Annotated in this window: 51 protein-coding genes, 1 other RNA gene, 4 pseudogenes and 1 riboswitch; of the genes and pseudogenes, 13 read left to right on the forward strand and 43 right to left on the reverse strand. The window is 39.5% G+C overall.

Annotated features, from left to right (window positions below; all coding sequences use genetic code 11):
* From tnpA to BM213_RS07245, 3 genes are all read right to left on the reverse strand, one after another.
* Nucleotides 1-226, reverse strand: a 226-nt coding sequence (gene tnpA / locus BM213_RS07235) for an IS200/IS605 family transposase (RefSeq protein ID WP_143091181.1), incomplete at its 3' end; no start/stop codon positions are given.
* A 66-nt stretch (nucleotides 227-292) separates the two neighbouring features.
* On the reverse strand, nucleotides 293-628 hold the full coding sequence (locus tag BM213_RS07240; RefSeq protein ID WP_244149209.1) for an EamA family transporter: 336 nt from the start codon (nucleotides 626-628) through the stop codon (nucleotides 293-295).
* Between the two features lie 21 nt (nucleotides 629-649).
* Nucleotides 650-1,513: a cation diffusion facilitator family transporter gene (locus BM213_RS07245; protein ID WP_091702474.1), complete on the reverse strand. Its 864-nt coding sequence runs from the start codon at nucleotides 1,511-1,513 to the stop codon at nucleotides 650-652.
* Between the two features lie 228 nt (nucleotides 1,514-1,741).
* Between BM213_RS07245 and BM213_RS07250 the strand changes: the two genes are divergently transcribed.
* A complete protein-coding gene (locus BM213_RS07250; protein WP_091702477.1) occupies nucleotides 1,742-3,052 on the forward strand; it encodes a Na+/H+ antiporter family protein in 1,311 nt (436 codons plus the stop codon).
* Nucleotides 3,053-3,195: 143 nt separating this feature from the next.
* Nucleotides 3,196-3,465: a hypothetical protein gene (locus BM213_RS07255; RefSeq protein WP_208601885.1), complete on the forward strand. Its 270-nt coding sequence runs from the start codon at nucleotides 3,196-3,198 to the stop codon at nucleotides 3,463-3,465.
* A 2-nt stretch (nucleotides 3,466-3,467) separates the two neighbouring features.
* On the opposite strand, the gene BM213_RS07260 is transcribed toward BM213_RS07255, so the two are convergent.
* From BM213_RS07260 to BM213_RS07270, 3 genes are all read right to left on the reverse strand, one after another.
* A complete protein-coding gene (locus BM213_RS07260; protein ID WP_091702482.1) occupies nucleotides 3,468-4,274 on the reverse strand; it encodes a M15 family metallopeptidase in 807 nt (268 codons plus the stop codon).
* 69 nt (nucleotides 4,275-4,343) lie between these two features.
* A complete protein-coding gene (gene deoD / locus BM213_RS07265; protein WP_003398678.1) occupies nucleotides 4,344-5,048 on the reverse strand; it encodes a purine-nucleoside phosphorylase in 705 nt (234 codons plus the stop codon).
* A gap of 105 nt (nucleotides 5,049-5,153) precedes the next feature.
* Nucleotides 5,154-5,516 carry a hypothetical protein gene (locus BM213_RS07270; RefSeq protein WP_091702485.1) on the reverse strand — a complete coding sequence of 121 codons (363 nt, stop codon included), beginning with the start codon at nucleotides 5,514-5,516 and terminating at the stop codon, nucleotides 5,154-5,156.
* Nucleotides 5,517-5,595: 79 nt separating this feature from the next.
* Between BM213_RS07270 and BM213_RS15155 the strand changes: the two genes are divergently transcribed.
* Nucleotides 5,596-5,721 carry a hypothetical protein gene (locus tag BM213_RS15155; RefSeq protein WP_091702488.1) on the forward strand — a complete coding sequence of 42 codons (126 nt, stop codon included), beginning with the start codon at nucleotides 5,596-5,598 and terminating at the stop codon, nucleotides 5,719-5,721.
* A gap of 101 nt (nucleotides 5,722-5,822) precedes the next feature.
* Here the strand turns inward: BM213_RS15155 and BM213_RS07280 are convergent, their stop codons facing one another.
* The 8 genes from BM213_RS07280 to BM213_RS15160 all read right to left on the reverse strand — a co-directional run bounded on the left by BM213_RS07280 (nucleotide 5,823) and on the right by BM213_RS15160 (nucleotide 11,615).
* Nucleotides 5,823-6,131, reverse strand: coding sequence for a hypothetical protein (locus BM213_RS07280; protein ID WP_077428926.1), 309 nt, complete (start codon nucleotides 6,129-6,131; stop codon nucleotides 5,823-5,825).
* A gap of 152 nt (nucleotides 6,132-6,283) precedes the next feature.
* A complete protein-coding gene (locus BM213_RS07285; protein ID WP_091702491.1) occupies nucleotides 6,284-7,054 on the reverse strand; it encodes a sporulation protein in 771 nt (256 codons plus the stop codon).
* 81 nt (nucleotides 7,055-7,135) lie between these two features.
* On the reverse strand, nucleotides 7,136-7,309 hold the full coding sequence (locus BM213_RS07290) for a YozD family protein (protein WP_003396099.1): 174 nt from the start codon (nucleotides 7,307-7,309) through the stop codon (nucleotides 7,136-7,138).
* 234 nt (nucleotides 7,310-7,543) lie between these two features.
* Nucleotides 7,544-7,738, reverse strand: a complete 195-nt coding sequence (locus BM213_RS07295; RefSeq protein WP_091702494.1) for a hypothetical protein — start codon at nucleotides 7,736-7,738, stop codon at nucleotides 7,544-7,546.
* Nucleotides 7,739-7,821: 83 nt separating this feature from the next.
* The gene (gene bioB, locus BM213_RS07300; RefSeq protein WP_091702497.1) at nucleotides 7,822-8,811 is read right to left on the reverse strand and encodes a biotin synthase BioB; all 990 of its coding nucleotides are present in this window, start codon (nucleotides 8,809-8,811) and stop codon (nucleotides 7,822-7,824) included.
* Between the two features lie 125 nt (nucleotides 8,812-8,936).
* On the reverse strand, nucleotides 8,937-10,373 hold the full coding sequence (locus BM213_RS07305) for an NAD(P)/FAD-dependent oxidoreductase (protein WP_091702499.1): 1,437 nt from the start codon (nucleotides 10,371-10,373) through the stop codon (nucleotides 8,937-8,939).
* Nucleotides 10,374-10,520: 147 nt separating this feature from the next.
* Entirely contained in the window at nucleotides 10,521-11,459 is a 939-nt protein-coding gene (locus BM213_RS07310; RefSeq protein WP_091702502.1) for a magnesium transporter CorA family protein, read from the reverse strand.
* A 21-nt stretch (nucleotides 11,460-11,480) separates the two neighbouring features.
* Nucleotides 11,481-11,615, reverse strand: coding sequence for a hypothetical protein (locus BM213_RS15160; RefSeq protein WP_279625319.1), 135 nt, complete (start codon nucleotides 11,613-11,615; stop codon nucleotides 11,481-11,483).
* A gap of 164 nt (nucleotides 11,616-11,779) precedes the next feature.
* Here BM213_RS15160 and BM213_RS07320 point away from each other — a divergent pair, with 164 nt between their 5' ends.
* Nucleotides 11,780-12,067, forward strand: coding sequence for a HesB/YadR/YfhF family protein (locus tag BM213_RS07320; protein ID WP_244149210.1), 288 nt, complete (start codon nucleotides 11,780-11,782; stop codon nucleotides 12,065-12,067).
* Between the two features lie 25 nt (nucleotides 12,068-12,092).
* On the opposite strand, the gene BM213_RS07325 is transcribed toward BM213_RS07320, so the two are convergent.
* The 9 genes and pseudogenes from BM213_RS07325 to BM213_RS14665 form a co-directional block, all read right to left on the reverse strand.
* Entirely contained in the window at nucleotides 12,093-12,512 is a 420-nt protein-coding gene (locus tag BM213_RS07325; protein WP_003396085.1) for an acyl-CoA thioesterase, read from the reverse strand.
* Nucleotides 12,513-12,703: 191 nt separating this feature from the next.
* Nucleotides 12,704-12,847, reverse strand: coding sequence for an acid-soluble spore protein N (locus BM213_RS07330; RefSeq protein ID WP_003396082.1), 144 nt, complete (start codon nucleotides 12,845-12,847; stop codon nucleotides 12,704-12,706).
* Between the two features lie 34 nt (nucleotides 12,848-12,881).
* Nucleotides 12,882-13,013 carry an FbpB family small basic protein gene (locus tag BM213_RS07335; RefSeq protein WP_003396080.1) on the reverse strand — a complete coding sequence of 44 codons (132 nt, stop codon included), beginning with the start codon at nucleotides 13,011-13,013 and terminating at the stop codon, nucleotides 12,882-12,884.
* A gap of 80 nt (nucleotides 13,014-13,093) precedes the next feature.
* Nucleotides 13,094-13,615 (reverse strand): TlpA family protein disulfide reductase, encoded by a 522-nt coding sequence (locus BM213_RS07340; RefSeq protein WP_091702511.1) that lies wholly within the window; start codon nucleotides 13,613-13,615, stop codon nucleotides 13,094-13,096.
* A gap of 45 nt (nucleotides 13,616-13,660) precedes the next feature.
* Nucleotides 13,661-13,801: a hypothetical protein gene (locus BM213_RS14660; RefSeq protein WP_003396076.1), complete on the reverse strand. Its 141-nt coding sequence runs from the start codon at nucleotides 13,799-13,801 to the stop codon at nucleotides 13,661-13,663.
* 53 nt (nucleotides 13,802-13,854) lie between these two features.
* Nucleotides 13,855-14,127, reverse strand: coding sequence for a YpbS family protein (locus tag BM213_RS07350; protein WP_091702514.1), 273 nt, complete (start codon nucleotides 14,125-14,127; stop codon nucleotides 13,855-13,857).
* Nucleotides 14,120-17,746, reverse strand: coding sequence for a dynamin family protein (locus BM213_RS07355; protein WP_091702516.1), 3,627 nt, complete (start codon nucleotides 17,744-17,746; stop codon nucleotides 14,120-14,122). The genes BM213_RS07350 and BM213_RS07355 overlap by 8 nt, the downstream gene beginning before the upstream one ends.
* A 47-nt stretch (nucleotides 17,747-17,793) precedes the next feature.
* Nucleotides 17,794-18,153: an isoprenylcysteine carboxylmethyltransferase family protein gene (locus tag BM213_RS07360; protein WP_167357384.1), complete on the reverse strand. Its 360-nt coding sequence runs from the start codon at nucleotides 18,151-18,153 to the stop codon at nucleotides 17,794-17,796.
* A 57-nt stretch (nucleotides 18,154-18,210) separates the two neighbouring features.
* Nucleotides 18,211-18,319, reverse strand: a pseudogene (locus BM213_RS14665) (IS982 family transposase); the annotation flags it as partial.
* A 182-nt stretch (nucleotides 18,320-18,501) separates the two neighbouring features.
* Between BM213_RS14665 and BM213_RS07365 the strand changes: the two are divergent.
* From BM213_RS07365 to BM213_RS07380, 4 genes are all read left to right on the forward strand, one after another.
* Nucleotides 18,502-18,684 carry a hypothetical protein gene (locus BM213_RS07365; RefSeq protein ID WP_244149211.1) on the forward strand — a complete coding sequence of 61 codons (183 nt, stop codon included), beginning with the start codon at nucleotides 18,502-18,504 and terminating at the stop codon, nucleotides 18,682-18,684.
* Between the two features lie 267 nt (nucleotides 18,685-18,951).
* Nucleotides 18,952-19,101 carry a cytochrome c oxidase subunit 2A gene (locus BM213_RS07370; protein ID WP_091702520.1) on the forward strand — a complete coding sequence of 50 codons (150 nt, stop codon included), beginning with the start codon at nucleotides 18,952-18,954 and terminating at the stop codon, nucleotides 19,099-19,101.
* 21 nt (nucleotides 19,102-19,122) lie between these two features.
* A complete protein-coding gene (locus tag BM213_RS07375) occupies nucleotides 19,123-19,596 on the forward strand; it encodes a cytochrome c oxidase subunit II (RefSeq protein WP_091702524.1) in 474 nt (157 codons plus the stop codon).
* Nucleotides 19,593-21,242 (forward strand): b(o/a)3-type cytochrome-c oxidase subunit 1, encoded by a 1,650-nt coding sequence (locus BM213_RS07380; RefSeq protein ID WP_091702527.1) that lies wholly within the window; start codon nucleotides 19,593-19,595, stop codon nucleotides 21,240-21,242. The genes BM213_RS07375 and BM213_RS07380 overlap by 4 nt, the downstream gene beginning before the upstream one ends.
* A 136-nt stretch (nucleotides 21,243-21,378) precedes the next feature.
* Here the strand turns inward: BM213_RS07380 and BM213_RS14480 are convergent.
* The 8 genes and pseudogenes from BM213_RS14480 to BM213_RS07420 form a co-directional block, all read right to left on the reverse strand.
* Nucleotides 21,379-21,648: pseudogene (locus BM213_RS14480) on the reverse strand (transposase); the annotation flags it as partial.
* Nucleotides 21,649-21,777: 129 nt separating this feature from the next.
* The gene (locus BM213_RS07390; RefSeq protein WP_091702529.1) at nucleotides 21,778-23,292 is read right to left on the reverse strand and encodes a carboxypeptidase M32; all 1,515 of its coding nucleotides are present in this window, start codon (nucleotides 23,290-23,292) and stop codon (nucleotides 21,778-21,780) included.
* A gap of 54 nt (nucleotides 23,293-23,346) precedes the next feature.
* Nucleotides 23,347-25,275, reverse strand: a complete 1,929-nt coding sequence (locus tag BM213_RS07395; RefSeq protein ID WP_091702532.1) for an ATP-dependent DNA helicase — start codon at nucleotides 25,273-25,275, stop codon at nucleotides 23,347-23,349.
* 97 nt (nucleotides 25,276-25,372) lie between these two features.
* The gene (locus BM213_RS07400; RefSeq protein ID WP_091702534.1) at nucleotides 25,373-26,524 is read right to left on the reverse strand and encodes a THUMP domain-containing class I SAM-dependent RNA methyltransferase; all 1,152 of its coding nucleotides are present in this window, start codon (nucleotides 26,522-26,524) and stop codon (nucleotides 25,373-25,375) included.
* Nucleotides 26,525-26,537: 13 nt separating this feature from the next.
* Nucleotides 26,538-28,265 carry a putative bifunctional diguanylate cyclase/phosphodiesterase gene (locus BM213_RS07405; protein ID WP_091702570.1) on the reverse strand — a complete coding sequence of 576 codons (1,728 nt, stop codon included), beginning with the start codon at nucleotides 28,263-28,265 and terminating at the stop codon, nucleotides 26,538-26,540.
* Nucleotides 28,266-28,322: 57 nt separating this feature from the next.
* Nucleotides 28,323-28,713, reverse strand: an RNA gene (gene rnpB / locus BM213_RS07410) — RNase P RNA component class B.
* 67 nt (nucleotides 28,714-28,780) lie between these two features.
* Entirely contained in the window at nucleotides 28,781-29,077 is a 297-nt protein-coding gene (gene gpsB / locus BM213_RS07415; protein WP_003396051.1) for a cell division regulator GpsB, read from the reverse strand.
* 124 nt (nucleotides 29,078-29,201) lie between these two features.
* Entirely contained in the window at nucleotides 29,202-29,435 is a 234-nt protein-coding gene (locus BM213_RS07420) for a CotD family spore coat protein (RefSeq protein ID WP_003396049.1), read from the reverse strand.
* Nucleotides 29,436-29,807: 372 nt separating this feature from the next.
* Here BM213_RS07420 and BM213_RS07425 point away from each other — a divergent pair, with 372 nt between their 5' ends.
* The 4 genes from BM213_RS07425 to BM213_RS07440 are packed head-to-tail and all read left to right on the forward strand — an operon-like array spanning nucleotide 29,808 to nucleotide 32,187.
* Nucleotides 29,808-31,175, forward strand: a complete 1,368-nt coding sequence (locus tag BM213_RS07425; protein WP_091702573.1) for a globin-coupled sensor protein — start codon at nucleotides 29,808-29,810, stop codon at nucleotides 31,173-31,175.
* 23 nt (nucleotides 31,176-31,198) lie between these two features.
* Nucleotides 31,199-31,528 carry a hypothetical protein gene (locus tag BM213_RS07430; RefSeq protein ID WP_091702537.1) on the forward strand — a complete coding sequence of 110 codons (330 nt, stop codon included), beginning with the start codon at nucleotides 31,199-31,201 and terminating at the stop codon, nucleotides 31,526-31,528.
* Nucleotides 31,506-31,901 carry an ATP-binding protein gene (locus tag BM213_RS07435; protein ID WP_091702540.1) on the forward strand — a complete coding sequence of 132 codons (396 nt, stop codon included), beginning with the start codon at nucleotides 31,506-31,508 and terminating at the stop codon, nucleotides 31,899-31,901. The genes BM213_RS07430 and BM213_RS07435 overlap by 23 nt, the downstream gene beginning before the upstream one ends.
* Nucleotides 31,894-32,187, forward strand: coding sequence for an STAS domain-containing protein (locus tag BM213_RS07440; protein ID WP_091702542.1), 294 nt, complete (start codon nucleotides 31,894-31,896; stop codon nucleotides 32,185-32,187). The genes BM213_RS07435 and BM213_RS07440 overlap by 8 nt, the downstream gene beginning before the upstream one ends.
* Before the next feature lie 20 nt (nucleotides 32,188-32,207).
* Here the strand turns inward: BM213_RS07440 and BM213_RS07445 are convergent, their stop codons facing one another.
* The 4 genes from BM213_RS07445 to thiM all read right to left on the reverse strand — a co-directional run bounded on the left by BM213_RS07445 (nucleotide 32,208) and on the right by thiM (nucleotide 35,766).
* Nucleotides 32,208-33,344: a fused response regulator/phosphatase gene (locus BM213_RS07445; protein WP_091702544.1), complete on the reverse strand. Its 1,137-nt coding sequence runs from the start codon at nucleotides 33,342-33,344 to the stop codon at nucleotides 32,208-32,210.
* A gap of 97 nt (nucleotides 33,345-33,441) precedes the next feature.
* On the reverse strand, nucleotides 33,442-34,212 hold the full coding sequence (locus BM213_RS07450) for an enoyl-CoA hydratase (protein ID WP_244149213.1): 771 nt from the start codon (nucleotides 34,210-34,212) through the stop codon (nucleotides 33,442-33,444).
* Nucleotides 34,213-34,320: 108 nt separating this feature from the next.
* Complete coding sequence (gene thiE, locus BM213_RS07455; RefSeq protein ID WP_091702546.1) at nucleotides 34,321-34,974, reverse strand: thiamine phosphate synthase; 654 nt, start codon at nucleotides 34,972-34,974, stop codon at nucleotides 34,321-34,323.
* A complete protein-coding gene (gene thiM / locus BM213_RS07460) occupies nucleotides 34,975-35,766 on the reverse strand; it encodes a hydroxyethylthiazole kinase (RefSeq protein WP_091702548.1) in 792 nt (263 codons plus the stop codon). It abuts the gene before it with no gap.
* Between the two features lie 60 nt (nucleotides 35,767-35,826).
* Nucleotides 35,827-35,942, reverse strand: a riboswitch (TPP riboswitch).
* A gap of 163 nt (nucleotides 35,943-36,105) precedes the next feature.
* Between thiM and hcp the strand changes: the two genes are divergently transcribed.
* Nucleotides 36,106-37,395 carry a hydroxylamine reductase gene (gene hcp / locus BM213_RS07465; protein WP_091702550.1) on the forward strand — a complete coding sequence of 430 codons (1,290 nt, stop codon included), beginning with the start codon at nucleotides 36,106-36,108 and terminating at the stop codon, nucleotides 37,393-37,395.
* A gap of 32 nt (nucleotides 37,396-37,427) precedes the next feature.
* Here hcp and BM213_RS07470 read toward each other — a convergent pair whose 3' ends face one another.
* The 8 genes and pseudogenes from BM213_RS07470 to BM213_RS07505 all read right to left on the reverse strand — a co-directional run.
* On the reverse strand, nucleotides 37,428-37,955 hold the full coding sequence (locus tag BM213_RS07470; RefSeq protein ID WP_091702553.1) for a thermonuclease family protein: 528 nt from the start codon (nucleotides 37,953-37,955) through the stop codon (nucleotides 37,428-37,430).
* Complete coding sequence (locus BM213_RS07475; RefSeq protein WP_091702555.1) at nucleotides 37,952-38,578, reverse strand: histidine phosphatase family protein; 627 nt, start codon at nucleotides 38,576-38,578, stop codon at nucleotides 37,952-37,954. Before BM213_RS07475 ends, BM213_RS07470 begins: the two co-directional genes overlap by 4 nt.
* A gap of 56 nt (nucleotides 38,579-38,634) precedes the next feature.
* The gene (locus tag BM213_RS07480; protein WP_091702558.1) at nucleotides 38,635-39,333 is read right to left on the reverse strand and encodes an ABC transporter ATP-binding protein; all 699 of its coding nucleotides are present in this window, start codon (nucleotides 39,331-39,333) and stop codon (nucleotides 38,635-38,637) included.
* Nucleotides 39,326-40,135 carry an ABC transporter permease gene (locus BM213_RS07485; protein ID WP_091702560.1) on the reverse strand — a complete coding sequence of 270 codons (810 nt, stop codon included), beginning with the start codon at nucleotides 40,133-40,135 and terminating at the stop codon, nucleotides 39,326-39,328. The genes BM213_RS07480 and BM213_RS07485 overlap by 8 nt, the downstream gene beginning before the upstream one ends.
* Nucleotides 40,132-40,581, reverse strand: coding sequence for a nitrous oxide reductase accessory protein NosL (locus BM213_RS07490; protein WP_091702563.1), 450 nt, complete (start codon nucleotides 40,579-40,581; stop codon nucleotides 40,132-40,134). Before BM213_RS07490 ends, BM213_RS07485 begins: the two co-directional genes overlap by 4 nt.
* Nucleotides 40,578-41,819: a right-handed parallel beta-helix repeat-containing protein gene (locus BM213_RS07495; protein WP_244149214.1), complete on the reverse strand. Its 1,242-nt coding sequence runs from the start codon at nucleotides 41,817-41,819 to the stop codon at nucleotides 40,578-40,580. Before BM213_RS07495 ends, BM213_RS07490 begins: the two co-directional genes overlap by 4 nt.
* A gap of 176 nt (nucleotides 41,820-41,995) precedes the next feature.
* Nucleotides 41,996-42,280, reverse strand: a pseudogene (locus BM213_RS07500) (EAL domain-containing protein); the annotation flags it as partial.
* A 149-nt stretch (nucleotides 42,281-42,429) separates the two neighbouring features.
* A pseudogene (locus BM213_RS07505) lies at nucleotides 42,430-43,095 on the reverse strand (RNA-guided endonuclease InsQ/TnpB family protein); the annotation flags it as partial.
* Nucleotides 43,096-43,429: the final 334 nt, after the last annotated feature.

The following is a 43,429-nucleotide window of genomic DNA, read 5'->3' on the forward strand; positions in this document are numbered from 1 at the left end:
AATGTTGACGAGGGTCAAAAGAAATGAACAAATGAACATGATCAGGCATAATTTCCATTGCTTTGATTTGTACATCATGTTCTTTGGCAACTTCTTCAAAAATTTTTTTTAAATCTCGTTCAATATCTCCAACTAACACTTTTCTACGGTATTTTGGACAAAACACAATATGATATTGATTGAGATAAACAATCCCTTTTTTATGGGTGTATTTTTCGTTTTCCAAAAACAATCACCTCTATACTAAATATACCATAAACAATAGATAAAATAAACACATCTAATAAATTTATCAAAAAAATACGCAATTCATCCCCTTGTCTAAAGGCAGGGGCTTTCTTGCGCTTCCCCCGTAAATAAACCAATTAACGCTAATGAGTAGCGATGCAACGATTAAAGCGATGGCACGCTTTTTTTCTCGCCATAACAATCGACATGTATGCAAAAATGTAGACCAATTTTTTTGAACGATCAACAACGCAATCATAAAAAAAAATGAAGCAACAATACGATAAGATAAAATTTCCTTCGCCTCGATATGTTCGAGTAATTTCCAATACAAAGGCAATATTCCCCACAATACATAAGCGAGCAGGGCATAGATCGTGCCGAGTTTTTTATTTTCCATTTTGCAGCTCCTTCCTTCATCTCAATCCTCATGCTCATACGGCTCGATATGCACATGAGCATAAACAACGCCATATTTTTGTTCAAGCAAACGCTCAACTTGATCCGCAATGTCGTGACTTGTTACAACATTTAAATGCGGGGCGACACAAATAATAACGTCTATAACAACATCATTGCCATACATTCTCCCCTTAATATCTACCACCTGATCCACGCCGTTAATATGCTCAATGTCCTGTTTATACTTTTGTAGCGTTTTGTCATCAAACCCATCCGTCAACATATGAGACGCCTCTTTAAAAATGCCCCATGCGGTCTTGCAAATGATAAATCCAATAACAAAAGCGGTGACAGGGTCAAGCCAACGCATGTGTAACTGGGCACCTATCACACCAACAATGGTTCCTACACTAACAAGTACATCGGACAAATGATCTTTGGCAGCAGCGGCAAGCGCTTGGCTATTTGTGACGATAGCTAAACGCTTATTGAACATATATACAGCAAACATAAATACGGCTGAAGCGCCAGCCGTCCATACTGCTACTAAATCCGGCTTTACATACTCCCCTTCCTTCAACGTTTGCACCGCATTTACTAATACGTCTAATCCGATAGACATCATAATAAACGCTGCGATTAAAGAAGAAATATGTTCTGCACGCGAATGGCCATACGGATGGTTATCATCACGAGGTTTTTTTGCGATGAGTAATCCAATTAAAATGGCGGTAGAAGCAAGAATATCAGTAAAATTATTCCATCCATCTGCTTTTAATGCTTCAGAACTTGACATATATCCGACGTACAACTTAGTTAAAGATAAAACAATATAAGCACCAATGCTTACCCATGCCCCTATCTCAGGCTTCATTTGTGTCATATGCTCCACCAAACTTCTCAATCATTTTTGCGTTAACATTGTACCAAGCGTACATCGTGTGGGTCTATAGCAACAAAATTGGTTCATTGAAGAACAATAGCAAATATGCAATAACATTGCCCTTGACCAATTTTATTATTGACGGCCGATCCGTATATATGATAGATTGTTTAGTGTTTCATCACTCTACCAATTTATCAAACTAAAGTATTTATGGGGGTCACGATTATGAACGCTGTTATCGCCTCAGTACTCGTCATGCTTATTCTTAGCTTAATGCGAATGAACGTTGTGCTTTCTTTATTAATTGCATCGTTAGTAGGAGGATGGCTCGGCAAGCTCGGCCTTTCTAAAACGGTGGAAGTGTTTTCAGAAGGATTAGGAAATAGCGCCGAAGTAGCGTTAAGTTATGCGTTGTTAGGCGGCTTTGCCGTCGCTATTTCGAAAACTGGCTTACCGAACGCTATAGTTCATATCATTATAAAAACGGTTGGAAGACAAGGGGAAGGAAAAAGAAAACAATATTCCAAAGCGCTTGTTCTTCTCGTTATTTTACTCATGTCCTGTTTTTCACAAAACTTAATTCCAATTCATATTGCGTTTATTCCTATTTTGATTCCGTCACTTTTGCACGTCTTAAATGAACTACATGTGGATCGTCGGTTAGTCGCATCAATCATTACATTTGGTTTAATTACCCCATATATGTGGTTACCTACTGGATTTGGGGCGATCTTTCATGATATTGTGCAAACAAATATGGCTCAAGGTGGCCTAGTCGTTACAAAATCAGATATTCCAAAGGCGATGTTTTTACCTTCACTCGGAATGATTACTGGTTTACTTATCGCTTTGTTCACGTATCGAAAACCGCGTGTATATAAACAAGTAAACCTAGAAAGTGAAGACACGCAATCGTTTCAACAACGTGAGGTGTGGTTTGCGATCGTCGCTGTCATGGTCGCCTTAACTGTTCAACTTCTGCTCGATTCCATGATTTTTGGCGCATTCGCAGGAATCGTCGTCATCTACTTCAGTGGATGTATTCGTTTAGCAGAAAGCGATCGTTTATTAACAGACGGAATGCGCATGATGGCATTTATTGGATTTGTTATGTTAAGCGCCTCAGGTTTTGCTAACGTATTAAAACAAACCGGGCATATTGAGAAACTTGTTGAACAAGCAGCTTCTCTTATTGGGCATAACATGGCGCTTGGTGCATTACTTATGTTAATTGTCGGGCTGCTCATTACGATGGGAATCGGGTCTTCATTTTCTACCGTCCCAATTATCGCAACCATTTTTGTTCCGCTTTGTATGAAGCTTGGACTTAGCCCAATGGCAACCATTGCGATTATTGGCGCGGCTGGCGCGCTTGGTGATGCAGGGTCACCTGCCTCAGATAGCACACTCGGTCCAACATCCGGTTTAAATGTTGATGGTCAACATCACCATATTTGGGATACATGCGTTCCAACATTTATTCACTACAATATTCCCGTTATTATTTTCGCATGGATCGCAGCCATCGTACTATAAATATAAAGGAGCTACTTTCACGGTAGCTCCTTTTTTGTCGAAACATTTTCGCGCATTCCGACATTTTTTTCAAAAGAAATATGTTAACGTATTGTAAAGTATATTTCAATTTCGTAAATATGCACAGAGGAGGGATTGAAACGATGATTTCACAATTTATCGGTCAAACAGAGGCAGCGATGCTCCACTTTTCCAGCTCACTATTGGCAGAGATCGAATTAAAAATTAAGAAAAAACAAATTATTTCACAACATCAAGCAATAAAATATGCGAAACGCCAAATTGAATTATTTGTAAAGCAACTACATTTGCGTAAAGGGCTAACTGCTGTATATCAATCTGAATTATATATTTACGTATCCAAAAAACTGGCTCACCTATTTAAACGATATCGTATTCTCCACTGTTTATAGTCTCATATTTTCTTTACGATTTGAAAGTATTCCTCTAGCGTAATTTGTTTCTCATAAATTACTTTGGCAGCTTTTTCACCGACATAACGCAAATGCCAAGGCTCATACTGGTATTTTGTTATATGTTCTTTTCCTTTTGGGTAGCGAATAATGAAACCAAATTCATGCGCGTGCTCAGCTACCCATTTTCCTTCTAATGTGTCACCAAATGCAGGTGTTATCGCATATTGAACGCTTGGACTTGTAATATCGATCGCTAATCCTGTTTGATGTTCACTTCTTCCAGGCATCGCAACAGCAACGACGGCCTTTTCTTCTCCTAATCGTTGAACTTCAGAGGAGAACAATTGTTGTTGCCGTTCATACGAACGATAACCCGACACTGCATACAACATGATTTGCTGTTTTTTTGCTGCTGTAAACATTGCTTCTAACGCCTTGGCCGCTTCTGCGCGCATATAACGTTTTTCGACATTTGTCTCTTTAAACGTAAACGGAACATTCGGAATGACTAAGTCAGCTGGTTTATAGTCGGATGGCAATTGTTGCTCCTTATTTACTAGGACTAATATGTTGTCCGGATTAGTAATGACTTTTATCCCATTTTGCACTTCAATCTGGTTCCAAAACCGTTCTTCAAGTACGAGCTCCTCTTGTTCCTCCGCTTCAGAAGACGGCGCTGGCGTTTCAGACGATCGTGCCGGCTGTTCGACTTGTATAGGGGGACTAGGTTTTTGTTCTTGCTCATACAATCCAGACGATTGACAGCCACTAACGACCATAACAAAACAATATAACCATTTTTTCATCTCTTTCTCCCTCACGAATGGAAGAAAGCTCCGCGGAAAGTAATCCACAGGAGCTTTCTAATTATTTACTTATTGACGGATAGCCGTTTCAAGCGCAACCTCAATCATTTCATTGAACGTCGTTTGTCGTTCTTCAGCCGTTGTCTCTTCTCCTGTTAAAATGTGATCACTTACCGTTAATACTGACAACGCTTTGCGACCGAATTTAGCAGCTAGAGTGTAAAGCGCTGTCGTTTCCATTTCTACCGCTAACACGCCGTAACGGGCTAGCTTTTCAAATTGCGCATTTTCATTATAAAACATGTCGGCTGTAAAGACACTTCCAACTTTTAGTTGCAATCCTTTTTCTTTTCCAATTTCATATGCTGTTTTCAGCAAGTCAAAGTTAGCTGTTGGGGCATAATCAATGCCTCCGAATGTCATACGATTCATTTGAGAATCGGTTGAAGATGCCATCGCTAAAATGACATCACGAACTTTGACATCTTTCTGGATCGCCCCACATGTTCCAACGCGAATTAATGTTTGAACGTTGTAGCTTTGCATCAGTTCAGTAATATAGATAGAGATGGACGGAACCCCCATCCCTGTTCCTTGAACGGAAATACGATGCCCTTTATATGTACCGGTAAATCCGAGCATTCCGCGAACTTGGTTATAGCAAGTCGCCCCTTCTAAAAACGTTTCAGCAATATATTTTGCGCGAAGCGGATCCCCTGGAAGCAAAATTTTATCCGCGATGTCATGTTCTTTTGCACCAATATGAACACTCATTTTTTTATCCTCCTTCTTCTGTCCATTCTTGCATATATACTATACCACAATCCTATGTTTCTCTAAAGTGTTGTTTTTCATGTACAAAAAAAGAGGGGAGCCCCCTCAAGACATTTTCCGGAAATACTTCGGCTTCACGTATAAAACTTTTTTATCTTCACTGACAACATATTTTTTCTTTGCTTGCTCATAATGTTCATACATGAGGTAGCAAACAACGTAAATTGGCAACATCGCTTCTAAAGAAGCTAAATAAATGAGGTAAAATGGGTGCTCGCTTGTTTCAAACATTCCACTAAACACATAGTAAGCGCTTGCAATAACAACGTTAGTTATACTAATATTAGCGAAATGAAGAAGGAAAATTTTTCTTCTCCGTCCAACGAGCCGCTCTAGCTCAAATTTAATAAACAATGAACAGAAAATCGCAATAACCCCGATGACCGCAGAAACAGTGAATGCAAACATTGCTCATCCCACCTCATATGTATATTTTTTGCCATCTTGTCGATGTTAATAAGTAACTTGATGTAAAGGAGGGTTCCAATTGGGAAAAAAACACCGCAATCGTATTAATAGCCCGAAGAAGAACAATCATGTTCCAAAAGAAATACTGACCGCCGAAGCTGAAGCACACGATAAAGAGTATAGTGCAGAAGAGCGAAAAAAATAATCCCCTTGTTTGCACAAGGGGAATTTTTTATCATACTCTAACCTTGTGCTAATTGTCTATATACAATATAGCACAATTTTGTGAACATTTAAAGACATTTTTTATCGTACATGCATACGGTGAATACGCTCCCATCCATCTGGGCTTAAGCGATAAAAAAATTGTCCATATCTTCCTTCGTCAATGAGCAAGATGTCGCCTGTCCCTACATAGCGTGCATCATAATCTTTCGGCACTAGATCAGGAACGTTAAATATTCGATAAACTTCTGCTAATACGTCATCGTGATCTTCTCCGTTTACTGTTAAGCGATATACTTGCCGATACCCTTTTATTTGACCAAATTGTGGAGTTTGAAAAAGCGTTACATCGTAACATTGCGTTGATTTTAATATTTTCTCCATAAACATCCGAATCACCAATATCCACTCCCTTTTTTCTTTTTGTAACTATTAGCGATTCGTTTTGTCGATTCCTTTTTCATTTTTTTACTATTTTTGTCGAATATATATAAAATTCCGACATAATTATACATAAAAAAGACCGGGGGCTCCCAGTCTTTTTAAGCGTATCGTCGAATGAGTGAAGCAAGATCTGTTTGTAATGTTTGGATGTGCTGTTCATTAATCGTCACGCGAATGAACGTCTCATCTAAATCGAGTGCTTCCGCAAACAATCCAGCCAGCCCTCGCGCACGTCGATCCACTTGAATAAGCAATTCAAACACATTTGCCCCTTGGGCAAAAAAAATGATTTCCACTTCATCAAGCTTCCCATGAAATTCTCCTCGAACTGGTACAAACTCAAACTCTTGAACAAAAGGAAGTCGCTTACGAATACGATAAGGAGCTTCTTTACATTCGGCTTCTTTCAATCGGAATCCTAAGTTTTTCATCACTTGAAATACCGCATTCATCACTCGGTTAGGTTGAACACGAATATAATCTTCGTCCATTGGGTCAATCGCATTTTTTATGTCAAGTCCCGTGTGCAACCATACTCTTGCTTTTCCAACTGTGATCGGTGTATCAAGCGGAAGAGAAAAAGAAAACGGAAACTCTTTCTTTTCTCCGGCACGAATGACAAAGGACTGAGCGATTTTCCACTTTTCAATAATTGCATGTTTCGTCACTTTTCGATCATCGACTTCCTTCGTATATGTGGCACAAAGGGATAAATATATATCATCAATCTGTTGATCTATGCTCCCACCTGTCACCTCAACGATTCCTATCATACGTTCACCAAGCGATAATTGTGACTCATACAATTTTGTATCTACCTTCGCTGCACCAATTCCAATACTTGCTAACAGTTTGTTGAATAAGCCCATAAAAATAGCCTCCTCTTATTTTTCATTTCCTATATGTATGTTATAACATTTCAAATAAAAAACGACGGAACGACCGCCGTTTTATTCATCAACCATTTCCTCGTCAATAATACATTTTTCAATTAAATAATCAAACATAATATCTGCTATTTCTTCAATTTCGCATTCCGTCGGAACAAAGCCCCTTCGAACAAGTTCATTGTAAAAGAACTCTGCAATTTCTTCCGTATCGATAACCACTTCAATTTCTTTCACAATATCGCCCCCTTTGTATTATGTTATGAGAAAATCATTCACTTATGTCATCCGTTTTTTATGTATATTTGCCGTTATATACACATACGTTGAAAGTAAAAAGAAACGGAGGACAAGCTTATGGATGAACGAATCGATCGATGGATGGAAACAATAACGAATACATTATTTTATAGCATCATCTTTTTTTGCGTTCCTTATTTCATGTATGTGGTATGGAAATATTTATAATTTTTATTCGCGTCGTTTCCGCTTTGTAAACTTTTTAAGCTGCTCGACAATTTGCTCCATCATTTGCTTATACTGTTCATCGCCAAATCGTTCGTACAGCCATTTATAGTCGTTATAAATATCTAATAACCCATCAATAATCTCTCGTTCTTCTTGTTTCCGACGCAGACGCTCATTTTCAAATTTCCTTGATATCACATGAATGTCACTCCAATGTTAAACATGATGATTAGTAATAGTATATGTACATATAAAAAAGCCGACACACAACGTCGGCTTTTTTATATCGCATAAGATGCTGGAGCAAAGTCAACATCAAATCCTAAATCCTCTAACATTTGAAAATCAGCATGTTTTTCTTGTCCAGCTGTCGTTAAATAATCTCCAACAAAAATAGAGTTTGCAGCATATAAACCGAACGGTTGTAAACTGCGTAAATTTACCTCTCTCCCTCCGGAAATACGAATTTCTTTCGTTGGATTGATGTAACGGAACAACGCCAATACTTTCAAACAATAGCGTGGATTTAATTCTCTTGTCCCTTCCAACGGTGTTCCATCAATCGCATGAAGAAAATTTACTGGAATGGAGTCTGTATCTAATTCCTTTAAACTTCTAGCCATACGAACTACATCTTGTTTCGTCTCTTTCATACCAATAATGACACCAGAGCAAGGAGACATCCCCGCTTCTTTGACCGTTTCTACTGTCCGCACACGATCATCGTATGTATGGGAAGTCGTGATATAAGGGTGGTGTTCCTTTGATGTATTAATATTATGGTTATAGCGATCGACACCCGCCTCCTTTAGACGTAACGCCTGTTCCGGTGTTAATATTCCTAGACAAGCACATACTTTCAAACCGTATGTTTTTTTAATTTCTTTCACCGCAGATACAACAATATCAATTTCCTTATCACTCGGTCCTCTTCCACTCGCAACGATACAATATGTCCCTATTTTTGCTTCATACGCCCGTTTTGCTCCTTGTAAAATTTCATCCTTGTTGACCATTTTATATGTCGGAACAGGGGCTTTAGATATGGCAGATTGCGAACAATACCCACAGTTTTCTGGACACAATCCTGATTTCGCGTTCATAATCATATTTAATTTCACTTTATTTCCGTAATACGTTTTACGAATACGATACGCACCTTGCAGCAATAATAACAGCTCTTCATCCGGACAATTTAATATCGAGAGCGCTTCATCGTCTGTAATTTCCCCCCCAGCCAATACACGGTCAGCTAATAATAACCAATCCATTGTTCTCCCCCTTTACTTCTAATTACCAATAATCGTATTCGATCGATCTATATATGTCAACAATATTTTTTTGTTAGTTAACAAGAAATAGAGAGAACGTCTCGCTAGAAATTTCACTTCATAGATCATAAAAACGTTTCGACAATATTTCTGGCAATCCATACCCCACACGCTCCTGCCTGCGCAAGTCCACGTGTAATCCCTGCACCATCTCCTCCAACATATAATCCTGAGATTTCCGTTTCAAAACGTTCGTTTAACTTTGGACGTGCGGAATAAAACTTCGCTTCAACGCCATAAAAGAGCGTATGTTCTGAAGCAATACCTGGAGTAACATCATTTAGCGCTTCTGTCATCTCAATTAAACTTTTCATTGTATTATATGGAAGGACAAGCCCTAAATCCCCCGGAACAGCTTCTTTTAACGTCGGTTCGATAAATCCTTCTTTAATTCGTTTTTCAGTTGAACGTCTACCTTTTAAAATGTCTCCATATTTTTGTACAATAATGCCACCATTAGATAGCGCATTGGCTAAACGAGAAATTTGATGAGCATATTCATTCGGTTGATCGAATGGATCAGAAAATTTATGAGAGACAAGAAGAGCAAAGTTTGTGTTGCTGCTTCCTAACTTTGGATCTTTATACGCATGACCATTTGCAAGCATAATACCGGAATGATTTTCAACAACAACATGACCGGACGGATTACTGCAAAAAGTCCGAACTTGCGTCCCAACGGATGTATTAAAAATAAACTTACCTTCATATAAATGCTTATTAATTTCCTCCATCACTACATTAGACGTTTCCACTCGAACACCAATATCAACTTGATTATTTATCATTTTCAATCCGCGCCGCTTCAATATATTCGTTAGCCAAGCGGAACCATCACGTCCAGGAGCAATAACGATCCGATCAGCATAAAGCACATCTCCATTTTTCAATTGAATACCTTTGACGTGATTCGTACCGTGTATCTTTTCAGTTACAATATCACTGACTTCCATCTTAAACATCATATCAATATGGTTTCGCAAATATTCATATATACTCTTTAAAATTTCTAAGTTTTGTTCTGTACCGAGATGGCGAACTTGAGCACGTAGCAACTTCAATCCAGCAGCATAGGCGCGTTTTTCGATTTTCCGCACTTCATCTGTAAGTGGGTCTGTAAGCGCATGAGTCGCACCGTGCTTTAAATTAATGTCGTCAACATAACGAATGAGTTCTAACACAACCGAGGCAGGCAAATAATCGGTCATCCAACCACCAAACTCACTCGTAATGTTAAACTTGCCGTCCGAATAAGCACCTGCTCCTCCAAATCCGTTCGTAATCGAACAAGCTGGCAAGCAACCTGCATAATCTTTTTTCCCAACTGGCGGCGGGCATTTCTCAATCTTTTTCTGCAAAATCGGGCAATTTCGTTTATAAATATCGTGTCCTTTATCAACAAGCAACACGCGTGCTCCTGGCAATTTTAATGTCAATTCATAACAAGTAAAAATTCCTGTCGGCCCAGCACCAACGACGATCACATCATAACGATTGTTCATTATTCATCCCTCACCTTTTCTTTTTTCCGAATGTTAATATACTAGAAGATCCTTTTATAGTCAATAAAAAACGATCTTTTTTTAATTATAATCACCTAAATGTTCGTGTTTATTTTGCATAAAAAAAGAACGGTGTATACCGTTCCGTTAAAAATAACGCTTCTTCCAAAAAACAAACGCTGTAATACTTGAAAAGGCTATCGAAACACCTAAAGCAACTAAATAAGCATACGATTTATCTTGATACGGAATCGGGACGTTCATTCCATAGAAACTCGTCACCATTGTTGGGAAGGAAATGACGATCGTAATCGCAGCTAAAAATTTCATTACGATATTCAAATTGTTTGAAATAACAGAAGCAAACGCATCCATCATCCCACTTAAAATGCTACTATATACTTCCGTCATCTCGATTGCTTGTTTATTTTCAATGATAACATCTTCTAACAATTCTTGATCGTCTTCATACATACGTAAATAGTTTAACCGAAGCAACCGTTCCATCACAATATTGTTCGCTTTTAACGATGTAGTAAAATAAACAAGACTCTTTTCTAAACTAAGCAAAGAAAATAACTCTTTATTTTGCATCGACTGATGTAGCTGTTTTTCAATTTCACTTGTTTTGCGATTAATTTGTTTTAAATATCTTAAATAATATGTTGAAATCATATATAACATTTGCAAAGCAAAACGCGTTTTCATATACGTATAAAAGTTTTTTACTTTATTTTTTGTGAACTCTTCAAAAATTGGATTTTCTTGAAGACAAACCGTAATAAAACATGTATTTGTAATAATCATCCCGATCGGAATCGTTTCATACGTTGGAATGTTTCCCTCGTCATACGTAATAATCGGAATATCAACAATGATCAGTACGTGATTGTCTTCTTTCTCAATCCGTGAACGTTCTTCATCATCAAGCGCATCTTTAATTGAATCGATCGGAATATTAAGATGTTCCGCAATATAACGAATTTCGCTTTCTGTTGGAGATACGAGATTTACCCAACACCCGTTTTTCAACTCATGAATTTCTTCTAATTTTCCTTGTTCATTTGACAAATACATATTCATCATGGCGTAACCCCCCTATCTGATCTACAAGAGGTAAGCGCCGCTTTTTTGTCGTTGGAGCGCCTGTTTCGTTCGTGAGCAGTACGTTCCAGCGCCAAAAAACGAAGCTACTTCCCCTATTATTGCTGGTTCTGGTTCATTTGTACTCGTCCTGCTCATAACGGAACTGTCACTCCTTTCGCTTTCATGTTCATTACGGATTAATGATACATGTTTTGCCACCATTTGTATAGTTACTTTTTTATTTTTTCTCGAATGAAGCGTCTAAAATAGAAAAATGGTTTTTGTTCTTCTATAATTGTTTATAAAGGATGGTGAACATAATGAATATACACATGTGCGATCAAGCATTTCAGTGGTACAAAGAAGAGCTTCAACTACAACGGGGGGACTTCGTTCGCTTTTTCGCTCGATATGGTGGTTGTAGCACTGTACAAAAAGGTTTCTCTTTAGGGGTGAATAAGGAAAAGCCAATCGATGCCGCAGTGACGTTAGAAAAAGATGGGATCGTTTTCTTTATTGAACAAAATGATACTTGGTATTTCGACGGCCATGATTTGTATATTGAGTTTGACGAAAAACAAAACGAGCCAGTATTCACATACAAATAAAAGCAAAAGCGGGGGGATACCCGCTTTATCTCTTTTTTGCACGTTCATACGCTTCATGCCAATCAGGAAAATATTTTCTAATTAAAACAGGCTGAAACGTTTCCTTTGTCACGCAAACATGTTTTGAAGTGGCCGTGGCAGCAATTTCGTTTGTTGACGTTAATACTTCATATCCGTAAACGACTCGAATGCCGTCATATGATTCTACCCATGTTTTGATCGTCGCCGTTTCTCCATACCGCAGCGGCTTTTTATAAGAAATTTGCAAATCGATGACGGGAGATACAATTCCCCTTCTTTCCATATCTGCATATTGAAACCCGAGCTGTTGAATAAAATGAGCCCGTCCAATTTCTAACCAAATGACATAATTCGCATGATAAACAACCCCCATTTGATCTGTTTCTGCGTAGCGAACTTCAATTTCTTTCTGCGAAACCATCATCTTTTCTCACTCTCCGAGTCTAACGATACTTTATCTTCATTCTACCATAAACATATCAAAGCAGAAACGTACACACACGAAATTGATTATAGCATGTAAAAAGCCGCACAGATGCGGATTTTTACAATTCATATTATTTTATTTACTATAATATAGTTATGTAAACTTTAAATAAGGGCGAGTACTCGCCCTTATTCCCCTTTTGTCTGAATGACTTGTGGATGTTGACCAGATTGATCTTGCATTTGCTTCCCCTTGTTGCCGCCTGCCGCTCGTGGTTTTGTTCCAATATGTTGCGGTACAAATGGCTGTTGATTGCTTTTTGGGTTACCCATTTATTCATCCCCCCTCCCTTATAGTATGGCTTTATTACTCTGCTTTATGAAGCCAACGCGTTTCCATTTTCTCTTCCAATTTTTCTAATGCGTTCGCATCGTTCAATAGTTGTCTTTTATTTTCCATCACAAGTTCTGCGAATGTCCGCTTTCTTATTTTTCGCATCGCTCACTCACCTACTTTTTATTTTTTTCTATCTTTTCCAAATATAACGAAAAGTATACAAAAAATAGCCGACTTCTCGGCTATTCCCCCCATTTCTCTACATATTGCACCATTTGCTCATACGACAATGGTCCGATTTGCTTGTCTCGAATCATTCCTTGTCGGTCGATAATAAACGATGTCGGAATCGGTTGAATCTCATATTGCTTCATGACATGTCCATCCACATCTAACACGACAGGGAAAGTTAAACGATAATCTTTTATGAACTGGCTGACTTTTTCGCGTGAATCCCTCACCATCACATTGACAGCTACAATTTCTACTTGGTTATGATACTTTTCGTAAAACGTTTGCATGTCCGGCATTTCTGCTCGACATGGCGGACACCATGTTGCCCAAAAGTTCACAATAACTACTTTTCCATTGAATTGTGAGAGTTGAACTGTTTTTCCATCGATCGTTTCTAAAGAAAAATCAGGCGCCTTCATACCGATTTGAATACCAGTTGTGACCGTTTGTCTTTCTATCATATGTTCCCAAAGCATGTATGCAAAAAAAACAAATAAGACAATGATAGCGATCCACTTTTTCATCGTCATCCTCCATTTCGTTTAGCTCCTCAAAAAAAGGCGCATATGCGCGCCTTATCGAATATTTTTATGCTCATTGCTCATTTTCTTTACTTCCACTTCAGCATATGAAGCAAATTCGTTATTTAAGTCGTTTTTTTGTTTTGCGTTATTGTTTCGTTGGGCGTTTGCATTCCCTAGCTTTGTTCGTCCCATTCCCTCACCTCCTTGTTATTCAAGGATAGTATGTGCGAATGGGACGATTTGCACTATAACGATTTACCATTTAATTTTTGGACATATTCCTTTACCATGTCAATGGTCACATATTTTCTCTGCGGAACAATTCCGTTTTTAGCTAACTCATTTATTTGTTTTGTCACTTCATTAATGTTATGCACCGAAAACGGCTCACCCCGTTGACATAAAGCGACTGCTTCTTCAATATACGCCTCCCGTTTAGCATCTAACTCAACAAACGTACGAATGAGTGCGTGCTGTTTTTTTGAATGAGCTGTAATAGCTTGGTGAACTTCACTCATCATCCATTCCTCCAATCATATCGTAAATATGTTGCAACTCATCAATTGGTGCTTGAGCAGTTAACGCGGCAACTAATCCTTTAAAATGTTCATTCATTTGTTCACGCATATGACGATGCAAACGATTCATTGCTGTAGTCCATTGTGTAGAATAATGCGCCACCAGTCGTTGTTTTTGCTCATCTATATATGCGGCAATTGGTTCACGTAATTGTTTTTCTAATTCTTCTTTCATGTATCGTTTTTCATCTTTTTCAAAAAAAGATTTTGCATTTTTGTACAACGTTAGCGCTTTTTTAAATATGTTTCGATCAATTTGTTCTAGTGCGAGTGGAAATTCGATCGTTGGAAAACTAGGAAGATCCACTTTCGTTACAATGAGATCATGTACTTGTTTCCATTGTTTCTCTAACGCCATAAAATGAAGATCATAACGTTTGTTCATAAATGATTCCATTCTCAAACTAGTTGCGCGCATTTCCTGTGCTAAGTCGAAGCCAATCGAATATAAAAACTCGTCTAAACATAAATGCAATGCTCTTTTTATATTTGCTTGCCGATCATGAAGAACGGAAGGATTAAATGACTCTTTAAACCAGTCTGGCAAACGGAAAAAAATACGCCGTTGAATATAATAAACTAACTCATCTAACTCTTGTTCAATTGCATAAACATCATGAGCCGACTCATATTGTTCGATGATTTGTTCAAGTTGTTTTTGCTCTTGTTGTAATATTTGTAGCTTTTTGCGTTTCATATCATCGCTTTGCTTCGCTTCTGCAATGTATTCTCCTAACCGTTGACGAGCTTGTTTCATTTGCAGGCGAGCGGAAGCGATCGCTAATGAGCCAATCTCATGATGAATGAATGGATAAAACGCCTGTTCGAACGCGCTCATCCCCGAATTGGATAGCACATCATGTTTCCACGTATCTCCATTCTTCTCTGCGAGCGCCCACTTGCTCGATAACGAGAAAAGACGCGGATGTCGAATTCCAAATTGGAGAAGCTGATCGTTAACGTAACGAACGACGGCTTGTAATTCCTCTTTTGTATGAGCTAAATCCGCTGCATTAATAATGAAAAACATCTTATCTAAACTAAACGTATCTTTTACGCGACCAAGCTGAATTAAAAACTCGCGATCCGCTTTCGAAAAAGCGTGATTATAATACGTGACAAAGAAAATTGCATCCGCATTTTTAATGTAGTTAAATGCAACCCCTGTATGACGAGCATTTACAGAATCCGCACCCGGTGTATCAACGAGAATAATGTTTTCACGAGTTAACGGACAGTCATAATATAATTCGATCCATTCGACAAAGCATGACTTTGTTTCATTCGCCACATACTCGTGAAATTGCTGAAACGAGATTGTAAGCAACTGACCAATATTTTTCTTCATTTGCTCATAACCGCGAACGACGGCTTGTAAAAACGCCCAATGCACGCGTTCTTTTGCGTCAACAGCATGATTACGAATCGCCTTTTCGCTTTCTTCGATCGCTTCTTGCAACGAATGAACTTGCACACCGAAAAAGCGAAGGGAATGTTGCAAATCGTTCAAAAGCTGTTGTTCCGTTTTTACTTGTACCACAACGGTTCCATGTGGATATTCATCTGTCGGTGGAACAATTTTATTGATCGTTGCCGTTGTTGGATGTGGCGAAACAGGCAAAACGTGTTCGCCTATCAACGCATTAGCAAACGAAGACTTTCCAGCGCTAAAAGCTCCAAACAAAGCGATCGTAAACGTCCGTTGTTGAAGTTGTTGAACCTTCTCGTTCATTTCTTTTGCTAGCTGCTTTAATCCTTCAAGTGGAGCAATCATTTCACTAACAGTACGCAATTTTCCAATCATTTGTTCTACTGTCTCGTTCGCTAGTTGCGCCGTTTGGATGGAACGTTCTTCTGTCACCGTTTCAAATGCGTACGAAACATTTTCTTTTCTTTGACTTCCTATTCGTTTCGTACATGTTTCATGAACAAATGGAACAATAACGTCATCGCTTAGCGGTTTCGCGGTCGCGATGGCGTTTTGTAATTGCTGATGAGTATGTTCGCGTTGACGCGCAAGTTGTTTTAATTGTTCCCAAGCCGAACGCTCCTGAATCAGCTGATTGAGTTGTCGTTCGTACATATTCAACTTCTGTTGGTTTTTTCCTCTTTCGATCATATCATCTATCAGTTGAAGTGCTACGTCACGATACAATCGTTTCATTTCATTTGCTACATCGTTCGTGTAAGTGAGCACATAATCCCCTGTAATAAGCGGTTGATTTGGCTTCCGTTCAATGATCCATTGCTCAGAAAGTGGGATAGTAAGTTGTTGCATGCGATGCAACAACTCATGATCGTGAATATTGTATCGTTGATAAAACTGTTTTAGTAGGTCTCGAACATGCCACTCCAACTGACTTTCAATGTTACGATGCAAATTCTCGTAAAAAGCACGCAATCGCCTTTTACGTTCTTCTTCCGTCTTTTGTTTTGTAAATAAAAAACCAACTTTAAAATCTGGTTGGCACGCTTCTAAATAGGCGCGCGCATGCTCCCGCGTTTCATAAGGCATCACATATGCATTATCTAATATAGTTGCTAACTGTTGCTCAAATTGCTGCCTTGCATTTGACCACGTTTTTTTTATGTGATCAATCATATTCTCCATCTCTTCGATTTTTTCGAGAAGCTCACGATCGTTCTTAAATGAAAGTGATTGACGAATGTTTTGCTCCTCTTCTGCTTGTTGAACAGTCAACGTTTGCATATAGTCATCAATGATTTGCTTCACTGCAATATGTATACTTTGTTGAAGCCGATCGTTTTTTTCACGAAAAAGCGACCGCAACAATTGTTTTAACGACTCGAACTCATTATATACATGCCCCTTTTGTTTCAGAGACGTATAAAAAATACGTTCAAATGTGACGCCCCATTGCTGAAATGCTTCGTCAACAGAACGAGCAAACTGTGAAAACGAAAGTTCTTCGTCACGATGTTTATCGATTTGATTCACAATTAAATATAACGTTTTTCCATACTGTGACAATCGTTTTGTAAACTCGAAGTTTAGTTCAGCTTGAACATGGTTGTAATCCATTACATAAAAAATCACGTCCGCTAAATGGAGGGCGGATTCTGTTGCCAAACGGTGCGCATCGTCTGTTGAATCAATTCCTGGCGTATCCATTAATACAATTCCAGATGGGATCGCATCTGTTTCTTGACTAATCTCAATCATATCAATCGCATCGCCGTCCTGACAAAACGTTTTTATTTCTTCATAGTCATAAGGAGCGGCGTATTCGATCGGCTCGCTATGTTTGTAATACACGCGCGCATATGGCTCACCCGCCTTTACTTTCACTAGATTGGCACTCGTTGGAATTGGGCTAGACGGTAAAAGTGGGACACCAACTAATTCATTAATTAAACTAGATTTACCGGCAGAAAAATGCCCACAAAAAGCAATGGTAAACTCTCCATGATACACTTTTTTTATTAATTGCTTTGTTTGACTCGCTTGCACGATCCCCCCGATCTTGACAAATTGATCATGAAGTGCGATGAGGCGATATACCCATTGTTGTAGCGATTCTGCTTTTGTCATTTGCATTCTTTCCCATACCCCTTTTTAACAATCTACCTCCATTTTACTGTAGTTCACAAAAAAAATACATAAAAAATCCCCTGCTGACTAGGGGATTTTAACAAACATAACGCACGCTCTTCTGCGCGAATACGAACAGATAGTAAGTATGCGTTACATATAGTGAAGATGGCAGCCGTCCAATACGCTTGAAACATAAGCGGAATAATAATTAATTCTAACATAACGACAAAGTAATTCGGATGGCGCAACCACCGATACGGTCCTTTCCGTATCCTTTCCGCTTCTGGAAATACGATGGTTTTTGTATTCCAATACCGTCCAAGTGAAGCAATAGTCCAAAGACGAAACAGCTGTAAAACAATAAATATTTTAAGCAAAATAGACCATAATGATGACGGACGTTTACGCATTCCTTCAAGCAGAAGCGAAACAAAAAATAAGCTGTGCATACCTACCATATATTTAAAATGACGATTGCGGCGTTGAAGATCGCATTGAATGTGTGACAGCTAAAATGGCTGCATATTGTTTTTGAATTTTTGCTTTTTCTGTTGTAAAATGAAAGCGCTCTTGCATGGGGATTCTCCTTTCGAATGTTTGGTCGCACTTTCATTCTACAGGAGATCCGCAGGCAAGGGCTATTTTTATGCTTACTCGATTTTATCTAGCACCACGGGTTTTCCTATAAATAAAATAGAAAAGCTTTCCCCAATATAACCATGAGGAAAGCTTTCGACGTTTTGAAAGGAGGTATGTTGTTGTGCACTTTCATTATAACGCAATTTATTGTTTCGTCACAAGGAATTACAATTGATATTACACCTCCAACCGTCCTCGTTGGCCAAACAAAAATTTACGGCTTTGATAAAGCTTTTCGTGTACCAATCTACTTTGAAAACAAAGGGGGATTACAACTTATTTTAACAATTGATAATGAGTAGATGAACGAAGCTTGCGCATGTAAGCTTCGTTTTTTATTACGTCATATCCATCTTTTTCTAAACATTTCACACTTTTTTCACAACCTCACAAAATTCATGTGACAAAAGTCACAGCTATACCTTATTTTTACGGTTATGATGATGATAAAGTAACGAATGAACAATTTGTGAAACATGTTAAGAAAGCGTTTCATTTCACAAATTGTTTTATATGATGTAAGTGTATACATTTCTATTTAAGGTTTATTTAGGAAGGGGGTAGTGAAGATGAAAACGCAATTAAACACAAACACCCCAAAAACAAAGGTGGAAAAAGAACCTGTGTTAAAAGGAACGCTTGCTTCCGTTTTGTTTTTGGGATTTTTCCTCATTTTCACGTGGGTAAGTGTGTATTTCTTGTTTTTAAATCGTTTGTAGAGAGAAAGGAGACGAGGCGTTATGCACATGCACAAGTATGAAAAAATCTGGCTATTTTTCGGCATCGGTTCACTATTTTTATTTTTAGCTGTCTTAGGCGTCGGTGCATTTGCACAAGGCACACAGCCACCAAGCTGTTTAGTAACAATCGACCCAGAGAAAGTGGATGAAACGCCGCCATTTAATCAGCCAGGGCTTGTCAAAAAGGGAGATAATGAATACGAGTTAAATATGATCTCTACTGCATTTGCCTATATACCAAACGAAGTTGAAATTCCTAAAGGTGCGAAAGTAACAATTAACGTTACAACAAAGGATGTCATTCACGGGTTTCAAATAGCTGGAACGAACGTAAATATGATGGTTGAGCCAGGCTATGTGAGCAGCTATACGCAAACGTTCGATAAAGTTGGCGAGTATGTTATTTTATGTAACGAATATTGCGGAGCTGGTCATCATTTAATGACGGCGAAAGTGAAGGTGGTTGAACAATGATGAACGGAACATGGAAAGTAGACGCTCGTGATGGCAAATTAGCAATGGCACATATTTATGTCGCTTTCGTTGCTCTTGCACTAGGGGGACTCGCTGGTCTATTACAAGTGCTTGTACGATCAGGAAAATTTGAATTACCAGCAGGCATTAGCTATTATACGATTTTAACAACCCACGGTGTGTTACTCGGACTCGTTTTAACTACATTCTTTATCATTGGTTTTCAATTTTCAGCTATAAGCCGTACGGCTGGAACGCTTTCTGATCGCATTCGCTTTTGGGGTTGGGTCGGCTTTTGGCTCATGACAATCGGTACAGCCATTACTGCTTTTTACATTTTAATTGGTGAAGCTTCTGTTTTATATACGTTTTATGCACCTTTACAAGCACATGCAGGATTTTATATCGGTTTAACACTTGTCGTCGTTGGTAGCTGGATTAGTGGCTTTGCAACATTTGCTCATTATGCGAAATGGAAAAAAGCCCACCCGGGTCAAGTGAGCCCACTACTTACATTTATGTCTGTTGTGAATATGATTTTATGGCTCATTTGCTCGCTCGGTGTAGCAGCAACTGTATTATTCCAATTCATTCCTTGGTCGTTAGGTTATGTCGATCGCATTAACGTACTTGTGAGCCGAACATTGTTCTGGTACTTTGGTCACCCGCTCGTCTATTTCTGGTTATTGCCTGCATATATGATTTGGTATGCGATTATCCCAAAAATTATTGGCGGAAAAATGTTTTCTGACTCACTTGCTCGCATGTCGTTCATTTTATTCTTAATTTTCTCGATTCCTGTCGGTTTCCACCATCAACTCGTGGAACCTGGAATCGATCCAGCTTGGAAATACTTACAAGTTGTCTTAACGTTTATGGTCGTTATTCCATCACTCATGACCGCGTTTTCGATGTTTGCAACATTTGAAATGTATGGACGCTCAAAAGGAGCGACAGGATTATTCGGATGGTTACGAAAATTACCATGGGGTGATGCCCGCTTCTTTGCACCATTTATCGGTATGTTGTTCTTTATCCCTGCCGGTGCTGGTGGTCTTGTAAACGCATCATACCAATTAAACCAAGTCGTTCATAACACAACTTGGGTAACTGGTCACTTCCATTTAACGTTAGCTACAACGGTTGTTTTGACATTTTTTGGCGCAGCATATTGGCTCATCCCGCACTTAACGGGACGTGTCATGACAAAAGCGATGAACCGTTTGGCGATCATTCAAACAATTGTTTGGTCTATCGGTATGATCTTTATGTCTGGTGCTATGCATTTTGCAGGACTACTCGGTGCCCCACGTCGTTCAGCGTTTTCGACATACGGTGATGCACCACAAGCGCTTGAGTGGATTCCTTATCAAATCGCTCAAGCCGTTGGAGGAACGATCTTGTTTATCGGTATTATTCTCGTGCTCATTATCGTTACAAACTTAGCATTTTTCGCACCAAAAGGTGAAACAGAGTTCCCTGTGGCAGAAGTTGCTGAACAAGCCGAACGTACACCTCTTGTATTCGAAAACTGGAAATTATGGATTGGCATTGCGGTTGTCCTTATTTTAATCGCATATACCGTCCCATTTATCGATATGATTCAAAATGCACCTCCTGGCTCAAAAGGATTTAAACTTTGGTAAAAAAACCGGGCGAATGCCCGGTCAGACTGTTGACAAAATGGTTGTAAGGCAATTGCCTTACAACCATTTTATTCCATTTTGATATTTATTTTCCTCGATGAACCGACGAAAATAACGACATACATAAGTGAAAAAGAGGGGAGATGCCCATTCTCCATAGGTAGTTTGCTAATTTCTTTAAATTCATCGCAGCACAAACAAGCATCGCCTGCATCTGGTTTCTTTCCAATCCACGGTAATTCGTCCAGCGCAGACCATGCTTCTCTTTCAAATCTGCAAAATTTCGTTCGATTGTCTCTTTTCTCCTCTCATACAATTCTCGATGCTCCGACACATATCGTAAGTGCTCGGCTTCTTCGTAGTAATCTTGCCAAACATGGCATGTGACCACTTTTTGCTGTTGTTTACATATGTATCCAGTCTTCTTGGTGACGTTGAAGCATCCGATTCCCCCTCCTATAAATACCCTTACACCTATATATTAAAACAGCTTGTCGACTTTGTCGACAAGCTGACCGGGCGAATGCCCGATTTTTTATAGTCGGTAAATATGTTTATATTTTTCCTCTAAATAGCGGATTAAGTACGTTGGATTTAAACCTTCCCCTGTCACGTCTCGCAACATATCAAGTGGCTTTTTTGTCTTTCCATATTGGTGAATATGCTTTGTAAGCCACTCACGAATACAAACAAGTTCCCCATTTTCAAGCAGTTGTTCAAAATTTGGTAAATCTTTTTCAAGTGCATGTTTAAACTGTGCTGCATACATATATCCAAGCGCATACGATGGAAAATAGCCAAAACTTCCTCCCGCCCAATGCACATCTTGTAAAATCCCTTCCGCGTCACGCTCTGGGCGAATACCTAAGTACGATTCATATTTCTCATTCCAAATATATGGTAGATCTTTTACTTCGACTTCACCATCAAATAGTGCTTTTTCTATTTCATATCGAACGATAATATGCAATGGATACGTAAGTTCATCAGCTTCAATGCGAATAAGCGACGGCTTCGACTCATTAATCGCCCGATAAAAATCATCTAATGAAATGTGGGCGAAATGTGGAGCATATTGTTGTAACAAGCTGTAATATCGCTTCCAAAACGAATAATGGCGGGCAATAAAGTTTTCATAAAAGAGCGACTGCGATTCATGAATGCCCATTGACGTACCGTCATAAAGCGGTGTACATGCTAAATCTTTAGAAATATTTTGTTCATACAAAGCATGGCCACATTCATGGATTGTACCAAATACTGCTGTACGAAAATCGTTTTCATCATACTTCGTTGTAATGCGAACATCACCATTATTTAGCGTAATAGCGAACGGATGAACTGTCTCATCGAGCCGCCCAGCATCAAAGTCGTATCCTAATTCTTTTAAAAGCGCTAAGCTAAACGCCCGTTGCTTTTCTTTTGGAAACGGCTGAAATAAAAAGCTCGTATCCGGTTTGTGACGTGACTGATTTATTTGTTGAACGAGCGGAACGATATGATCGCGCAATGTTGAAAAAACACGATCTAGCAAATCAACGGTTACACCCGGCTCATATAAATCTAATAACGTATTGTACGGATGTCCGTTTGTCCCCCAATATGTAACAAATCGCTTTGTAAAATCGACAAGCTGTTTTAAATACGGTTCAAAAAGCGAAAAATCAGATTTTGCTTTTGCTTCCTCCCATACACTTTCCGCTTTCGATTGTAAAACGACATATTGCTTATATTCGTCAGCGGGGATTTTTTTATTACGCTCGTATTCTTTTTGGCATTCCTCTAACGTATAACGAGCAACAAGCGACAATTGTTCTTGTACCGATTTAGCGGAAAGTTCTGCAATATAGGCAGCCATTTGTTCGGAAGTTGACATATAAAACGCCTCTTGCGACAGCATTCCAATCACTTCAGAGCGTTGTTCAACCCCTTTTTTCGGTGCCCCAGTGCGCAAATCCCAATACATGAGAGAAATGGCTTCTTTATATGCCATCATTTTTTTGACGTACTGCAAAAATTGCTTTTCCACTTCTTGAATGTTTTTTTGCATGTCCTTCCCTCCATTCCGTTGTATTGTTATTCTACAATATTTACAAATATTCCTTTATTTTTGTTGTACGTCTGTTGGCAATACGCGCTTTATTGATTCAATTACTTGGACTGGCTCGTCATCTGTTACAAAAATGCATACGATGCCACGATCGTCCCTTTGACGAATTAACCGCCCGACTCCTTGGCGCAACCGCAAAATCATATATGGGACATCGACTTCCCAAAACGGATTGTCTGTTTGTTTTCGTTTCGCCTGAAACACAGGATCATTCGGCGGATAAGGAAGAGACCAAATGATGACGTTACTTAACGATGGACCAGGAATATCTAATCCTTCCCATAAATGTTCGGCACATAAAATAGTTTCCTCTTCGTTTTGAAAGCGAGAAACAAGTTCACTAATTTCTTGGTCACCTTCAAATAAAAATGTGAACCCTTCCTCCTGTTGAGCACGAGCTTTAAATTCATTCAATTGTCCGCGTGTCGGAAATAATACGAGCGCACGCCCGTTCGTTTCGCGTATTTTATTCATTGCATACGTGTATTTTTCTTCAAATATTCGCTCATTATTTTCAAAAATTGGCATGTAAATCGTCATCTGTTCACCATAATCGAACGGTGAATCAACATGAAACGATAAATATTCGTCAATTCCAAGGCTTCTTGCCATATAGTTAAACGATTTTTCATTTGATAATGTAGCAGAAGAAAAAATAAACGGAATACGTTTAGAAAATACTTTCTCACGCAACACTTCTTGTACCGTTCTTGGCATAATGACGAGCGTATTGCCATCAAGTGACGATTCGAGCCATGTGATCGCGTCACGGTTGTGAATGAATAAATATAGTGAATGATGAATTTGGTCTAAATACTCATCGACAACTTTCAATTGATAATGATCAATCGTATACGTTTCGCTCTCGAATACGAGCTCATCTCCAATTTGTTCAATTTTCATCCGCAACGTTTGCGCTAGTTGCAAAAGAGACGGAGTAAACGTTAATTCTTGACGATTGGATCCTGGTACGACTTTGGCATGATTCATCAATTCATCGAAAAATCGTACGCTAAGTTGTAATGTATCTTCAATTAAATAAGCTAGTTGCTCTCGAATATCATTTTCTAACAAACGAGACAACAGCGTTTCCAACGTCGTTTCTTTCATGCGATATGTTAACGCTTTTTGGGCAGCAAATTCTAACAAGTGCCCTTCATCAAAGATTACACAGCTCGCTTCAGGTAAGAGCGGCAACTGTCCTTCTCGCTTTCGGGCTTCATACGTCCAAATATGTTCCATGTAAAAATCGTGCGAGCAAATAATTAAATCGGTTGCTTTTCGATAATGGTCGCGCGATAACGTTTGACCACAACGATGGCGTTTGTCACACGCTAAACAGTCTTGAAACGGATCCCAAGCAATTTTTGACCATTGTTCATCGCTTAAATGCGCATAATCTTTTCGGTCACCATAATGATAGAACGTCTGAAGGGGAGCATGATCATGAACAAACGGTGGCAACTCATCGAAAATTTGCTCATACAATTCCTCCTCTTCAGTCATTAGTACATCATCGAGTTTGTTCAAACATAAATATTGATCTGGCGATTTTGCCAAACGAACATCAATGTTCATATGTAAAACACGTGAAATTTTTGCAATATCCCCTTCTTTTTTCACAAGCTGTTCGATTAGCGTTTCATCTGCGCATGCAATAATCGCCGGCTTTCCGATATAACGAGCATAACAAATAGCATATAACAAATATACAATTGTTTTTCCTGTCCCTACGCCCGCTTCAGCAAACATCACTTTTTTTTCTTTAAATGCCCGCTCGAGTTGAAACGCCATAAAAATTTGTTCATCCCGTAATTCAAAACCTGCTTCAGGTAAAATGTCGTAAAATACATCCCCAATCCATTCGTTTAATTTATCAAAAAAACTTTCATTTTTACTTAATACAAACGGATATTTGCTCATACGTTTTTAGCCCCTCCATCAATTTAAACGAAGTACACAAACATTAATTATCGACCAAAAAAAGAAAGAAGTCAATGAAGTTGAAAAGAAAAAGCTGTCAACAAGACAGCTTGTCATATGAACGAGGAGGACGAGGTCCCCAAAACTGATAATATTGTGTTTCAATAAAACCGTTAAATAGTTTCCGACGTTTCGTTGCTTGTTTCCCATATAACTGCTCAAATCGGCGATGAGATGTCAGCATATAAATAGACCACGTATCGAGCGCAGCAAATGTTTTTCCCATTTCCCGATACAATTGCTCCACTTCTTCTTTCTCTCCTAATCGTTCGCTATACGGAGGGTTGCCGACAATGACGCCATATTCGTCTTTCGTTCGGAAATCTTTTACTTGCATCTGTTTAAACGTAATTAAATCCGCTAGTCCCGCTTCTTGTGCGTTCGTTTTTGCGATATCAACCATGCGATGATCAATATCAAATCCAATAATATGTAGCGGTTGGTCATATCGTGCTAAATCTTCAACTTCCTCACGCGCTTCGTCCCATAAGCGCGCAGACATCCAACCCCATTGTTCAGATACAAAATCACGATTAAATCCCGGAGCAATATGTTGACCGATCAACGCTGCTTCAATAGCGATCGTTCCTGACCCACAAAATGGATCAACAAATGGGCGATCCGGTGTCCAATTCGTTAATTGAACAAGCGCCGCCGCTAGCGTTTCTTTTAATGGAGCCTCTCCTTGTTTTACACGATATCCTCTTTTATGCAGTCCATCACCGCTCGTATCGATTGTCAACGTGGCAACATCTTTATGTAAAGCTACCTCAACGCGAAACAATGCTCCTGTTTCCTCAAACCACGACACACGGTAATGTTGCTTTAAATGTTCAACAATTGCTTTTTTTACGATCGCTTGACAATCTGGTACACTAAACAACTTCGATTTAACCGATTTACCTACGACAGGAAATTGTCCGTCAATAGGCAAAAATTGCGACCATGGGAGCGCTTTTGTTTGTTCAAACAACTCATCAAACGTTGTCGCAGGGAATTCCCCTACTTTTATTTTTACCCGGTCAGCTGTTCGAAGCCATAAGTTTGTACGGCAGATCGCTCTTTCATCCGCCACAAACACCACTTTCCCATTGTCTACTTGACAATCATAGCCAAGCGCTCTAACTTCATTTGCGACGATTGCCTCAAGTCCCATCGCTGCAGTAGCAATTAACGTGATTTGTCCCATGTCCATTCACCTTTCATTTTATATATCCATCCCACTCTTGAATAAATGATTGCAATTCATTAAATGGCATTGGTTTTGAAATGTAATATCCTTGTGCAAAATCGCACCGTTGCGCCTTTAAAAAAGCATACTGTTGTTCTGTTTCAACACCTTCTGCCACAACAGCTAAGTGCAAATTGTGTGCCATCATAATAATTGTAGATACAATCGTCGCATCATCACTATATAAAGAGAGACGTCGAATAAATGATTGATCAATTTTTAAAACATCAATTGGAAAACGATGTAAATAACTTAAAGAAGAAAAACCTGTCCCGAAGTCATCAATCGCCAACTTAAAACCGTACTGTTTAAGCTGTACAAGTTTTTGAACAGACTCCTCTGCATTCGGCATAATCGTGCTTTCCGTTAGCTCAAATTTAAAAAAACGCGGGTGAACATTGTTCGCTTTTACAATATGTGATACTTGTTCAACAAAATCATCTTGTTGAAAATGGACAGCTGAGATGTTTACTCCGACTTTCATATGCGGAGCGAACGAATGTATCGCCTTTATATGTATACACGTTTGTTCTAACAGCCATTTCGTAATTGGAACGATAAGTCCTGTCTCTTCTGCTAGCGGAATAAACTGCACTGGGGAAACGAATCCGATGTTTGATTGGTTCCAACGCAATAACGCCTCAATGACTTCAATTTTTTTCGTTTTCATATTCACGATCGGTTGATAGTAAACGTGTAGCTCGTTTCGTTCAATCGCTTTTCTCAAATGGTTTTCTAACGTTACAACTTCGCTTTGATAGTCTAATTTCGCTGTGTATAACTCAAAGCGATTTCGTCCACTTTCTTTCGCTTTTTGCATTGCACGATCGGCTCGGCGCAATAACGTTTCTTCGTCATCTCCATCGTTTGGATACATGCTTATACCGATGCTTGCCGAAATGTATACGTCCGAACCGTTCAGCATAAAAGGGGCTTGAAGCGCTTCAATCATCTGCTCAGCTGTATGAATCGCTTCTTGGGCATCCTTTAATTTAGGTAAAATAACAACAAACTCATCTCCACCAATACGAGCAAGCGTGTCTTTCGTACGCAATCGTTTTTTTAGTCGATTCGCCACTTTCTTCAACAATAAATCCCCACTATAATGGACTAGTTCGTCATTAATGTATTTAAATCGATCCAAATCGAGAAATAAGATCGCTAACTGTTGGTTATGACGTTGCGCCATATGAAGTAAATGTTGTAAACGTTTTGTAAATAGTTGGCGGTTTGGAACGTTGGTCAACACGTCATAATTTGACAGCCGTGCTAATTGCTCCATCGTCCGTTTATGTTGTGTCACATCTGAAAAAATGGCAACATAATGCGTCGGTTTTCCAGTAGCATCGCAAATCGCCTTAATCGTTAACCATTCAACAAACAATTCACCATTTTTTCTTTTATTCCAAATTTCTCCCTTCCAAATCCCATGGTCACGTAACGTTTCCCACATGTTTTCGTAAAACGTACGATCATGCAATCCGGAGCGAAGAATATTTGTCTTCCTTCCGAGCACTTCATCTTGTGTATAGCCTGTTACTGTTTCAAAGGCCGGATTAGCTAATAAAATATGCCCATTTTCATCGGTAACAATTATTCCTTCATCTGCCTCTTGAATAATGGTATAGGCGATAGCTAAAAATGTATCTGTTTCAAACAACGTCGACATACGTTTCTTCACAACACGCTCTCCCCTCATGTCTGCAAAACAAAAACTCCCCTGACGATGTGCAGGAGAGTTATGCCATGAATCATGTTCTGTAAGCCATGTTCTGTTCCGTCGTACTGCAAACGGCTTGCGCCTCGTACTCCGGCGGTAATCATCTATCTACAGGCATCCGCCTGTCCTTCTCTCCGTTCATTTCCTTTGAGAAGGTGCCCCTACCATCATTTGGGTTTCTCGCTCGTGGGGTTTACCGCGTTCCACTCTTGCCGTTTCCAGCAAGACTACGTCACTGTGGCACTTTAAAGGTAGTCGAGCCATATCCGATACGGACGTAGGCTCTTTCCCTGCCGTCAGCCCAGCTTGCCGCCAGACTGCCCTAGCTTATGAATTCGCTAGGCACGAACACTACGGGCATCTCAGCACCGTGCGAGCATGGACTTTCCTCTACGATGCATATGCATCGCAGCGATTACCCGAACATGATTCATGTAAGCATATGATAGTATATCCGAAACGATAAGCCAAATCAATAGAAAAGGTTGGAATATTTATTCATACAGTTTGCTTCCGAAAACATGTTTTTCTAAATTGGAAAGACGTTGCAAAATATCAAAGTTCGTCGTTCCTGCTTGAGATGGCTGACGTTTTTGCGCCTCCTGCAATTGGCTTTTCAAACGTGTATTTTCTTGTTGTAGTTGTTCAATCATTTGATGAAATGTTTCATAGTCTTTAATAATTAAGTCGAGAAAGCGATCGACTTCATCTTGATTGTATCCGCGCATGCTTATTTTAAACTCTTTTTCAAGAATGTCTTTTGCTGTTAAGTTGATGCGATCCGAAAGCACGTTTGCTCACCTCAATTGTCTATGTCTACACCTATTCTTTCAAAAAAAGCAGTCATTGTCAATTTTTCATTTTCACAAAGTTCGTCTTTTTTTCGACAAAAAACCGAAGGCGTTTCGCCTTCGGTTAAAACGGTCTCGGAAACGGACCAGAACCTGGACAAACAACATGTTGATGCGATACATCGTTAACAACAGATTGCGTATGTGGAAAATAATGTTGATGCTGGAACAAATGATGATTCACATACGTCGTATGTGACGGATGAATGTGTGGCACAATCGTCATTTGCATTTGATGTTGTGTACAGCACTTCGTCGGATAAACGATTGGCGGCATCATATTTGGACGACAATGCATATTTCATACCCCTTTCGTATTGAATTTCGTTACATTACTAGCGTATGTATCAAGGGGTATACATGTACTAATGGAAATACCTATTTTACATGAACGTATAAATGTTATGCTTCATATTAGCAAAAAGGACGACTGTAGCCCCGATTAAAACGAAAAATAAGTACAAAATTTTTTTACTCATCATTCTCTCTCCGTAGCTTATATTGTTCACAAATATACATTCTACTCGATTCAATTGTATTCGACAAGCCGGAAAAATATTGTCATTTTTTGCGCTTCCCTCGGAAATAAAATAAAAATTTTCCTTCTTCTTTTCTTTGCACATGATATAATGTTTTTGGGGGATTTTTTATGAAAATTGGAGGGAATGCGATGTCAAAATGTCCGTTTCATGCTCTTTTTAATGAACGTGGAGCCATTCAACTTTTTCGCAAAAAGCACCAACAAGAAAAAGAAAATACAACTTCTCGCTCTCCTACCACTGAACATGTTGCTACATATTATCGCCAACTCGCCTCAAGCGATCGGAAGCAACAAATTGCTTTTGTCCAATTAACAGAAGAAGATGTACAGCAGCTCGCCTCCATTCGCCCGCTGTTTGCTAAACATGTAGAGCGAATCGTGGATGCGTTTTATGATCAAGTTGGACAAATGCCGCATTTAAGAAAAATTATCGACCATCATTCCACAATCGATCGCTTAAAACAAACGTTACGCGCGTATTTAATGGATATGGTTTCTGGAGAAATTGGCGACCAGTATGTCATTCGCCGAAAAGTGATCGGCAATGTGCATAACCGAATCGGCCTATTCCCAGAATGGTATTTAGGCGCTTACGCAATCATTCAAAACGAAGTGCTTCACATACTCATGGAGGAGTTACATCCGACAGAGGCAACAGCTGTATACCGTTCATTCAACAAGCTTTGCTCTTTTGATATGCAAATTGCCATTGAAACGTATATTGAAGCGTATACATCGTCCATGATGAAATTAAACGAAATTGCAGAGTTGCAACATCGTTTAACGGAATCATCGACAACGCTCGCTTCAAGCGCAGAAGAAACGACCGCTTCCATTTTTGAAGTACAAAAAAATGTCCAAAACATGTTAGATGAAGTAACGACCATCCAGCGTCAATCCGTCCAAATGACAGAGCGTGTTGAAAAAGGAAAAGAAGATGTGAAACAAACATTAACAAAACTCGATGGCGTTGCTAAATTAATCGAAGGAACAAAATCGTTGACAAACGAACTAACAGATAGCTCGCGAAAAATTGGGGAAATCGTCAATGCCATTCGGAGCATTTCAAACCAGACGAACATTTTATCATTAAATGCCAACATTGAAGCAGCTCGCGCTGGTGAACATGGAAAAGGGTTTGCCGTTGTAGCCAATGAGGTGCGAAAGCTTGCTACGCAAACCGAGCAATCGCTAGACTACATTCAAAATCACATCGATGTTGTCCAACAAACGATTCGAAAATTTGAACATGCGTTTCAACAAATCGTAGAAGAAACGCGAGCATTTCGTCAAGCAAATGAAAGCATTATTCATATTTTTGATCAGTCTGTCACCGATGTAAAATCAACAAACAAAAAAATTGATCAATTTACTTCGCTTATCGGACAGTTTCGTCAAATGTTTGATGAAATTTCAGCAGCTGCGTCACAAATCGCTGAAATGGCAGAACAGTTAAACGATTTAAATCAAGAGTTGAGCGAAAAGTTTAATTCGTAATTGTTAAACGGAGGAAGATAACGATGAAACACCCACGGCTGAAATATGAGCAACGAACGTTTGCACAGATCGATGAAATGGCGGAAACTTTGCTTCACGAAGCAAACGAACAGCTCATTCGCATCGATATGGGACTTCTTCCAAACGATGTCCAATCACGCAATTATGCGAAATTTCGCCTGATGCATTTGCAACGTTCATTCGGAGAAAGCATTCCGCTGTCGTTTCGTTCGACGTATAACTCCTTATGGAGTCAATTGTACCGTCTCGAGCATCAAGGTGATTATAAACATCCGTACATTCAGCAACTTTTGATTCAATTAAAAAGCCATGATTCAAGCTCAACTAAATGAAACGAATTATAGTACAACGATCTCGGTGATGCTCGAGCAGTTAGATAGTCGTATCCAACTAGATGAAATGCAAAAATATACGATTCAACTTATATTATGGGAGCTTGTTTCAAATGTGATCCGTTACTCCACAAAAAAACATGCTGCTGTGCATATTAGTTGGTCAGATGAAGCAATCATCATTGAAGTCATTGATGAAGGAGACGGGTTTCAATGGGAGGAACAACTAAATGCTCCTCCTCCTGATTTAACTCGCCAAGGAGGGCGCGGACTTTTTCTCGTTCAACAGCTTTCCTCACATTTTTCATTTGACGAAAAAGGGAAACGTGCCGTCGTCATGATCGCACGAAAAAAGGGGGAAAAACATGATTAACATTGTAACATATGATGACAAAATCGTTGTCTCTTTTCAGCAAGATATTAACTTTGAGACGTCACGCATCATGGAAGAAACAATTCAATCGCAGCCGTGGGATACATCTCATTTACAAATTGATTTATCTGCCGTTCGGTTTATTGACAGCTCTGGTGTTCGTTTGCTCATCAGCTGGTTATATCCGCTGAAAGATCGAGTGCGCATTGAAATGACAGGTGTTTCAGCTCCTATTAAACATATACTATCCATTTGTCAGCTCGATCAAATTGTTGACATCAAATAAGCGATCTTTCGAAAGATCGCTTATTTGATGTGAATGGAAACGAACGTAATATCGTCATTTCCTTTATCATGTTGTACTTCTTCGTTTATTCTCTTTACCATCTGATCAAACGAATGGGCCGTTTGCATCGTATATGCGAGTTGCTTTGCACATTCTTCACCTAAAACTTCCATTAATCCATCTGTGTAAAGAATAAGATACGCATCATGCTGAAAAGAAATTGTGCCTTTTTTATATGGAGCGTTTGAAACAATGCCGATTGGAATGCCTCCTTCTTTTAAAAGCATCGTTTTTTGTTCGGTCATCAATATTGCTGGAGGATGACCTGCGTTGACATACTCAATGACTTTCTTTTTTACATCAATCGTTCCATAAAAAGCTGTAAAATAATACTTTGTCTCTTTCCCGAACAATTGAAACGCATGGCGATTTAACTCATGTACAACAACAAGTGGATCTGTCACCTTCGTCATTAAACCGTGTAATAGCGAGCGAATCGACATGGCAACAAGGGCTGAAGCCACACCGTGTCCCATGACATCAATAATGATAAAAGCATATAAATGCGGGCGAACTTGTTGCCAAAAATATAAATCGCCAGACAACTGGGATGACGGAATATAATGACCGATAAAATGAACATCTTCATTATTCATTGGTTCTGGAAGCAATCCTTCTTGAACGAGACGCGCTACACGCAAATCTTCATTCATCTTTTTTTGCATCGTCCACATATGACGATAACTTTCCATATATGCTTCATTCGTTCTTTTCAGTTGATCCATCGTTTCTTTTTGACGATACGCTAACTGCACACGAGCAACAAGTTCGATCATTGTGAACGGCTTACGAATGTAATCAAACACCCCCGCTTTAAATGCTTCTTCTAGCTTTTGTTCATCATCACATCCCGTGACCATCAACACTGGAACATGTTGGAGTTGCTCATGTTGTTTCAACCGCCGACACCATTCAATACCATTCGTTCCCGGCATGCAAATATCCATTAAAATGACATCTACATGTTGTGAAAGTACAAATGCGTACGCTTCATCTGCATGTTCGAACGGATAAATGGAAATATGTTCAATATGCTCAAGCATCGCCTCCATCATTTCTAATGTCGGCATATAATCATCAACAATAACCACTTTCATTTTTGGCCGCCCTTTTCAACGTAATTTTCCTCTATTTCATTTATACACATCATACATTGAAAAAGGCTAGTGCAAAAATGAAAGTTTCGCAAATTTTTTATTTCCCGCTAAAATGAGGACGGCGCTTTTCTAAAAAGGCTCGAATGCCTTCCTCGTGATCTTTTGTTTTGCGCATATGTGCTTGATACACCGTTTCCATTTGCAACGTCTTTAACAATTGTTCTTCGCTTAAACGGGCATATAACTGTTTTGTCGCAATCATGGCACGAATCGGTTTAGATAACCATTCATTCACTTTGTGCTGAATCGCTTGTTCATCACCGATTTCATCAACGAGTCCCACTTCATATGCCTCTTGTGCACTCATTATTTTTCCTTCCCATATGATTTGTTTTGATTTGACATCTCCAATTTTCCGTTTTAAAAAGAAGTGTCCACCCCCATCTGGGATGAGTCCAATTCCAATAAAATTCATGGCAACACGGGCTTGCTCATTTGCGATAACATGGTCACAGGCGAGCGCTAAACTAAATCCTAATCCGGCTGCGGCCCCATGCACGTAACTGATCGTTAGTTTTGGTAATTGATGCAATGTAATAGCAATTTGTTTGATTGTGTCCATTACAGTTATGAATGAATGTTCATTCGTTGATTGCAACATCGTTTTAATGTCGCCGCCTGCACTAAACGCCTTACCGCGACCGCGAATGATGACGATATCCGCTTCGCTGTTTTCCACTTCCTTTAACGCCTCAAGCAATTCGAGCAACATTTGCTCATGCAAAGCATTTAATGCATCAGGACGATTCAATTCAATCGTTGCCACTCGGCCCTCATATGACAAAATAATATGTTCCACTCTCTCCATCCCCTCTCTCATTTGTTCGCTGTTCTTTTTCGACGCATATGAATAAAATCCTGCAAAAAACAAAGCGAGTTTTACATACGATTGTTGTCACCATAAAAAAAGACGACATTACCCGTCGCCTCTTCGTTTCGCATGCATCACTGTCTCATATAAACGTTTTGTTTGTTCACAAATATGTTCCGCACGACAAATGGCAGAAATGACAGCAATTCCGTCTGCCCCCGCTTCAATGACTTGCCGTGCTGTTTGTTCTGTAATTCCACCGATAGCAACGAGCGGAACGTGCTTTTCATAGGTGCGAATATGTTCAATCATCGCCAAACCACACGCTTGCTTTGCATCATCTTTTGAAACGGTCGGAAAAATAGGACCTAATCCAACATAATCAGCGTGAGCGGCAAGCGCTTGCCGCACTTCAGCAAGGTTGTGAACAGACACTCCTAAATATTTATCCCCTATTCGATCGCGAACACGCGCTGCCTCTTCATCATCTTGACCAACGTGAACACCATCTGCTTGTAAAGCAAGCGCTAAATCGACATCATCATTTACAATGAACGGAATGTTGTGATCTTTGCATCGTTCAAACAATTTCTCAGCTAAACGATATTTTTCAAGCCCTGTCAGCGCCTTCTTTCCTTTTTCCCGAAACTGAAACATCGTAATTCCACCTTGAATCGCCTCATCAAGCACAGTGAGCGGATCTCTTGTACAATCGCCACTCCCCATAATAAAATATAGCGACAACATATGTTTCATCATTCATTCCCCTCGAATTCGCGCATATGTATCGACTTCTTCTGCCGTCGTCTCATATAAAGCATTTAAAAAGGCAAGTTGAAAAGCCCCAGGCGCTTTTGCATGTTTTGCTGCTTTTTCGGCTGCTACCCCGTAGTAAGCGAGCGCTGCGACAGATGACTCGATTACATTTTCTCCCACACTAGCAAACGCGCCTAACACCGCGCTTAACAAGCAGCCTGTCCCTGTCACTTTCGTCAACATTGCATCACCATTTGAAACGATCGTTACACGCTCCCCATCTGTCACAATATCATCTTTTCCCGTTACAACAACTGTGCAACGAAATGTACGCGCCGCTTTTTTCGCTACATGCACGACATCGCCTTGAACGTCCCCTGCATCTACTCCTTTTGTACGCACTTGTTCTCCGGCAACGCTTGCGATTTCTGACGCATTTCCGCGCAAAATGGAAACGTTCACTTCTTGTAATATACGCTGCGCTGTTTTTGTACGGTATGCCGTCGCACCTGCTCCAACAGGATCAAAAATGACTGGAATATTTACTTCATTCGCTGCCTTTCCAGCAATAATCATAGCTTCTACGTCTGTTTCATTTAATGTTCCGATGTTTAATACGAGAGCGCGAGCCAAACGAACCATATCACTTACTTCTTCTTTTGCATACGCCATGACAGGAGACGCCCCAACAGCAAGTAAACCATTGGCCACAAAATTGGTTACCACGACATTCGTCATATTATGTACGAGCGGCGATTGTTCTCTGACGAGCGTTAGCCATTGTCCAGCTTTCATTATTCATTCCCCCCTTTAAAAATAAAAAACTAGTCGGACAGAATCGACTAGTTTGTACTTACAAAACATAGCCTACTTCCCTCCGCTGGTATAAACCAGATCAGGTTCAAAGGGTTGGAAAACTGATTGCGCGTTTTCCTCTCAGCCATCGCCATCCGGCACCCCTAGTAGTTTCGTTCATTCAGTTTTCTTTTATTCTAATACATTTTTCCTCGTCATTCAATATAAAACATTGTCAATTTTCGTTCACATTTTTGCATAAAGGTGTGATACATATCACTTACGCCGTTGTTATTTTTCCCTATTGTTAAAGTGTTAACAAGAAAAGGAGGGGTTTTCATGTTTTGTCATCAATGCGAACAAACACCAACAGGGGGATGCACGGTTGTCGGCGTCTGCGGAAAGGATGAAACGATTGCAAGCTTACAAGATACAATCGTATTTGCACTGAAAGGAATTGCTGCCTATCGCACACACGCTCACCAACTCGGATACACTGATCCATTTGTGGATACAACGACACATGAAGCGTTATATATGACGTTAACAAACTCTAATTTTAACGTACAAGAACATTTAGACATGGCAATGAAAGTCGGAAAAGCTGCGATTCGTGTGATGGAACTGCTCGACCGGGCACATACAGAAAGACTTGGCATTCCTCAACCTGTTCGTGTATCCCAAAATAAAATCGAAGGAAAATGTATTCTCGTTACGGGACATAACTTATTTGCACTTGAACAATTATTGAAGCAAACAGAAGGAAAAGGGATTAACATTTACACGCATTCCGAAATGCTCCCAGCACACGGTTATCCGCAATTAAAAAAATATAAACATTTAAAAGGAAACGTCGGAAAAGCATGGTACGACCAACGTCGCCTATTCGAAAAATTCCCTGGTGCCATTTTAGCAACAACAAACTGCGTCATGCCGATTAAAGGTTCATACGCTGATCGCATGTTTTCATATGATGTAGCAGGATTAGAACATGTACAAAAAATTGAAAACGATGATTTTACACCACTCATTGAAAAGGCGCTACAACTTCCAGAAGCGAATATCGAATCAGACGAAACGTTAGTTACTGGCTTCCATCATGAAACAGTTATTCAAATCGCACCGGAGATTATTCAAGCTGTAAAAGAAGAAAAAATTCAGCGCTTTTTCGTGATCGCAGGCTGTGACGCTCCTGGGAAAGGTGGTGAATATTATCGCTCCCTAGCGACATCTTTGCCAGACAACACTGTTATCTTAACAACGTCTTGCGGAAAGTTTCGCTTTAACGATGTCGATTATGGTGTTGTTCCTGGCACAAACATTCCACGGTACATTGACTTAGGACAATGCAACAACTCGATTTCAACAGTGAAAATTGCGATGGCGCTTGCGGAGGCGTTTGAATGTGAAGTGAACGAATTGCCTGTTAGCATCGTCCTCTCATGGTTCGAACAAAAAGCGGTTGCTGTTTTGCTCGGATTGTTTAGTTTAGGTATTCAAGATATTCGAATTGGACCAAAAGCACCCCATTTCGTTTCTGAAGGTGTATTGCACGTATTGCAAGAAATGTTCGGTCTTAAACTGATTGGCGATGTCGAAGAGGATATGCGAGCTATGTTAGCACACTAAAAGGGCTGACCTCTCCAGCCCTCTCTTTATATTCACGAAGCTTCATCCAACCACACGCTCATATTAAACCCTTTTTCCGTTACGTAGCCATCAACGCTCCATATTCGTTTTTTCGCTTTTTTCGCTTGCTCTTGCGCACGATACAATCGCTCCACATATTTCGTATCAGGTTCAAATACATAAGCTACACGCGCAAGCCCTTCTTTTACAATTAATTCTTGATACAATGTTTGTTCATCTATCCATATGTACGCAAGCAGTCGACCGTAACGATCGTACGGAGAGGGTTTCTCGCTCAATTCAACAATTACTCGTTGATGAAGAAGAACGTCTTTAGCAAATTGTTTTGCCTCCTCACCGTATGCTTGTTTTTCACGATACGTTTCCGGCGTATCAATATTTAATAGACGGATTGTTACTAATTCTCCATCCTTTTTTATTTTTACTGTATCTCCGTCAACGACATGTTGTACTGTCGCAACAAAAGTTGTTCCTTTATCTTGTTGCGTGCAACCACCAATAAAGAACATTGTAACAACAACAATCATCCATTTCTTCATGAGTACATCTTCTCCCCTTCAAGATGTGAGATATCCGATTCACTTTCAATCTTCCAACCCTTTCCGTCGAACGAAACAATCGTAACGCTCGTTCCATATACGCGGCTATTTTCCCATAGCTGGGCGATCGTTTGCTGTTTCCAATAGACGAGAAGCGTACGAATGACCATGCCGTGCGTAACAACGAGAATATGGCCTTCCCGATGGTTTTCAGCAATATGATGAATAGCGGCAACAGCACGTTGCTGTACATCTAGAAACGTTTCGCCGACGCTCGGATGGTATGCGTTTGGTTCATGATAAAAGTGATAATGATTTCGCTCGTCCGTTTGAGCAATTTCTGCAATCGTTTTTCCCTCCCACCATCCTAAATGAATTTCGCGCAATCGCTCATCAAAATATAACGGGATATCACGTTGCTCTAAAACAATTTGTGCTGTTTCTTTTGTCCGATCACTCGGACTACAATATGCCGCTACAAACGGAATCGCGCACAACCGGTGATGTAAAAGCGACGCATGTCTTTTCCCTGTTTCCGTTAAGGGAGAATCTTTCCATCCTTGCATTCGTTGTTGTGCATTCCACTCTGTCTCCCCGTGACGAATGACATACAATGTTAACATCTAAGCCCCTCCTTCGAATAAACGAAAAAAAGCAAGCAACGATTGCTTACTTTTCATTATGTCATACGTTGTGAAATTTGCGCAAAAAATATAGACTCTAACGATTTTTCATGTTGACAAAGCTTAGAAACAGAATCATATATAAGCATTTGACCTTGATGAATAAAGGCAACAGTATCTGCAATTTCTTCTACAATTGACAGCATATGTGTCGAAAAGATGATCGCTTTTCCCTTTTCTTTTTCAGCTTGAATCAATCGTTTAAATTCCCATACCCAGTACGGATCTAAGCCGTTTGTCGGTTCGTCTAAAATAAGGAGTGGAGCATCAGCTAAAAGCGCTTGCGCAAAAGCAAGGCGCTGTTGCATTCCTTTTGAATACGTCTTCACTTGTTTATGCTGGTCATTCGTTAACCCAACAAGCTCTAAACATTGTTTCACACGCTCGACAGTTGCTCCTTGCCATCGGCCGAATAGAGATAATACTTCATAGCCAGTTAAAAGCGGAGGAAACTGCAGATGATCGGGCATGAAAGAAAACCATCGTTTGTCATCACTTTGAACTTGCTTCCCGTTAACAAATATATGACCTCTCGTTTTAGGAAGCTGTCCGATCAACATTTTAATAATCGTGCTTTTTCCTGCACCGTTGCCACCGCATAACGCTAGACATTGTCCTGGTTGAATAGAAAAAGAAATATTTTCTACTTTATTTTGCTCGTTATATATTTTCGTCAACTGTTTCACTTCAAGCATGATGTTTCCCTCGCTTCATCCATACGTTCATGAAAAGTAATGGCACAATTACCCATATACACGCGATTACAGCGAACGTAAATTGTCCACTTGTGCTTTCCGCCCATGTCGACCATTCATATAGTTGCGGTCCGAACAATGTACTGCTTTTCATTGCTGCCACTGTCCAAACACGCATCAGCTCAACTGGATTCAATATGATCGATAGCCCAAATAATAAGATTGTCCACTGTTTTGGAGCGACTGACAACAACGCTAATACGATAAATTCATAAAACAAAACGAAAAATGCCCAAACAAACAAGCTCACACCGAGTGCTTGCAAACGATTAGAGGCAATAAGCCCAATCCATAAAGCAATGGCTAAAAAAATGCTCGTTAATATGATTGTTAATACAAATGAAAGGAAAAAAAATGTTGACCATGTTCCTCCCGTCATAAAAAGAACGATGCTTGCACTTCCGTATCCAAATGCAATCACTGTCCATAACGATATGCAACTACCTACATATAGCCCAAGAGTCAACGAACGAATAGAAATCGGATATGTTTGGATAAGCGCTAACCGACCGTCCTCTTTTTCTCCCGCAATAAATAAACTGCCTGCTAATAATGAAACAAGGGGAACAAGTAAAAGAGACAAGTTTAATAATGCAGCCGTCGAACGTGTAAATCCTCCTGTAGCTTCGTGTCCGCTGCCAGCGATGACGGCTGATGATAAAAGCGCAAATAGCACAGCAAAACTTACGAGCCATTTGCTACGAATCATCACCATCCATTGATATTTCATTGCTGTATTCATTGTTCAAATCCCCACCGATGTTGTTTTAGTTGTTCATACGTCCACAACTGCCCTTGTCCTTCTTTCTCCATATACGCTTTTGCATTTTGTTCATTTGCAAATGAAACGACGCCATAGCTCATCGGTGTCCAATAAGTTGCATTGTACACGTAAACGGCTTGTTCAAGCTCAACCCATTCCCCATTTGTTACATCACGAACATATAGCTTAGCTATATCATCATCGTTTTGTTGATTCATCCATTCCATCATGCAACCAATATCATCAAACGTATAAACCGTTCCGTCTTTTAAAATCGCTTCTGTAGCATATTGCTCTGCCGCTATCCCCATATTACAAACGACGCACACATCTATATCCGGATTAATTTCTTTCGGTTCGTATGCGTTCTCTCCACTGCATGCAACAAGAAAACATAAAAACAACAGACTAGCGATTTTTTTCATTTTATTTTTCTCCTCCCATATTCAAGCATAGTCAAACTACTTAACAATAAGATGCTTCCAAACAACAACAGTTTCCATGACCATTTTTTTCGTTCGTTTTGCCTATCAGGAATATCCATTAACGGAAATCGATCTTCGCCTTGTGCTTGTGCTTGCGCAAAAAAGGACTCCGTTGTATCGAGAAGCGCTAACGCAGGACTTTGAAAATAAAATTGCACACTTGGCCATCGTTGTAATAATCGGCTATACATGGAACGAATACGATGAGGGGCATCTCCAATACCGTCGTCGTTCCAATCGTAAAACCGATACGTATCCCAATAGTTCCCCTTTTCCCCATCATCAAATACGATAGGTGCACCTTGAATAAGGGCATCTTCCATATTTCCTAAAAATTGATTTTCTACAACGATGGCATCTTTATTTTCATATAAGCTATGTAGCGCTCGATAGTTATTTATAAATTCATTACCCCTTATTTCACATTGGCGTGCATTTTGTAACGATAAAGCTGTATTATTATGACGCAACGTATTATTGTGCATCACGACATGTTCACTATCATAAATGAGCACTCCATATCCGCGATAGTCGAGTTGTTTAGCGATCGTGTTGCGCTCAATTGTAAACTGCTTTGACATCATCATCATAATCCCATTAATATTTTCGGTCATTACATTTTCTTTCGCTATTCCGCCTTCGGCATACATCAAATGGATAGCATAACGAGAAGCTATTATTTCATTTTTCTTCATCACTGTTTGCTTAGCCCAATCTAAATAAATACCGTCTTGCACACGTGAAATATGATTATCGCGTATAGCGACATGCTTTGTCTTCAACAGGTGAATACCGTTCCCGCGTTGAGCAAAGTGAACATCACGACCTTGAATAACATTATTTACAATGTTGATGTGCATTCCGCTCTCTACATAAACACCGTAATGGGTGTCTTCAATACGAACATTTTTCAACGTGACATGTGAGCTTTCTTTAATGAACACACCCGCTCCTCTTCCGTACCCACTTTGACGAATCGTCATTCCTTCTACATGAACATGAGAAGCACGAATGACAACGACGTACTCACTCCCCTCTCCGTCAATCACTACTCCCGGCTCAGCGATGAAGCGGATCGACTTATCAATAGTAATCGGTCCTTTGTATACGCCTTGCTTTATGATTAGTACATCGCCATCATTTGCCCCATCAATCGCTTGCTGCAAATGTTTATGCACTACTATTTCCTCTCCATATACTGTTTTGGCAGACAAAAGTGTAAACATACATATAACTATAAAACATAAACGGTACATGTTCATTCATTCCTTATTTTCATCGTTTATACGTCCACATTAATGTAAAATTGTGAAGAAAAAAGAAAATATATGTGAACAAAATGTAAAAAGAGGCGTCAATGGAGCGCCTCTTTCGTCTCGTTATGTTGTTCAAGCCATTGAAGCAACTTTTCTGCCTCTAACGACTGACTAAAGTAAAATCCTTGGGCAAAATCACAGTCCATTTTTTGCAATAATGATACTTGATCGTCACGCTCTACCCCTTCAGCGAGCACTTGTAAATCCAAACTTTTCGCCAAATGAATAATTGTATCAACAATCGTCGCATCTTTTGAATTATCTGTAATATCCCGAATAAATGAACGATCAATTTTTAATAGAGAAACAGGCAAGTTGCGAATTTGACACTCCCCATGACTAAAGTCAGGGGATTCTTGGGTCGTTAGCGTCCTCATCCATTTCTGGTTCGGACAACGCCCAAGTTCGGGGGTGTGTCATCACCCCATCCCTAGGCAGGTCATATAGACCCTAGGGCTGGCGGACTATCGCTTTACGCTACACCATCTGCCATAGGTGCTTTCATTATATTTAACGCACCCACTCGATCTCGATGAGTTCTATACCCACAACATTTGCACACATATTTTCGATCATTTGCTTTATTTAACGTTTGACATTTAGGGCATTTTTGACTTGTATATTTAGGATTCACATATTCAACTTTTATACCTTCCAAATTTGCTTTATACTCAATGTATTTAGAGAGGCGATAAAATGACCATGTGTGCAAATTCTTCTCGTTTTTACGGCTTGTTCTTGCCGTGTTTCGGATATTCGTTAACTTTTCAAGACGAATCACCGAAACATGATTTTCTTTTGCAAAATTGACAATTTGTCTACTAATTTTATGATCTTGGTCTTTCATCCATCGCTGTTCTTTATTGCCAATTTGTTTAATTTTCTTTAACTGTTTTGCTTTTCCTAATTGTTGTCGAAGAACTTTATATTTTCGTCGAATATATTTGTTTTGTCTACCATTTCCAAAAAATCTTGTTTTGCTATTACTTGTTACTGCTACAACAGGCACTTTTAAACCTAAATCTACACCCATTATATTTTCGTCATTGTTTTGTTTTTCAACAACTTTTACAGCTACTTGAGCCATCCATTTTCCCGACTTTTTAGTTATTCTTAATGTACCCAAGTTATTATTTAATTGCTGTTTTTGATAATCAGTTAATCATTAGCATTGCATAAATATAGTTAGAATTTTCTGTTAATTATTTTTTGTGAATTTGTGCCAAAAAGACAAAACCTAAAGAAAGGCGGCACTGCCCATTTGGTAAATATATACAGTTAAATCAGAGCGACAACGACAAAAGGGAGATTATGGACTGGCTCGCCCATCAAATTTTCGCAACCAAACATAAGCTGGTTTCCACAGAGCTCTCTTTAACCAACGAGTAATTCGAAGTAGGGATTTCTTACTTTTCATCTCCAATTGAATGAGAACATGTAAGCAATACGTGATAAGGGCTAAGAAAATTTGA

Source organism: Anoxybacillus pushchinoensis (genome assembly GCF_900111795.1).
In the GTDB taxonomy this organism is placed as follows: Bacteria; Bacillota; Bacilli; order Bacillales; family Anoxybacillaceae; genus Anoxybacillus; species Anoxybacillus pushchinoensis.

Bases quoted from the DNA above. Each gene is read 5' to 3' on its own strand.
- BM213_RS07240 (WP_244149209.1), bottom strand. From the start codon at position 628: ATGGAAAATAAAAAACTCGGCACGATCTATGCCCTGCTCGCTTATGTA.
- BM213_RS07245 (WP_091702474.1), bottom strand. From the start codon at position 1,513: ATGACACAAATGAAGCCTGAGATAGGGGCATGGGTAAGCATTGGTGCT.
- BM213_RS07250 (WP_091702477.1), top strand. From the start codon at position 1,742: ATGAACGCTGTTATCGCCTCAGTACTCGTCATGCTTATTCTTAGCTTA.
- BM213_RS07255 (WP_208601885.1), top strand. From the start codon at position 3,196: ATGATTTCACAATTTATCGGTCAAACAGAGGCAGCGATGCTCCACTTT.
- BM213_RS07260 (WP_091702482.1), bottom strand. From the start codon at position 4,274: ATGAAAAAATGGTTATATTGTTTTGTTATGGTCGTTAGTGGCTGTCAA.
- deoD (WP_003398678.1), bottom strand. From the start codon at position 5,048: ATGAGTGTTCATATTGGTGCAAAAGAACATGACATCGCGGATAAAATT.
- BM213_RS07270 (WP_091702485.1), bottom strand. From the start codon at position 5,516: ATGTTTGCATTCACTGTTTCTGCGGTCATCGGGGTTATTGCGATTTTC.
- BM213_RS07280 (WP_077428926.1), bottom strand. From the start codon at position 6,131: ATGTTTATGGAGAAAATATTAAAATCAACGCAATGTTACGATGTAACG.
- BM213_RS07285 (WP_091702491.1), bottom strand. From the start codon at position 7,054: ATGGGCTTATTCAACAAACTGTTAGCAAGTATTGGAATTGGTGCAGCG.
- bioB (WP_091702497.1), bottom strand. From the start codon at position 8,811: ATGGATTGGTTATTATTAGCTGACCGTGTATTGGCTGGGGGGGAAATT.
- BM213_RS07305 (WP_091702499.1), bottom strand. From the start codon at position 10,373: ATGAACAATCGTTATGATGTGATCGTCGTTGGTGCTGGGCCGACAGGA.
- BM213_RS07310 (WP_091702502.1), bottom strand. From the start codon at position 11,459: ATGATGAATATGTATTTGTCAAATGAACAAGGAAAATTAGAAGAAATT.
- BM213_RS15160 (WP_279625319.1), bottom strand. From the start codon at position 11,615: ATGAGCAGGACGAGTACAAATGAACCAGAACCAGCAATAATAGGGGAA.
- BM213_RS07320 (WP_244149210.1), top strand. From the start codon at position 11,780: ATGAATATACACATGTGCGATCAAGCATTTCAGTGGTACAAAGAAGAG.
- BM213_RS07325 (WP_003396085.1), bottom strand. From the start codon at position 12,512: ATGATGGTTTCGCAGAAAGAAATTGAAGTTCGCTACGCAGAAACAGAT.
- BM213_RS07330 (WP_003396082.1), bottom strand. From the start codon at position 12,847: ATGGGTAACCCAAAAAGCAATCAACAGCCATTTGTACCGCAACATATT.
- BM213_RS07335 (WP_003396080.1), bottom strand. From the start codon at position 13,013: ATGCGAAAAATAAGAAAGCGGACATTCGCAGAACTTGTGATGGAAAAT.
- BM213_RS07340 (WP_091702511.1), bottom strand. From the start codon at position 13,615: ATGACGATGAAAAAGTGGATCGCTATCATTGTCTTATTTGTTTTTTTT.
- BM213_RS14660 (WP_003396076.1), bottom strand. From the start codon at position 13,801: ATGGGACGAACAAAGCTAGGGAATGCAAACGCCCAACGAAACAATAAC.
- BM213_RS07350 (WP_091702514.1), bottom strand. From the start codon at position 14,127: ATGAGTGAAGTTCACCAAGCTATTACAGCTCATTCAAAAAAACAGCAC.
- BM213_RS07355 (WP_091702516.1), bottom strand. From the start codon at position 17,746: ATGCAAATGACAAAAGCAGAATCGCTACAACAATGGGTATATCGCCTC.
- BM213_RS07360 (WP_167357384.1), bottom strand. From the start codon at position 18,153: ATGCGTAAACGTCCGTCATCATTATGGTCTATTTTGCTTAAAATATTT.
- BM213_RS07370 (WP_091702520.1), top strand. From the start codon at position 18,952: ATGAAAACGCAATTAAACACAAACACCCCAAAAACAAAGGTGGAAAAA.
- BM213_RS07375 (WP_091702524.1), top strand. From the start codon at position 19,123: ATGCACATGCACAAGTATGAAAAAATCTGGCTATTTTTCGGCATCGGT.
- BM213_RS07380 (WP_091702527.1), top strand. From the start codon at position 19,593: ATGATGAACGGAACATGGAAAGTAGACGCTCGTGATGGCAAATTAGCA.
- BM213_RS07390 (WP_091702529.1), bottom strand. From the start codon at position 23,292: ATGCAAAAAAACATTCAAGAAGTGGAAAAGCAATTTTTGCAGTACGTC.
- BM213_RS07395 (WP_091702532.1), bottom strand. From the start codon at position 25,275: ATGAGCAAATATCCGTTTGTATTAAGTAAAAATGAAAGTTTTTTTGAT.
- BM213_RS07400 (WP_091702534.1), bottom strand. From the start codon at position 26,524: ATGGGACAAATCACGTTAATTGCTACTGCAGCGATGGGACTTGAGGCA.
- BM213_RS07405 (WP_091702570.1), bottom strand. From the start codon at position 28,265: ATGAGGGGAGAGCGTGTTGTGAAGAAACGTATGTCGACGTTGTTTGAA.
- BM213_RS07420 (WP_003396049.1), bottom strand. From the start codon at position 29,435: ATGCATTGTCGTCCAAATATGATGCCGCCAATCGTTTATCCGACGAAG.
- BM213_RS07425 (WP_091702573.1), top strand. From the start codon at position 29,808: ATGTCAAAATGTCCGTTTCATGCTCTTTTTAATGAACGTGGAGCCATT.
- BM213_RS07430 (WP_091702537.1), top strand. From the start codon at position 31,199: ATGAAACACCCACGGCTGAAATATGAGCAACGAACGTTTGCACAGATC.
- BM213_RS07435 (WP_091702540.1), top strand. From the start codon at position 31,506: ATGATTCAAGCTCAACTAAATGAAACGAATTATAGTACAACGATCTCG.
- BM213_RS07440 (WP_091702542.1), top strand. From the start codon at position 31,894: ATGATTAACATTGTAACATATGATGACAAAATCGTTGTCTCTTTTCAG.
- BM213_RS07445 (WP_091702544.1), bottom strand. From the start codon at position 33,344: ATGAAAGTGGTTATTGTTGATGATTATATGCCGACATTAGAAATGATG.
- BM213_RS07450 (WP_244149213.1), bottom strand. From the start codon at position 34,212: ATGGAGAGAGTGGAACATATTATTTTGTCATATGAGGGCCGAGTGGCA.
- thiE (WP_091702546.1), bottom strand. From the start codon at position 34,974: ATGATGAAACATATGTTGTCGCTATATTTTATTATGGGGAGTGGCGAT.
- thiM (WP_091702548.1), bottom strand. From the start codon at position 35,766: ATGAAAGCTGGACAATGGCTAACGCTCGTCAGAGAACAATCGCCGCTC.
- hcp (WP_091702550.1), top strand. From the start codon at position 36,106: ATGTTTTGTCATCAATGCGAACAAACACCAACAGGGGGATGCACGGTT.
- BM213_RS07470 (WP_091702553.1), bottom strand. From the start codon at position 37,955: ATGAAGAAATGGATGATTGTTGTTGTTACAATGTTCTTTATTGGTGGT.
- BM213_RS07475 (WP_091702555.1), bottom strand. From the start codon at position 38,578: ATGTTAACATTGTATGTCATTCGTCACGGGGAGACAGAGTGGAATGCA.
- BM213_RS07480 (WP_091702558.1), bottom strand. From the start codon at position 39,333: ATGCTTGAAGTGAAACAGTTGACGAAAATATATAACGAGCAAAATAAA.
- BM213_RS07485 (WP_091702560.1), bottom strand. From the start codon at position 40,135: ATGAATACAGCAATGAAATATCAATGGATGGTGATGATTCGTAGCAAA.
- BM213_RS07490 (WP_091702563.1), bottom strand. From the start codon at position 40,581: ATGAAAAAAATCGCTAGTCTGTTGTTTTTATGTTTTCTTGTTGCATGC.